43 protein-coding genes and 1 tRNA gene (1 of these 44 running past the window's edge) are annotated in these 57671 nt (G+C 52.9%); 37 read left to right on the forward strand and 7 right to left on the reverse strand.

Annotated elements, in window-relative coordinates; translation table 11 throughout:
- The first annotated feature begins 810 nt into the window (after positions 1-810).
- From HYD27_RS23680 to HYD27_RS23730, 11 genes are all read left to right on the forward strand, one after another.
- Positions 811-1689 carry an ABC transporter permease gene (locus HYD27_RS23680; RefSeq protein WP_228745284.1) on the forward strand — a complete coding sequence of 293 codons (879 nt, stop codon included), beginning with the start codon at positions 811-813 and terminating at the stop codon, positions 1687-1689.
- On the forward strand, positions 1683-2543 hold the full coding sequence (locus tag HYD27_RS23685) for a carbohydrate ABC transporter permease (RefSeq protein ID WP_309242120.1): 861 nt from the start codon (positions 1683-1685) through the stop codon (positions 2541-2543). Before HYD27_RS23680 ends, HYD27_RS23685 begins: the two co-directional genes overlap by 7 nt.
- Positions 2544-2623: 80 nt before the next feature.
- Positions 2624-4168 carry an extracellular solute-binding protein gene (locus HYD27_RS23690; RefSeq protein WP_219219227.1) on the forward strand — a complete coding sequence of 515 codons (1545 nt, stop codon included), beginning with the start codon at positions 2624-2626 and terminating at the stop codon, positions 4166-4168.
- Between the two features lie 80 nt (positions 4169-4248).
- Positions 4249-6003 (forward strand): sensor histidine kinase, encoded by a 1755-nt coding sequence (locus HYD27_RS23695; protein WP_219219228.1) that lies wholly within the window; start codon positions 4249-4251, stop codon positions 6001-6003.
- Complete coding sequence (locus HYD27_RS23700) at positions 5981-7528, forward strand: response regulator (RefSeq protein WP_219219229.1); 1548 nt, start codon at positions 5981-5983, stop codon at positions 7526-7528. The genes HYD27_RS23695 and HYD27_RS23700 overlap by 23 nt, the downstream gene beginning before the upstream one ends.
- Before the next feature lie 175 nt (positions 7529-7703).
- Positions 7704-9473, forward strand: a complete 1770-nt coding sequence (locus tag HYD27_RS23705) for a cache domain-containing sensor histidine kinase (RefSeq protein ID WP_219219230.1) — start codon at positions 7704-7706, stop codon at positions 9471-9473.
- The gene (locus HYD27_RS23710) at positions 9470-11104 is read left to right on the forward strand and encodes a response regulator (RefSeq protein WP_219219231.1); all 1635 of its coding nucleotides are present in this window, start codon (positions 9470-9472) and stop codon (positions 11102-11104) included. Before HYD27_RS23705 ends, HYD27_RS23710 begins: the two co-directional genes overlap by 4 nt.
- A 74-nt stretch (positions 11105-11178) precedes the next feature.
- Complete coding sequence (locus tag HYD27_RS23715) at positions 11179-12528, forward strand: ABC transporter substrate-binding protein (protein ID WP_219219232.1); 1350 nt, start codon at positions 11179-11181, stop codon at positions 12526-12528.
- Positions 12529-13774: 1246 nt separating this feature from the next.
- Positions 13775-14662 carry a carbohydrate ABC transporter permease gene (locus HYD27_RS23720; protein ID WP_219219234.1) on the forward strand — a complete coding sequence of 296 codons (888 nt, stop codon included), beginning with the start codon at positions 13775-13777 and terminating at the stop codon, positions 14660-14662.
- Between the two features lie 9 nt (positions 14663-14671).
- Complete coding sequence (locus tag HYD27_RS23725) at positions 14672-15520, forward strand: carbohydrate ABC transporter permease (protein WP_309242121.1); 849 nt, start codon at positions 14672-14674, stop codon at positions 15518-15520.
- Between the two features lie 33 nt (positions 15521-15553).
- Positions 15554-17869, forward strand: coding sequence for an FAD-dependent oxidoreductase (locus HYD27_RS23730; protein ID WP_219219236.1), 2316 nt, complete (start codon positions 15554-15556; stop codon positions 17867-17869).
- A gap of 205 nt (positions 17870-18074) precedes the next feature.
- Here the strand turns inward: HYD27_RS23730 and HYD27_RS23735 are convergent, their stop codons facing one another.
- From HYD27_RS23735 to HYD27_RS23745, 3 genes are all read right to left on the reverse strand, one after another.
- Entirely contained in the window at positions 18075-18485 is a 411-nt protein-coding gene (locus HYD27_RS23735) for a GNAT family N-acetyltransferase (protein WP_219219238.1), read from the reverse strand.
- Positions 18486-18556: 71 nt separating this feature from the next.
- Complete coding sequence (locus HYD27_RS23740; RefSeq protein WP_219219240.1) at positions 18557-18748, reverse strand: MBL fold metallo-hydrolase; 192 nt, start codon at positions 18746-18748, stop codon at positions 18557-18559.
- A 67-nt stretch (positions 18749-18815) separates the two neighbouring features.
- Positions 18816-19886 (reverse strand): LacI family DNA-binding transcriptional regulator, encoded by a 1071-nt coding sequence (locus HYD27_RS23745; protein ID WP_219219242.1) that lies wholly within the window; start codon positions 19884-19886, stop codon positions 18816-18818.
- A 282-nt stretch (positions 19887-20168) separates the two neighbouring features.
- Here HYD27_RS23745 and HYD27_RS23750 point away from each other — a divergent pair, with 282 nt between their 5' ends.
- The 13 genes from HYD27_RS23750 (at position 20169) to HYD27_RS23810 (ending at position 36756) form a co-directional block, all read left to right on the forward strand.
- Positions 20169-21632: an L-fucose/L-arabinose isomerase family protein gene (locus HYD27_RS23750; protein ID WP_219219244.1), complete on the forward strand. Its 1464-nt coding sequence runs from the start codon at positions 20169-20171 to the stop codon at positions 21630-21632.
- A 49-nt stretch (positions 21633-21681) separates the two neighbouring features.
- Positions 21682-22533 carry a transketolase gene (locus HYD27_RS23755; protein ID WP_219219247.1) on the forward strand — a complete coding sequence of 284 codons (852 nt, stop codon included), beginning with the start codon at positions 21682-21684 and terminating at the stop codon, positions 22531-22533.
- Positions 22530-23465 carry a transketolase family protein gene (locus HYD27_RS23760; RefSeq protein WP_219219249.1) on the forward strand — a complete coding sequence of 312 codons (936 nt, stop codon included), beginning with the start codon at positions 22530-22532 and terminating at the stop codon, positions 23463-23465. The genes HYD27_RS23755 and HYD27_RS23760 overlap by 4 nt, the downstream gene beginning before the upstream one ends.
- Before the next feature lie 12 nt (positions 23466-23477).
- Positions 23478-25013, forward strand: coding sequence for a glycerol kinase GlpK (glpK, locus tag HYD27_RS23765; RefSeq protein ID WP_219219250.1), 1536 nt, complete (start codon positions 23478-23480; stop codon positions 25011-25013).
- A gap of 102 nt (positions 25014-25115) precedes the next feature.
- Positions 25116-26597 carry a sugar ABC transporter ATP-binding protein gene (locus HYD27_RS23770; protein WP_219219253.1) on the forward strand — a complete coding sequence of 494 codons (1482 nt, stop codon included), beginning with the start codon at positions 25116-25118 and terminating at the stop codon, positions 26595-26597.
- 1 nt (position 26598) lies between these two features.
- A complete protein-coding gene (locus HYD27_RS23775; protein ID WP_219219255.1) occupies positions 26599-27573 on the forward strand; it encodes an ABC transporter permease subunit in 975 nt (324 codons plus the stop codon).
- A gap of 10 nt (positions 27574-27583) precedes the next feature.
- Positions 27584-28522: a ribose ABC transporter substrate-binding protein RbsB gene (gene rbsB, locus HYD27_RS23780; protein WP_219219256.1), complete on the forward strand. Its 939-nt coding sequence runs from the start codon at positions 27584-27586 to the stop codon at positions 28520-28522.
- 58 nt (positions 28523-28580) lie between these two features.
- Complete coding sequence (locus HYD27_RS23785; RefSeq protein WP_219219258.1) at positions 28581-30323, forward strand: DUF5605 domain-containing protein; 1743 nt, start codon at positions 28581-28583, stop codon at positions 30321-30323.
- Positions 30324-30483: 160 nt separating this feature from the next.
- Entirely contained in the window at positions 30484-32268 is a 1785-nt protein-coding gene (locus HYD27_RS23790; RefSeq protein ID WP_219219260.1) for a cache domain-containing sensor histidine kinase, read from the forward strand.
- Between the two features lie 8 nt (positions 32269-32276).
- On the forward strand, positions 32277-33470 hold the full coding sequence (locus HYD27_RS23795; RefSeq protein WP_219219262.1) for a response regulator: 1194 nt from the start codon (positions 32277-32279) through the stop codon (positions 33468-33470).
- Positions 33471-33565: 95 nt separating this feature from the next.
- A complete protein-coding gene (locus HYD27_RS23800; protein ID WP_228745280.1) occupies positions 33566-34945 on the forward strand; it encodes an ABC transporter substrate-binding protein in 1380 nt (459 codons plus the stop codon).
- Positions 34946-35022: 77 nt separating this feature from the next.
- The gene (locus HYD27_RS23805) at positions 35023-35898 is read left to right on the forward strand and encodes a carbohydrate ABC transporter permease (protein ID WP_219219263.1); all 876 of its coding nucleotides are present in this window, start codon (positions 35023-35025) and stop codon (positions 35896-35898) included.
- A 27-nt stretch (positions 35899-35925) separates the two neighbouring features.
- Positions 35926-36756, forward strand: coding sequence for a carbohydrate ABC transporter permease (locus tag HYD27_RS23810; protein WP_219219265.1), 831 nt, complete (start codon positions 35926-35928; stop codon positions 36754-36756).
- A gap of 89 nt (positions 36757-36845) precedes the next feature.
- Here the strand turns inward: HYD27_RS23810 and HYD27_RS23815 are convergent.
- Positions 36846-36919 (reverse strand) — tRNA-Pro (locus HYD27_RS23815).
- 497 nt (positions 36920-37416) lie between these two features.
- Between HYD27_RS23815 and alaS the strand changes: the two genes are divergently transcribed.
- The 10 genes from alaS to HYD27_RS23865 all read left to right on the forward strand — a co-directional run bounded on the left by alaS (position 37417) and on the right by HYD27_RS23865 (position 49288).
- Positions 37417-40050: an alanine--tRNA ligase gene (gene alaS, locus HYD27_RS23820; RefSeq protein ID WP_219219320.1), complete on the forward strand. Its 2634-nt coding sequence runs from the start codon at positions 37417-37419 to the stop codon at positions 40048-40050.
- Between the two features lie 365 nt (positions 40051-40415).
- A complete protein-coding gene (locus tag HYD27_RS23825; RefSeq protein ID WP_219219267.1) occupies positions 40416-40691 on the forward strand; it encodes an IreB family regulatory phosphoprotein in 276 nt (91 codons plus the stop codon).
- Positions 40691-41107: a Holliday junction resolvase RuvX gene (gene ruvX / locus HYD27_RS23830; RefSeq protein WP_219219322.1), complete on the forward strand. Its 417-nt coding sequence runs from the start codon at positions 40691-40693 to the stop codon at positions 41105-41107. Before HYD27_RS23825 ends, ruvX begins: the two co-directional genes overlap by 1 nt.
- A 13-nt stretch (positions 41108-41120) precedes the next feature.
- Complete coding sequence (locus tag HYD27_RS23835) at positions 41121-41429, forward strand: DUF1292 domain-containing protein (protein WP_219219269.1); 309 nt, start codon at positions 41121-41123, stop codon at positions 41427-41429.
- Entirely contained in the window at positions 41422-41730 is a 309-nt protein-coding gene (locus tag HYD27_RS23840; RefSeq protein ID WP_219219271.1) for a DUF1292 domain-containing protein, read from the forward strand. The genes HYD27_RS23835 and HYD27_RS23840 overlap by 8 nt, the downstream gene beginning before the upstream one ends.
- Before the next feature lie 165 nt (positions 41731-41895).
- On the forward strand, positions 41896-42945 hold the full coding sequence (mltG, locus tag HYD27_RS23845; RefSeq protein WP_220101742.1) for an endolytic transglycosylase MltG: 1050 nt from the start codon (positions 41896-41898) through the stop codon (positions 42943-42945).
- A gap of 54 nt (positions 42946-42999) precedes the next feature.
- Positions 43000-43932, forward strand: a complete 933-nt coding sequence (locus HYD27_RS23850) for a peptidase U32 family protein (RefSeq protein ID WP_219219273.1) — start codon at positions 43000-43002, stop codon at positions 43930-43932.
- 83 nt (positions 43933-44015) lie between these two features.
- Positions 44016-45347 (forward strand): peptidase U32 family protein, encoded by a 1332-nt coding sequence (locus tag HYD27_RS23855; RefSeq protein WP_219219275.1) that lies wholly within the window; start codon positions 44016-44018, stop codon positions 45345-45347.
- A gap of 202 nt (positions 45348-45549) precedes the next feature.
- Entirely contained in the window at positions 45550-47838 is a 2289-nt protein-coding gene (locus tag HYD27_RS23860) for a methyl-accepting chemotaxis protein (RefSeq protein ID WP_219219277.1), read from the forward strand.
- A 382-nt stretch (positions 47839-48220) separates the two neighbouring features.
- On the forward strand, positions 48221-49288 hold the full coding sequence (locus HYD27_RS23865; protein ID WP_219219279.1) for a substrate-binding domain-containing protein: 1068 nt from the start codon (positions 48221-48223) through the stop codon (positions 49286-49288).
- Positions 49289-49515: 227 nt separating this feature from the next.
- Here HYD27_RS23865 and HYD27_RS23870 read toward each other — a convergent pair whose 3' ends face one another.
- The 3 genes from HYD27_RS23870 to HYD27_RS23880 are packed head-to-tail and all read right to left on the reverse strand — an operon-like array spanning position 49516 to position 52894.
- A complete protein-coding gene (locus tag HYD27_RS23870) occupies positions 49516-50691 on the reverse strand; it encodes a glycoside hydrolase family 130 protein (RefSeq protein WP_219219280.1) in 1176 nt (391 codons plus the stop codon).
- Positions 50691-51920 (reverse strand): AGE family epimerase/isomerase, encoded by a 1230-nt coding sequence (locus HYD27_RS23875; RefSeq protein ID WP_219219283.1) that lies wholly within the window; start codon positions 51918-51920, stop codon positions 50691-50693. The genes HYD27_RS23870 and HYD27_RS23875 overlap by 1 nt, the downstream gene beginning before the upstream one ends.
- 17 nt (positions 51921-51937) lie before the next feature.
- The gene (locus HYD27_RS23880; RefSeq protein WP_219219285.1) at positions 51938-52894 is read right to left on the reverse strand and encodes a glycoside hydrolase family 113; all 957 of its coding nucleotides are present in this window, start codon (positions 52892-52894) and stop codon (positions 51938-51940) included.
- Between the two features lie 360 nt (positions 52895-53254).
- Between HYD27_RS23880 and HYD27_RS23885 the strand changes: the two genes are divergently transcribed.
- From HYD27_RS23885 to HYD27_RS23895, 3 genes are all read left to right on the forward strand, one after another.
- Positions 53255-53404 (forward strand): acetylxylan esterase, encoded by a 150-nt coding sequence (locus HYD27_RS23885; RefSeq protein ID WP_219219287.1) that lies wholly within the window; start codon positions 53255-53257, stop codon positions 53402-53404.
- Between the two features lie 71 nt (positions 53405-53475).
- Positions 53476-55542, forward strand: a complete 2067-nt coding sequence (locus tag HYD27_RS23890; protein ID WP_219219289.1) for a methyl-accepting chemotaxis protein — start codon at positions 53476-53478, stop codon at positions 55540-55542.
- 380 nt (positions 55543-55922) lie between these two features.
- A protein-coding gene (locus tag HYD27_RS23895; protein ID WP_228745281.1) for a peptidoglycan D,D-transpeptidase FtsI family protein crosses the window boundary here: on the forward strand, positions 55923-57671 show its 5' portion. The gene runs 51 nt beyond the window's last position; only the first 1749 of its 1800 coding nucleotides appear in the window; the start codon lies at positions 55923-55925; the stop codon falls past the right edge of the window.

The following is a 57671-nucleotide window of genomic DNA, read 5'->3' on the forward strand; positions in this document are numbered from 1 at the left end:
ACTGGATATGAAAGGAAATTTTCGCAGGGGGGATCCCCCCTGACCCTTGAAAACCATTCCTATCCATTGTCCCAATGGATATCCTACAACCTTTAAAGATAATTACACAAACTTCTTGACGCTACCTACTGGACCAGTCTTAGTGGGAAAAAGTACAACTAATACGGCTGAAATCAGCCGTATGGGGGAATGGGCCTCTATTAAGTGTACAAAATCCCACTAAAGCCCGTTCACGCCAGAATTTCAGCCCATTAGTGTTACTTTTTACACTTCGCATCCGTTCCCTATGTCAGGTTCTCCGGTTCAACTCCTATAGTTGTATAATTAAATATTCTGCAAATTCGCTCATGAAAACAGCACGCAATTTTAACCTGAATAATGAGGAGATAATCATCACACTCAAAAAGAAAGAGGACAGTGCACTCTTAGAGTACATCTTGTCCTCTTTTTGCATATGCAGTTAAGCCGGTACCCGTCCGCATGGCAGGCTAATGCATCACCTGACCTCCGGTTACATTGATAGCCTGGCCTGTCATATAAGATGCTTTATCGGAAGCATAGAATATAACCGCAGCAGATCTTCCCTTTATAGACTAACAACGCAACCATCTCAGGCAGGATAGTAATTTTGTTCTATCAATCCCTTAAATCCGTTCCTGGCAGCGCCGCGGTTCCCTTGATATTCTTATCTTGTAAACGATATCAATGCAAAGAGGTGAATTCCTTGTGGCGCATTTCCCGGCTCCCCTGAACCGTACCGCAACGCTGAAGAGCGCATACAGACATAATGTGTGGAAGCGCATATGGAGCATGCGTGTCCTGTATCTCATGCTGCTTCCCGGTGTGGCCTACTACATCATTTACAAGTATGTACCCATGTACGGAGTGCTGATTGCCTTCAAAGATTATGACATTTTGAGCGGAATTGTCCACAGCCCGTGGGCAGACCCTTGGTACAAGCATTTCCAATTCTTTTTCGAATCGCCTTATTTCAGCCAATTGCTCACGAACACATTCCTGATCAGTCTGTACAAAACAATCTGGGGAACGATTCCCGCCATCGGCGTGGCCCTTCTCATTCACGAAGGCCGCAGCCTCTGGCTGAACCGGATCGTACAAACGCTGAGCTATATGCCCCATTTTCTGTCCTATGTCATTATCTACGGCATTGCTATCGCCTTTCTGTCCGAAACCTCCGGACTCGTCAACCGCTGGGTGGTGGAAGCGGGCGGGAACGGCATTCCGTTTATGACCTCGACAGCTTATTTCCGCAGTGTGCTGGTGGGAACCGATGTCTGGAAGGATCTCGGCTGGGGGGCAATCATCTATCTGGCGGCCATGTCCAGCATTGATGCTACCTTATATGAAGCGGCCCGCATCGACGGCGCGGGAAGGCTGCGCCGGATCTGGCATGTGACGCTGCCCGGAATCCGCTCCGTGATCATCCTGCTGCTGGTGCTGAAGGTCGGCTCCGCACTGGATGCCGGCTTCGAGCAGATTTACATTATGTACAATATCCAGGTAATGCCGGTGGCGGATATCATTGATACCTGGGTGTTCCGGGTAGGCCTGGAGCAGCTGAATTTCAGCCTGGCGACAGCGGTCGGATTGTTCAAATCCTTCATTGGACTTGTACTTATATTCCTGTCCAATAAGCTGGCCCGGAGATGGGGGGGCAATCTGTGGTAAGCCGCGGAACCGAACGCTATTTCGATTATTTCATTAATATCCTGCTGGTATTGCTGGCCGTGATTTCCGTCTTTCCCTTGCTGTATGTGTTCGCCGTATCCATTACGCCATACAGCGAAGTGCTGCGCAACGGCGGCTTTGTGCTTATTCCCCGCCAAATTACCTTTGAGGCCTATAAGGCGCTGTTTGGAATGGATGCCATTCCCCGCGCCTTCCTCGTGACCAGCTTCGTTACGGTAATGAACACACTGATCAATCTGATCCTGACGGTGCTCATGGCCTACACCTTGAGCCGCAAGCATCTGGTCGGCCGCAGCTTCTTCATCTTCCTGATCGTGTTCACCATGATGTTCGGCGGCGGCTTGATTCCGACCTACCTGGTCGTAAAAGGAACCGGCCTGCTCAACACGGTTTGGGCGATGATTATTCCCGGGGCGATGTCTACCTGGAATGTGCTTGTGGTCAAAACGTTCTTCGAAAGCCTGCCCGAAGAACTGTTTGAATCGGGACGGATCGACGGTGCGGGCGAATTCACGGTGCTGCTGCGGCTGGCCCTGCCGCTCTCCGTCCCGGTGCTGATGACCATCGGCCTGTTCTGTGTCGTGGGCAGCTGGAATACCTTCTTCAGCGCCGTCTATTATATTACTGACCCCGACTTGAATCCGCTTCAGGTCCTCGTCCGCGGCTTGTTGTTATCCTCCGAGCAAATGGAATATAATGCGGACATTGTACTGCCGACAACGACCTTGCAGATGGCTTCGGTAGTGGCGGCCAGCTTGCCGGTTATCGTGGTCTATCCCTTCGTGCAGAAGCATCTGACCAAAGGCATGCTGATCGGCGCCGTGAAGGGTTAACGGATTGTTCCCGGTGCCGCTGAAGCCATCTGCGGCGCCGACTCAATACAATATTTGAAAGACGAAAGGGGAGCATCACCATGAAACAAAAGAAGCGCATTCCTGCTGTACTGGCCTGTGTATTGACAGCGGGCCTCCTGCTGGCCGCCTGCGGAGGAAGCCCGCAAGCAGATCCTTCCGCTTCGGGGGGACCAGGCTCATCAACAGACGCCCCGGCTGACGCCCAGGCGGAGAAGGTAACCATCGAGGTCATGCGGGTAGGCTGGAACACAACCACCCAGATGCCCAAAGCGGAAGACGATTTCGTAAAGAAGACGATGGATGAGAAACTCAATATAAATCTGAAAATGACGCTGACCTCTTCTGCGGATGAATTCATTCAGAAGCTGAATATCCGGGCGGCGGGCAGCGACCTGCCCGATGTTATTCTCTTCAATGGGCGTAATGAGTTCCAGGAATATGTCAAGAAGAACATTCTGCTTGATCTGGAGCCGTATAAAGAGAAATTGAAGCCCACTGCGGATGCCATCGGAGACAATGCTTACAGCCGGGTGGAGGTTAACGGCAAGCATTATGCCATATCGCTCAATCCGAACAACAACTGGAATTTATTCTGGCTGCGCAAGGATTGGCTGGATAAGCTGCAGCTGCCGGTTCCGGAGACCCTTGATGAGCTGTTTGAAGTTGCGAAAGCGTTTACCGACCAGGACCCGGACGGGAATAACAAGAAAGACACGTTCGGCATCACAGGCAGCCTCGGCACTCTGGTCCATCTGATCAACCTGCAGCATGGCGTTGCCGACGCGCTGTATATCAAGGACGGGAAGATGGTCAACGGCATGTTCGAGCCGGAGATGAAGGAGGCGCTGGCTTATACTCAGAAGGTTCTGAATTCCGGCGTGGTCGACCCGGAAATTGCCAGCAACAAGGGCGACAACGCCAAAGACAAAGCGTTCCAGGGCAAGGCCGGCATCATCATTTCCGACTGGACGCAGATCATGAAGGACAATGAAGTGGAGAAATGGAAAGGCGCCAATCCGGACGCGGAATTCCTGATGCTGAACAAGCTGCAGGGACCCAAAGCGAACACCCTTGCCGCCATGGATAAGTCCAGCGTCTCCGGCATCGTAGCCATTTCGCGCCAAGCCGCCCAAGACGAAACCAAGCTTAACCGCATTTTTGACCTTATCAATTACACGGCCTACGGTGAAGGCTCCGAGCTTGTGCAGTTTGGCCAGGAGGGTATCCATTTCACCAGAGAAAACGGCAAGACGGTAATTACGGACCGGTCGGCAGAGGCGGCATTCACCTGGGTCTACCAGCTGGCCGGCCGGCCGGAATCGGAATACCTGGGGACCAAATTTGCCAAACAGATTGACTATATTCAGGCGAGCGAACAGGTTGAAGTGCTGGATACCTATAACGGGTTTGTTGTCTTCCCGGAGAACTACAACGCAGCCGACGCCGACCGCTTCAAGAACGAGGAAATGCTCAAATTCCAATACGGTAAAAACAAGCTGGAGCAATACGACAGCTTCCTGGAGAAGCTGAACACGACCTTCAAGTACCAGATCTTCCAGGACAGCGCGATGAAGCAGCTGCAGGAGCTGGGTTATGCGAACTAAAACCGGATAATCTGAGGACGCCGGCAACTGTGATATACTGTTGCATGAATATACGGTAATGATGTCCGGGAGGGAACACGATGGCAGGCTGGAAACGCATATGGCCACAAAAGTTCAGAAACCGCTTGTTTGCCGCTGTTGTGATCTTCCTCCTGCTTCCCTTTTTCATGCTGCAAATCTATAATTACCGGATGATGGAACGGACCGTGTCCCGCGAGTTTCAGGAAAAGGCAATCGAGCAAATAAAAGTGGTTAACGCCGCCTTGAACAAGGAGATCAATAAAGCCTTCGTCTATTATGTGTATCTGGAGCGGGACCCCTATACCCGCTCCGTATTGCTCTATCCCGGACAAATAAATCCTGCAGAGAAAGCGGTATTCCTGCAAAGCACCGCCCGTCCGGCATCGCTTGAGCTGCCCGCCCAAATGACCGTCACCCTGGCTGACCGGTCCGGAACGCTGTACCGCACCGACGGGCTGGTGCAGACCGGGCAGCATTATGCCGATTTTGTCCGGGAGAGCGGGTTTGCCGGACTCGGCGCTGAGGGCGATTCCTTCCGCTGGGTGACCGGCAAGGATTTGTCCATGTATGCTGTATTGCTCGATAACCGGCAGCAGCCGTTCGGTTATCTGCGGATTAATTTTTATTACGACGGCTGGCTTGCCGAAGCTTCGCGGGATCTGCTGCTCCAGCAGCATTATGTATTGATGGACCGGGGAGGCCAATTGCTCAATTCCTCCGATTACTTCCGGGCGGTGGACCGCACGGCCATCCGGGAAATGATCCGCGTTCCGGTAGGGGAGGAACCCCTGCAGCGGGTTGATTATGAGAGCTCGTCGATTCTGACCATCAGCCCGCTCTACAATCTGGATTGGTATCTGGCCGCTTCCATGCCGCTGAATACGTATCTCGGGAATATGAAGGAACTGCGGGAGCAGAATTTAAATTTCTCTCTGATGCTGTCCGGCGGCTTCCTCCTGCTTACCTTCCTCATCGCCGGCGCCATGTCCCGGCCCATCGGGCTGCTCCGGCGCAAGATGGCGCAATCTGCACAGGGGGAACTGAGTACAAGGGTGGAAGAATCCTTTTTTCATGGAGAGATGAGGGATCTGGCCGCCACGTTCAATACGATGATGAAGGATATCGGCGGATTGCTGCAGAAGCTGAAGCAGGAGGAACGGCAGAAGGAAGCGCTGCATTATCAGATGCTGACCGCCCAGATGAATCCGCATTTCCTGCTGAACACGCTGAACACGATCAAATGGATTGCATATGAAAAGCAAGAGCATGATATCGCAGAAATTTCGATTTCTTTGGGCAAATTGCTGGAAACAAGCCTTTACTCCGATGTTGAGCTGATTCCCTTGCAGAATGAGCTGGATCTGCTGCAGGCGTATGTATATATCCAGAATATCCGCTATGAGGGCAAGGTAAGGGTCACTCTGGATGTGGAGGAAGGGCTGGCCTATGCCCTTGTTCCGAAGCTGGCGCTGCAGCCGCTGATGGAGAACGCCTTCAAACACGGTTTCTCCACGCTGCAGGAGGATGCCCGGGTCTCTGTCCGGGCAAGGAAAGAGGGCCGCACGCTGATTCTGGAGCTGGAGGACAACGGCGTCGGCCTCGCCCGCGCCGGGGAACAACCGGAGCTCCGCGCGCGCAAGGGCATCGGAATCGCCAACATCCGCCAGCGCCTGCAGCTGCTGTTCCGGGAAGATGCCAGTCTCGTTCTTCTGGAGGGGGAGCAGGGCACAATGGCGCGCATCACAATCCCGTTATTGATTGCAAATCCTTTCCAATCCGGAGGTGCAGAGCATGTGGAAAATTCTTCTGGTTGAAGACGAACCGTTCGTCCGGCACAAGCTGCTTAAACTGGTGGACTGGGAAGCTTACGGCTTCACTGTGGCAGGGGAGGCTTCCGACGGAGAGGAAGCTTTGGAGCTGATGCAGCGGCTAAGACCCGACCTTGTCATTGCGGATATTCTTATGCCCCGCATGGACGGTTTGGAATTGCTGCGGCAGACGCGCCGTGCCGGGCTGGACAGCCGGTTTGTCATGCTGACCTGCATGGGCGAGTTTGAATATGCCCGCAAAGCGCTGGAGCTGGGAGCCAGCGGGTACGTGCTCAAGCTGTCGCTGAGCATCCCGGAGCTGAGTGAGATGCTGCTTAAGATCGGCGAAGAATTGTCAGCCTCGCGCAGGCAGCGGCATGCGCTGCTGAGGCAGGAATTCGACCGCTATTATCCCCTCGTCTGGGAGGCGGTGAAGGCGGGGCAAGAGGCAGCGCCGCCTGCGCCTCCGGCATCCTACCGGCGGCTGCTCATGGTCTCCTGCATCGGGACCGGCCGGCCGCTGCTGGCAGCTGTCCTGGAGGCCTGCCCGCAAGACGCCTGGCCGGAGGAGGTGTGGACCGGTTCTTTTACGGCAGACGGCTGTACGACCTGCTTCTTCTGGTCCGACGGCAGCCTTAGGCCGCCCGGCAAGCTTGCAGCGGCTCTGCCCGTTCAGGCTGTGGCCTGCGGTCCGGTGCCGCCCGGTCTCATCCGTGCGGAGTGGAGCCGGCTCTACCGGCAGTTGAACGACTGCTGGTACGAAATCAAGGGCGGAGCTCCGGCAGACGGCAGCGGCGCAGAGCCTGCGCCTCCATCTTCCGCCGGGCCGGATGCGGCCGGAGAGCCGAAGCTTCCGCCTGTATGGGTCATGGAGAAGGAAATTGTCCTGGCCTTTGCCCAGCGGCGGAGCGCGGATATGCAGCAAACGGCCTGCGCGATGTGGGAAACGCTGCGCGCAGGCCGGACCCCCTTCTCCCTGGTGATTGAGAAGGCGGAACGCCTGATGCGGACCTTTGCCGAAATCGGCAACCAGCCTCCGTCCGGGCCTGCTCAGCGTTTGCGCGAAGCGGCCACCCACCGGGAGCTGCTGGCTTGTTTTTTGGCGGCGGCGGACGAAATGCAGATGCACATGGCCGCAGCGGAGGGGATAACAACCAACCATCCCGAAATCAACCGCGTGCTGGAATACATCCACAGCCGTTATGCCGAGAACATCACACTGCGGGCGGCCGCCCGTTATGTCGCAATGGAGGAGCATTATCTCAGCGGGCTTTTCCGCTTGAAGACAGGGGAAACGCTCATCAGTTACCTGCAGCATGTGCGCGTGAAGAAAGCCCGGCGCTTACTCCGCGAAACGGACTTAACCGTCAATGAAATCGGCCGCAGCGTCGGGTTTCCGAATGACAATTATTTTATTAAAACCTTCAAGAAATGGTCCGGACAAACCCCCGGGGCTTACCGCAGGGATGAAAGGGAAGCTGGAAACAGCGTCCCCTCCTTCAGGGAGTCAAGCGAAAATCCAAAGCGTTAGCGGAGGTCAGGCAATAGTGTAAATTGCAAAAGAATTCCCCTGTTTCTGAACAGTATATCCCGTTCAAGGCGGCGCATAATATTTGATATAATTAATCTGTTTAAGATCACGGAGGCCCGGGTCAAAAGGCCGCAGTATCAGGGAGGAAGCCATCATAACCGGAAGCTGGAAAGGTTTGCGCTCCATCCGCAGCAAGCTGATTGCTACGGTGCTGGCCGTCATTGCCGCGCCGACGCTGATCGTGCTGTACAACTACTTCCAAACGTCGGTCCGGCTGGTGGAGCAGGAAGTATATGCGGCCAATCAGAGCCTGATCGAGCAGGCGGCCATGACGATCAACGATAAAGCCAAACGGATGATTCAGGCCACGTATTTGCTGGAGGCGGATATGGCCCAATCGTTCGGCCCGTTCACCTTCAACTGGGATTACGGGAATGCGGAGGCGATGGGAGCGATTTTTCAAATTCAGAAAAGAATGGGGTACCTGAGGGATATCCTTTTGGATAACAGCGCGTTTATCGGGCTTGCCGATGCCGAAGGCAATGTCGTGACGACGCTGAATAATTTCAACCGCCAGGCAACCGGCGATATTCTCCGCGAGCCCTGGTTCAAGGCCGGCATCGGGCAAAAGGGTTATCCTTACTGGGAGCGGGCCTACCGGCTGCCCGTGAACCTGGGATATACGGAAAACGCGCCGGATAAGGAGTTTATGCTGCTGGCCAGGTCCTTCGCTTTTGAAACCTCCATCCGCAATGCGGGACTGGTGGTAGTTGGCATCCCTGTAAGCCAGTTTTACGGCATATCCTCTTCCCAGGGACTCCCCGATCATACGGAGCTGCTGGTTCTGGACCAGGACGGAGCGCTGTATGATATCTACGGCAAGCAACAGTATTCACTGATGCCGGAGCAGATGGAGGATATCCGGAACCGTCCGTCCGTGATGAAGAAGCTGCCGCTGGACAATGAGATCTACCTGATGAATGCGGCTTCTGTGCCGCAGGTGGGCATCTCCATTGTTTCACTGCAGCGGATGCGCGATTTCTCCGCCCAGCTGGATAACTCCCGGACGAAGTCCATTGCGCTGTTCCTGCTGTTCTTCGGCGTTGGCATCATCATCGTAATCTACATTCTGCTGCGTCTGACGAAGCCGCTCTATGCGCTGGTGCGGTCCATGAGCAGAGTCGGCAGCGGCAATTTCAGCACCAAGGTGGAAGTGCGCGGCAGGGATGAGGTGGCGCTGCTGGGCAGCCATTTTAATAAAATGGTGGCGCAGCTTGAAGAGCTGATCCATCATGTGGCAGAGGAGCAGCGGCATAAGGAGGAGGCCCATTTCCAGGCGCTCCAGGCACAGATTAATCCCCATTTTCTGTTCAATACGCTCAATTCCATCAAGCTGATGGCCATGCTCTCGGGTACGAACCGCAATGTCAGCGATATGATTACGGCTCTGGGCAAGCTGATGGAATTCTCCATGAAGCAGAATACGCTTTTTGTGACGCTGGGGCAGGAACTGGAATATCTGGAGCTGTATATGTCGCTGCAAAAAATCCGCTATCACGACGATATCACCATCTCCATTCAGGTCCCGGAGGCGCTGCTGGAATGCACGGTGCTGAAATTTACGCTCCAGCCGCTGGTCGAGAACAGCATTATCCACGGCTCGAAGCTGCCGCTGCATATCCGGATTGAAGCTGAACGGACGGACCAGTATATACTTATTCATATCAGGGATAACGGACAGGGCATCTCGCAGGAAACCATGCAGGCGATTTCGGAGCAACTGCTTCAGGATCATGTGAAGACGAGCGGAATCGGGCTGCTGAATGTGGACAGGAGAATCAAAATCCACTTCGGGCAGGAATGCGGCATTCTGCTGTCCCGGCCCGAAGAAGGCGGGCTTCAGGTGACGGTGCGGATTCCTTATCGGAAGGAGCTTGAAGGATGACAACACGCGTATTGATTGTGGATGATGAAATACTGGTGCGGGTGGCGCTCAAGACGCTGATTCCCTGGGAGGAGCACGGCTTTGAAATTATCGGCGAAGCCGCGAACGGTGTAGAGGCCCTGGAGCTGCTGAGCCGCGAAGCCTGCCATATCATTCTGTCCGATATCCGGATGCCGGAGATGAACGGTCTGGATTTCATGAACCATGTCCGGGTAAGATGGCCGGAGACGAAGTTTATCATTTTATCCAACCACAATGATTTCGAATATGTGCAGAAAGCGCTGCGGCTGGGGGCGGCGGACTACACGCTGAAGCTGGCCTACACGCCGGAAGAGCTGCTTGACAAATGCAAACGGCTGCAGCAGTCCTTGCGCAGTGAGCAGCAGGAGCGCTCGGAGAAGAATAAGCTGGATTACAAAATAAAATATCTGGAGCGTAAATCCACCGAGCTGACGCTGCTTGATTTGCTGGTGAAGCAAAGGTCCCGGCTGGAGGTGGACCATTTGCACAGAGACGGCATGCTTCCGCCGTTCGTGCTGGAAGGCTGCCGCGTCATTGTGGCCGCTGTAGACAATTACCAGCAGGTGCTGGAGGAGAACCGCTTCCAAAGCGAGCAACTGCTGATTTATACCGTCAGCAATATTTTTGCGGAACTGTTGAAGAAATATGAACAATGCCAACTGGTGGATATGCACAACCGCAAGCTGGTCATCCTGGCCGGCTCCTATTCGGAAGATATGCTGGATGAGCTTAAGGCTGCGGGCGGCACCTTTGCCAAGGTGAATGTAAGCTTCGGCGTGTCCAGGGACAGCTTCAGCGCCTATCAACTGAATGAAGGCTTCCGGCAGGCGGAGCAGGCGCTTTCCCGGCGGTTCTTTCATGAAGGCCGCCATATCTTGTACCCGCTGGAAGACGATGAGGTTCAGCCCAAAGTGAGCATTCTGCAGAGCGGGCATTGGAACGGACTGCTGGAAACGGCGGACAGGGATGTGATTCTGGAGGAATTGCGGCTCTGGATTGCCCTGCTGCAGGAGGAAGAAGGGATGGGAGCCGCCTGGGTCAGGGAGCAGTGGCTTCAATGGCTGCATCTGGTCTGCCTGCAGATGGGACAGCCCGACAATATTCTGTATGTCATGCCCGAGCATCAGGAAAGGTATCCCTTCGATGTGATTCGCAACGCGGAAACGCTCCGGGAAATCGGCGACTGGTTCTTCGGCTGGCTTCCTGCCGCCGTAGCCCTGATGGGGCAGAGCAGCCAGCCGGTATACCGTGATGAGGTGAAGGAGATTATCCGCATCATGGAGGAGGAGTATGCTTCTTCACTTAAGGTATCCGATTTGGCGAAAAGAGCGGGGTTTGCCGAGAATTACCTCAGTGTGATGTTTAAAAAGGAGACAGGCGTAAAAATTGTGGATTATCTGACGCAAATCCGCATGCAAAAGGCGAGGGAGCTGCTGCGCAATCCCACATACAAAATCTATGAAATCTCGGAAATGGTCGGCTACGCGGATTCCAATCATTTCAGTAAGTATTTTAAGAAAATAGAGGGATTATTTCCCCTTGAATACCGCAAAACTATGACCGGCAGAAAGCAGGGCAGCTTGGAAAATCCCTCTAAGACCAAAGAATAAGCCGTTCGTTATTCGCCGGCGCTTTGTTATAACTAAGTTGTGCTACCGTTCATACAACGAAAGGGGAAATCATAATGAAGCGTGGAGTGAATGTAAGACTGGCCTCCGTCCTGCTGGCGGGCATGCTGCTTGGCGGCTGCGGAGGCAATAACGGGAATTCGGCGGAGGAGGGCAATGCGCCGCAGAACGCAAATGCTTCCGGCAATTCGAAAACGGTTACACTCAAATGGTGGGGCGGTGTGCCCGAGGAGAATGGACCGAAGGCGGTGGTAGACCGCTGGAACGCGGAGAACTCTGATATTCAGGTTGAATATATCCGCTTCGTCAATGATGATCCGGGCAATGTGAAGCTGGAAACGGCGCTCCTGTCCAATACGGATGCTCCCGATTTGTTCGTGAACTATGCCGATGCCCATCTGGAGCGGCGCATCAAGGCCGGGATGGTCGAGCCGCTGGAGGACCTGATCGCCTCCAGCGGGTTCGATCTGGAGGGAATTATCGGCTCGGAGAACGTTACGAAGGTTGACGGCCGAATCTATAACCTTCCCGCCTCCAGGGATGTGAAGTTCGTCGCCTTCAACAAATCCTCTCTGGAGGCTATCGGAGAAAGTGTGCCGGAGCCGGGCTGGACCTGGGATGAATATGCGGTTCTGGCCGGCAAGCTGACCAAAGACGGGCAGTACGGAGCCTTCTTCAATCCCACCTGGGAGCCGATAGCGTTCGATGTGCTTAATGCTGCACAGCCCAGGGATGCTTATTTTGCCGCAGACGGCAGCTCCAACTTCGGCCATGAGGCATTCCGCAGGGGGCTTGAGCTGCAAAAGGAGCTGATCGACGGCAAGAATGTGATGCCTTATGCGGAAGGTGTGGCCAACAAGGCCCAGCCCCAGGATGAATTGCTGAACGGAAGAGCGGCTTCCACGTATACCTCGGCATATTTTGTCCGTTATATCAAGGATGACGCCGCCTATCCGAACCGCGATTACCAGATTGCCTTTGCGCCGATGCCGCAATGGACAGCCGGGGGCAACATCAACAATACCAAGCTGAACGACATGACCTCGATCAATGCCAAGAGTCCGAACAAGGAGGCCGCAATGAAGTTCCTGAGCTGGTTCCTCACGGAAGGCAATACGGAGATGCTGCCCGGCGGACGAATTCCTTCCAGCAAGAAAGCCGATGTCGAGCAGGTGGCGGAAGCGGTTATGGGCGACCAGGCTCAGTATTTCGACAAGGAATCATTCGTGAAGCTGCTGGATACGCAGTATACGAATGCGGAGATTACCCAAACGGCCGGCCTGACCGAAATGCGCAAAGCCTTCCTGGAAGAAGCCGAGAAATACTTCATGGACGCTCAGGATCTGGACACCACCGTGCAGGTGATTAAACAACGGGCCGACGAAGCGATAGCCGCAGCGAAATAGGCCTGTTGCACCGCAACTATTCAAATGCTGTTCATGGCCGTTCCCGGCATTTCGGGAGCGGCTTTTTGAAAAGATAAGAATTTATATGTTTCACGCTATAAATTAGCCTTATCTTTCCCGCTGAAACGGATACCGTCCTTATAAGGACGGCAAAGCCGTTTCTGCTTGAATAAGAATTTATCCTGAATTTCGAAAGTAAGTATCCACAAATCATCTAAAAAGCTCTACACCAAGGGATTTCTTGCTAAAAATAGCTTGCACCAAGTGGGTGAAGGCAAAAGAGGCTTTATCCCTTGTCCTATCTGGATTGGTTCAATTCACTTTAGGTATTCAGGTTAATGTATATGAATTGAACCGGCGAACCTGGAAAAGCTGAAGGAACGCAAGGAGATTCATAGGGAACGGAAGCGAAGTGTAAAAAGTAACACTAATGGGCTGGAATTCTGGCTTCAACGGGCTTTAGTGGGATTTTGTACACTTAATAGAGGCCTGCTACCCCCATACGGGGGATTTCAGCCGAATTAGTTGTACTTTTTCCCACTAGGGATGATCCGGAATCCGAATGCGGTGGATTAGTTATCCTTTTTACCACTAAAATGGCTGCCCTTTGGATGAATGGTTCAAGTTCATCTTAATGTAGGCGTATTCCTCTGCAAGGGGGAGAAATGGAACGATTAGGGAGCCTTTTTCCCGCTAACCCTTGCGAAAAAGCGGCTGGGGGAATATGAAGTGACCGTTTGCACTTGGCTTCCCGCCTGGCTTCAGCAGCCAGCCTTACACCTGAAATGCAAACAGCTGCGCTGCCCGGTCAGGGACGGCGAAGCCGTTTCCATTTAAATAAAAATTTATATGCCTTGCACACTAAATAATCCTTCTATTTCTCGCTGAATTGCGCGGCAGGAGTGCCTTTGATTTCGCCCGAAGCCGGCTGGACGAGAAAATCAGCGCGAAATGATTCTTTTCCTCCCCACTGAAATGGCAGCATCCTTATATAGGACGCCGATAGGCGTCTTACTTAAAAGATAAGAATTTATTATATGCTTCACGCTATAAATTAGCCTTATCTTTCTCGCTGAAACGGATACCGGCCTTATCAGGACGGCGAAGCCGTTTCCACTTGCCGGAGTGGGAGCAATGCCTGAACCGCCGCTTGAGCGGCTGAGAATATCACGGTATAAGCACAGTTTATGACATTCAGAGTGAAGCGCCCCGACTCTATAATACAGATATAAAAGGAGTTGAGTGTATGAGCGAAAAAAAGAGGGAGAATATTGCCGGTTATTTGTTTATTCTTCCCAACCTGCTGGGCTTTGCCGCCTTCATCCTCTTCCCTATGGTGTTCAGCTTCGTGCTTATTTTTACGGACTGGAATTACCTGAAAGGAATGAGCGGCTTCAGCTTTGCCGGCCTTGGCAACATCATTAAGCTTGGGGGAGATCCGGTAGTCTGGAGATCGCTGCTGCATAATGTGGTGTTCTCTCTGACGAGTGTGCCTCTTGCGCTGGTGATCGGCCTCGTGCTGGCCGTGATATTGAACAAATTCGTGTACCTGAAGACAGCGATCCGCACCATGATCTTTCTGCCGTATATGAGCAGCATTGTGGCGATTTCCGTGGTCTGGAGGGTATTGTACAACCCTTCCCAGGGACCGATCAACTCGGCGCTGAAGGCGCTTGGCGTGGAGAATCCCCCCGGCTGGCTCTCCAGCCCGGATTGGGCGCTGGCGGGGATTATCATCATGACCGTCTGGACGTACATCGGCTATGCGATGATTCTGTATATGGCCGGCATCCAGGGGATCTCGAAGGACTTGTACGAAGCGTCGGAAATCGACGGAGCCGGCGGGATGAAAAGCTTTCTGCACATCACCGTGCCGATGCTGAAGCCGACCACCTTCTTGACTGCGGTCACGCTGATTATCTCCTCTTTTCAGGTATTTGCCTCTGTGCAGGTGATGACAAACGGCGGACCGATGCGCTCATCCAGCGTTCTTGCGCTGTATATCTATGAACAGGCCTTCGAGCTGCGGAATATGAGCTACGGGGCAACGGTGTCCTGGCTGCTGTTCCTCTTTATTTTCATCGTGACTCTGGTGCAGTGGCGCTCGCAGAAAAAATGGCAGGACCAATTCTAGGGAGGAAGGGTGAAGCAATTGCACAAGCGCAGTACTTACACATTGGCCGTAAAATTACTGATAACAGCCGTATTCCTCCTGATCGGAATTCTGATGCTGCTGCCGTTTATCTGGATGCTCTCGGCATCCTTCAAGAATACCTCGGAGTTGTTCCGGTATCCGATTGAATGGATTCGGGCCAAGCCGAATACCGGAAATTATGAGAAGGTCTGGAGCAGCGCCGTTTCCTTCGGCGTGTATTACAAGAACTCGATCAAGATTACTTTTTTCCAGGTGCTGGGCTCGCTGATTACCAGCTCCATGGCCGGTTATGCCTTTGCGAAGCTGCGGTTCCGCGGCAAGGAGACGATCTTTCTCCTGTATTTGGCGACCATGATCATTCCCGCCCAGGTTTTCTTTGTGCCGCGGTTTATTTTGTTCGACAGCCTGGGCATGGTCAATACGCATCTGGCGATTATCCTGCCGGGAATGTTCACCGTGCTGGGCACCTTTATCATGCGGCAATTCTTCGGCACGCTGCCCGGTGAGCTGATGGAAGCGGCCAAGGTGGACGGTGTCGGCCACTGGAGAATGTTCTGGCAGATCTGTCTTCCGCTGACGAAGCCGGCGCTGGTCACCCTGCTGATTCTGACGTTCACCTGGCACTGGAATGAATATGAGAATCCGCTTATTCTGCTGCGGGACCGCGATTTGTTCACCATACCGCTCGGACTGACTACGTTTACGGATGAGAACGGTACGGATTATCCTTTGATTATGGCGGCTTCCGTGTCGGCGCTGGCGCCGCTTGTGCTCGTGGTTACCATTTTCCAGCGCTGGTTCGTCGAGGGCATTGCCAGCACGGGGCTAAAAGGTTGAGGCCTGTACTACAGAGAGGAGAGCGACAGGAAGATGATTAGGAAAACGGAACTGTATGAGTTTGCGGTTATCGGCGGAGGGATGGCCGGCTTCTGCGCAGCCATTGCGGCGGCCCGGCACGGGGCGCGCACCTGCCTGATCCAGGACAGACCGGTATTCGGGGGCAACAGCTCCTCGGAGATCCGGGTGACGCTGCACGGGGCGGCGGCCTTTCACACCTACGCCAAGGAAACAGGCATCATATCCGAGCTGTTTATCGAAGAGCGGGCGCGCAATCATGAAGAGATTACCGAGAATGGCTGGACGAACAGCGTCTGGGATATGACGATGTACGATATGGCCCAAAGCACCCCGAATTTGTCCTTTTATTTGAATACCTCCGTCTATGAGGTGGTAATGAAGGACGACACAACCATTCAAGCCCTTATGGCGCGCGTAGCGGGTGCGGAGACGGAAATAGAGATAACGGCCAAGCTGTTCATTGATTGCACCGGAGACGGCGTAATCGCCGATCTTGCCGGCTGTGAGTGGAGAATGGGCACTGAGGGCCGGGAAGAGTTCAACGAGCCTCATGCGCCCGAGCGGGCAAGCGGGGACACGATGGGCAACTCCATCCATTTCAAGGCCAAGGATATGGGGCGGCCGGTGCCCTTTGCGGCCCCGGATTGGGCGACCCGCTATGAGGATGCGGCTTATTTCTATGACCAGGGGCGCGCACCTTACGATATCCGCAGCGGATACTGGTGGATCGAGATAGGCGTACCCTGGCATACTATCGCGGATGCCGAGGACATCCGGCATGAGCTGACCAAGCATACGCTGGGCATCTGGGACTGGATCAAGAACCGTGATCCCAGGACGAAGGAGCTTGCGGCGAACTATGCGCTGGACTGGATCGGACAGGTGCCGGGCAAGCGGGAGAGCCGCCGCATTATGGGCGAATATTTCATGACCGAGCATGACCCGGTGAACCGCACGGTATTCGATGACGAGATTGCCTACGGCGGCTGGTTCCTTGACCTGCATACCCCGGGCGGGCTGCTGGCCGCAACCAGTGAGCATGCCAGCTCCGAAGGCTACAGCGAGACCACTGAATATGCGGTCAAAAGCTACTGCGGCCCTTACGGCATCCCCTTCCGCATCATGCTTGCCCGGGATGTGGATAATCTGATGATGGCGGGGCGCAATGTCAGCGTGACGCATGCCGCGCTGGGTACGGTACGGGTCATGGCTACCGGTGCGCTGATGGGCCAGGCGGCGGGGACGGCGGCGGCCATTGCCTTGAGGAAGGGCATCGGCATCAAGGAGGTTACCACTGGCGCCATGCAGGAACTGCAGCAGACGCTGCTGCGCGACGGCTGTTTCCTGCCGAATGCGGAGAACCGCGATGCGGATGATCTGGCCCGGCAGGCGGAGGTCTCTGTCAGCAGTGAAATATCGGTCTACGGCACAGGGCCGGAGAGCAGGGATTACCTGCCGAAGCTGAGGGAATGGAGTGAAAGCGGGGAGAGGAGTGAACAGGAGGATCTGCTGGTCAGAAGACGCGGCCAATGGATAGCCGTGTCATCCCCGCAGATCGACAGCCTTGCCGTCTGCCTGAGCAATATTACGGATCAGCCGCAGGAGGTGGAGGCGCTGCTGCTCCAGGCGGACCATATCTGGGACTACCGCTCGGAACCGGAGGGCGGGCGGCTGGATTCCTGTACGCTGGCGGTTCCCCCGGGAGGACGGCGATGGATCGAATGGATCCGCCCGGCCGGAGGCGGGAAGAGACTGAAGCCGGGCAGTTATGTCCGGCTGGACCTGGCGGCCAATCCCCATGTCATCTGGCATGCGGCAGGCACGATTATCCCCGGGCATATCAGCGCCTCCGAGATGGGAGGCGGTAAAATGCGGCGCTACGGGAAGGGGCTGACGATGAGCTACCGCATCGCTCCGCCGCAACAGGCGTTCGGCGGAGCGAATATTCTGAGCGGCGTCAACAGGCCTTACCGGTATACCAACCTCTGGCGATCCGATCCTGCGCAGCCCTTGCCGCAGTGGATTCAACTGTCCTGGGAAACGGAACAAAAGATAAGCACCGTGGAGATTACCTTTGCCGGACATTTGTTCCGTGAATACCATGCCTATGGTCCCTTCTACCGTGATCCGCAGTGCGTGAAGGATTACCGCATCCAGTCATGGACAGGCGGAGAATGGAGGGATGTCATTCATGCCGCAGATAATTACCAGCGGCATGTGCGCCATACTCTTCCAGGCCCGATCCGCACCGGGAAGCTGCGGATCATGATAGAAGCGACGAATGGCGACCCTTCCGCGGCCGTGTATGAAGTGCGCTGCTACGAATAGAAGGCAGCGGCAGAAATATAAGACCGCCCTGCCGCTGCGCGGCATCACGGAGGCATGAAATAACGAGCCGTTATTCCGGAGCGGAATTTGATACGCTTTGCCGCTAAAATTTACGGCGTAAGCCTTGCGGACCCTGTCCGCAAAGCTTACGCCGTTTAACTATATCTGCTGCATTCGGGCAGCGCGTGATATGGCAGAACATCCGCTATGCCAGTTTTTTCGTAAAGAGAATTTCAAGCGGCTGGACATCAAGGACTAAGCAGCCCGCATCTTTGTAACCCAGTCTTCTGTAGAAATGCTGGGCATCTTCGTCTGCCTGTGTTGAGGTCATTACCAGCTCGAAGCCCTGCTGCTTCATTTCCTGTTCCCAGTAATCGACGATTTCCTTACCCATCCCCTGCTTCCGGTACGGTTCATCAATCCAAAGCATATTCATAAAGGGAGTGTTGTCCCAAAAGTAACCGTAACGCAGCCAGCCGATGATTTCTTCGCTGCCGTTCCGGAGCAGATAGATTTCTTTTCCCTTAATCTTGGCGGAAATCAATTTTTGCCGGAGGTGAGGGTCCCTGTTTATGATCCAATTGAGGTCAGAGTCGGCTGCATGTGTAATTTTCACTGTAATTCAACCTTTCCCAATGAAATGCAGTTCAAAGCCATCCTATCTTACGCAAGCAATGCTGCCAGTGTTCATCTCCACTCAGCCATTGCATAACCAAAATTGCTGCTATTTCCTCCATGTGCTGTAAATACCGAATGTACATCTTTTAATTTTGCAAGTTTCCTGATGGATTCTTCTTGTTTCTCTGCATCCATGCAGTAAAGCGGGCTGTTAGGATATGCTTTGCCATCAATTAATTTAAAAGCGTCGCCGGCAAACAAAATGGCATCGTCAATCAGTTAAGACATTGAACCGGGAGTATGTCCGGGCGTTTCGATCGCTCTGACTCTAAGACAAGATCGATTCTTGCTGCTCTGTTTCTGCCTTCAGGAATGTAGAGGAGTTTCGTTCTACGAATCTTGTATCTACCATATATTTTGTCTTCGGATGTTCCCCGCCTTCGAGGGTTTCAGTTAGCAGATCAACGGCAAGCATAGCCATAGTTTCTTTCTCTACATGTACGGTAGTCAGCTCGGGGGTGACGATCATTGATTCACTGATATTATCGAACCCGATAATGGAGCAGTCCTGGGGTACGCGAATGCCGAGTTCTGCCATCGTCTTCATTGCGCTGATCGCGATATAATCACATTCGCAGAACCAGGCTGTCGGCAGCTGGCTGCCGCTCCCCAAATAGGCGTTCAGCTGATTTTTGAGCGGTTCCTGAGAGCCGAGTATGGTAGGAGCCACAGAGAGCCGGGAGGCTTCGGGTATATCAATTCCCCGTTCGTTCAGCGCCATAAGAAATCCCCGTTCACGTTCCTCAAAGTTATGAATCCGTACGGTGGAGGCGATATACCCGATCGATGTATGACCGTTATCGCATAGATAGGAACCTGCACGATAAGCCCCCAGTACGTTGTTAATCTGGATAAATTGAATCGGCAGTACTTCATAGCAGGTATCAAGCACCACCACATTCGGTAACTTAAGTCCAATCTCCGCAATTTGCTCCCGGTTCAGATTGGTTCCTAGCACAATAACACCGTCGCTGCGCTGATCGTCCACAAGCTCTTGTATGCCCTTCTCAAAATATTCCACATCTACAGTTGAAAAGATGAGCGTATAGCCCTTTTGGCGGCAGCGTTCACCGATGTAATGAATCAGCTCCTTGAAAAAGGGCTGCTGGTAATAATCCTCAAGAATAATCCCCGAGTTTGTAAAGGCAAGAAACAGCAAAGATTTGTCATTGCGGGCAGGTGCGGAGGAGGCTCTATTTTTAGGCTTATATCCCACTTCACGGGCGACCTCGAGAATACGTTCCCGCGTTTCGGACCCGATTCCCGGTTTGCCGCTGAAGGCTAGAGAGACAGCAGCTTTTGATACATTGGCCAATCTTGCGATATCTTCCATTTTCATTATTGTATTCTCCGATCCCATCAAATTAGGTTAACAGATAACTGAAGTTTATATCATGTTAATGCAATTCGCAAGAAGGCGAGAAATTTAGTTAAGTTAATTTAGGTTATTTATTTAGTTTATTTTAGTTAAATAAACTAAAAATATCGTTGACAACGCTTTATACAGGGTGATACTATGATGCTGAAGATAATAATCTGCTGGACAAATCAATAAAACCTTATATTAGTTTAGTCAATTTAATTTTTAGTTTATTGAATTTTTTTATGAGGAGCAATAATTATGAAAAAGCTGAAGCTGGGATATGCCCCAACACGCCGGTTTACGTTTAGTGCCGAGGATGCTTTTAAGTACAAGGTGGAGATTCGCAAGCAGATTGAGAGCTTTGGCATGGACATTGATATTGTGGATTTGGAAGGGCTGAATGAAGAGGGCCTGCTTTATGATGACCATATTAATGCGGATTTGATTGCCAAACGATTCAAAGAGGAGGAAGTTGATGCGGTTTTTTTCCCGCACTGCAATTTTGGCACAGAAGATACGGTAGCGCGGGTAGCCAAGCAACTCGGCAAGCCAACTCTGCTATGGGGGCCCCGTGACGAAGCGCCGTTGGCTGACGGGATGCGCCTGCGTGATACTCAATGCGGCATTTTTGCTACAGGGAAGGTTCTGCGCAGATTTAATGTGCCCTTCACTTATGTAACGAACAGCTGGGTGACGGACCCGGTGTTTGAACGGGGTTTCACTAACTTTGTTGCAGCGGCAAATGTAGTCCGTCAGTTCAAGAGCCTGCGCATTCTGCAAATTGGCCCGCGTCCCGCCTCGTTCTGGACGATGATGTGCAATGAAGGCGAGCTTCTGGAGCGGTTTGGGATTGAGATTCATCCGATCACTTTGGTCGATATCCAGCTCAGAACCAAGAAGATTGCCTCCAGCAGCAGCGCCGAGCTGTTGGACACGATCGATTACATTAAAGAGCGGCTGGATTACAGCGAAGTAACAGAAGACGATGTGAAGCGGATTGCGGCGCTGAAGGTTGCGATGAAGTCTTTTGCCCGTGAGACTGGCAGCAGTGCCATTGCCATTCAGTGCTGGTCTTCACTGCAGGATGCGTTGTCGATTATGCCTTGCCTGGCGAATGCCATCCTGACCGATGAGCAGATCCCGGTAACCTGTGAGACAGATATTCATGGTGCGATTACTTCCATTATGGTGCAGGCGGCGGCCATGAATGAGCATCCGACCTTCTTTGCGGACATTACGGTGCGGCATCCCGAGAATGACAACGGTGAGCTGCTGTTTCATTGCGGAAACTTCCCGGTGTCGCTCTCTGTGGAACAGAAGCCGAAGCTGCGCAAGCACTTTCTCTTCGATGATCACGCACCGGGAACCCATGAAGGGGAGATCAAGGGCGGCGGCATGACGATTGCCCGCTTTGACGGCGACCACGGCGAATATTCGATGTTTCTGGGGCGGGCGCGCGGCATCGAAGGACCATACTCCCGTGGCTCCTACGTATGGGTAGAAGTCAATGATTGGCCGCTTTGGGAAGAAAAGCTGGTTAAAGGCCCTTATGTCCACCACTCCGTAGGCATTCACGCGAATGTTATTCCGGCCATTTACGAGGCCTGCAATTATATTCCCGGTCTGGCTCCAGACCCGGTGGATCCGACCGAACAGGAGATTCAGCGCTGGCTGAGAGGCTCAGATCTTGTGCGGAAGCAGCCTTCGAATATTTTGGTATAGCGCAGTTTGGGCTGGAAAGATCTTATAACATCTATACAAGGAGGATATTATGGAAACCCGGCAATTGAAGATCAAGGCCGCACAAATCCGCATGGATTTGCTGAGCATTATTCATCGGGCCAAAACAGGTCACACAGGCGGCTCTCTGAGCAATACGGATATTCTCACCGCACTTTATTATGAGATTATGAATATTGATCCTGCCCGTCCGAAATGGGAGAACCGTGACCGCTTCATCGCAAGCAAAGGGCATTCGGTGGAATCGCTATGGTGCATTCTTGCGGACAAGGGCTTTTTCCCGAAAGAAGAACTGGAAACCTACAGCCAGTTTGGCACCAGACTGATCGGCCATCCCAATAATAAGGTGCCCGGCATTGAGATGAACACCGGAGCGCTGGGCCATGGTCTCCCGATCTCCGTGGGAATGGCACTGGCAGCCAAACGTGACGGACTTCCTTACAGAGTCTTCTGCCTAATGGGCGACGGCGAACAGGCGGAAGGCTCTAACTGGGAGGCCGCAATGGCCGGTGCGCACTACAAGCTGGATAATTTGATCGGCATCATTGACCGCAACCGGCTGCAGATCAGCGGATCAACGGAAGAAGTGATGGGACTTGAGCCGCTGGAAGACAAGTGGGCCTCATTCGGCTGGAATGTCGTTCCTGTTAACGGCAACAGCATGGAGGAACTGGTACAGGTATTCCATGCCGCACCCGGGGCTGCAGGCAAGCCAACTCTTGTGATGGCCAATACCATTAAAGGCAAAGGTGTTTCGTTTGCGGAAAATGTACCGGCCTGGCATCACCATGTACCAAGCGACGAGCAGCTTGCTGCTGCCCATGCCGAACTCAGATCCGTAATCGAAGAATTGCAGCAGGAAGGACAGGTGTCCCAGTCATGAACAAGATTCCGAACCGTCAGGTAATTTGCGACACACTTCTTGAGCAAGCCAAGGATGACCGGGATATTATGGTGCTGGCCAGTGACTCGCGCGGCTCTGCCGCAATGGCTCCCTTTGCGAACGCCTATCCGGACCAATTCGTTGAGGTGGGAATCGCCGAGCAGAACATCGTCGGCATGTCTGCCGGGCTTGCCCATAGCGGTAAGAAGCCGTTCGTCACTTCGCCAGCCTGCTTCCTCAGCATGCGCAGCATCGAACAAATCAAGGTCGACGTCGCTTATTCCAGAACGAATGTGAAGTTGATCGGCATCAGCGGCGGTGTCAGCTATGGTGCGCTTGGCATGTCACACCATTCGGTGCAGGATATCGCTGTAGCCCGTGCCATTCCCGGGCTGGCGGTTGTGCTGCCCGCCGATCGCCATGAAACGAAGAAAATGACGGAAGCACTGGTGAAGCATGAAGGCGGAGTATATGTGCGTATTGGCCGCAATGCGGTAGAGGATGTCTATGAATCCGCAGATTATGTGTTTGAAATCGGCAAAGCTGTGACGATGATCCCCGGAACGGATATAACCATTATCGCTGCGGGAGAAACCGTGCGGATCGCCATGGACGCGGCAGAGTTGCTGGCTGCAGAGGATGTGTCCTGCCGGGTGGTAAATATGCATACGATTAAACCGCTGGATGAAGAAGCGATTATTGCCGCCGCGAGAGAGACAGGAAGAATTATTACCGTCGAAGAGCACAGTATCTATGGCGGACTTGGAGCAGCAGTTGCAGAAGTGGTAGTGCAGAACCATCCGGTTCCGATGAAAGTGATCGGCATCCCCGATGAACCAGCGATTGCCGGCACAACCACACAGGTCTTCCGGCACTATGGTATAACAAGCGATAATCTCAAGCAGGTTGCGCTTGAAATGATCGAGAAGTAGAGGGCGGATGTGATGGAGCAGACGAAGAAATACATTCTGGTTATCGACCAGAGCACCTCTGGTACCAAGGCATTGCTTGTCGACCATGAGGGCGTTGTGATCTCGCGCGCCTCCAGGGAGCATAAGCAGTATTATCCGCAGCCCGGCTGGGTTGAACATGACCCGCTGGAGATCTACGAGAATGTGACGCTCACGGCACGGCTTGTGCTTAAACAGGCTGACATCACTTCGTCGGAGATTGCCGTGCTAACCCTGACGAACCAGCGGGAAACAGCGCTGGTCTGGGACCGGACCACCGGCTTGCCTCTATATGATGCTGTGGTCTGGCAGTGCCAGCGGACAGCGGAATCCTGTAAACGACTGAAGGCAGCCGGGTACGAGGGTATGGTCCGTGCCAAAACAGGCTTAATGATCGATCCCTATTTCTCGGCAGCGAAGTTCAGATGGATTCTGGATCATGCCGCTGGAGCAGATGAGCTGCTCACAGAAGGCAGGCTGCTGGCGGGAACCATCGACAGCTGGCTCATCTGGAAGCTGAGCGGCGGGTTAAACCATGTCACCGATTACAGCAACGCCAGCCGCACCTCTCTCTTTAACATCCGGTCGCTGGAATGGGATGAAGAGCTTAGCAGATTATTCGGAGTTCCGCTCTCACTGTTGCCAGAGGTTAAGGCCTCTGACGAGGTTTTCGGTTATACAGAGGCTGGCGGGCTGTTCAGCGAGAGTCTGCCGATCTCAGGCGTGATCGGTGATTCACAGGGCGCGCTCTACGGCCATCTATGCTTTGAGCCCGGCATGGCCAAAGCAACATACGGTACGGGCACTTCAGTGATGATGAATGTCGGGGAACATCCGGTTGATGGTGGCGATGGACTGGTCACCGCCATTGCCTGGGGCGCCGGAGGAACCGTGACCTATGCGCTTGAAGCAGTCATTCGTACCACAGGTGACAGTATTAAATGGGCTCGGGACAATCTGGGCCTGTTCTCTACTTTTGAGGAAATGCAGGAGCTGGTGGCGGATACTGAGAGCAATGAGGGAGTGTATCTGGTGCCTGCGTTTGTCGGATTAGGCGCACCATACTGGGACCCGTATGCTAGAGCTGCCATACTGGGTATGAACCGGGGTACCCGCAAAGGGCATGTGATCCGGGCTGCGCTGGAGAGCATCGCTTATCAGGTGCGCGATGCAGTGGAGTTTATGCAGCGACAGTCGGGAATTACACTGCGGGGCCTCCGCACCGACGGCGGCGGTTCCGCCAACGGCTGGCTGATGCATTTTCAGGCAGACATTCTCGGCAGTCCCGTTGTCCGCTCAACCTGTGCCGAGCTGTCGGCTATGGGCTCGGTCTATCTTGGAGGGCTCGGCACCGGCTTCTGGTCCGATCCTGCAGAACTCGCCGCCAAATTTAAGATGTACGAATCCTACGAGCCGCAAATGGATAACGATATCAGAGACCACAATTATACCGGCTGGCAGAGGGCGGTTCATTCCATCCTACAACCGGCTGATTCATCCCCAGCGTTAAATCCTCAGCTTACACCATGAGGCTTCATCCCATCATTTACCCGGCCGTGCCCGGGAGAAACTGGAGGCAGCGGAGTTACCGCTGCTCCTCCAGACATTCTGTACAATCAGAGGTGAATGTGATTGCAAATTGAGATGAAGAACATTCATAAGTCATTCGGCAGCAACCGGGTCTTGTCCGGAGTGAACTTCGAGCTTCGCGGAGGCGAGGTTCATGCGTTGATGGGCGAGAACGGCGCCGGTAAATCCACGCTGATGAACATTCTGACCGGTATACACAGTAAAGACGAAGGCAGCATTACGGTGGATGGACGGGAGGTACACTATGGAAGTCCTAAGGAAGCGGAGCGGGATGGCATCGCTTTTATCCATCAGGAGCTGAATGTCTGGCCGGAGATGACGGTGCTGGATAATTTGTTCATAGGCAGGGAGCATACCTCCAGATTCGGCCTGCTTCACGCTAAAAAAATGCGTGGGCTGGCAGAGGAACAGATGTCCCGGCTAGCATTCTCGATTCCTCTCGACCAGACGGTCGGAAGCTGTTCTGTCGGACAGCAGCAGATGATTGAAATCACTAAGGCAATGATGACACAGGCCAAGGTTATTATTATGGACGAACCGACAGCAGCGTTGACCGAACGGGAAATCCGCAATTTGTTCAGTTTGATAACTTCACTGAAGCAGCAGGGTGTCTCAATTGTGTATATTTCGCACCGGATGGAAGAAATATTTGAAATCTGCGACCGGATTACGATTATGCGGGACGGCAGCACTGTGGATACGAGGCTGATTCCGGAGACTCATTTTGATGAAGTTGTACGTAAGATGGTCGGACGTGAGTTGACGGACCGCTTCCCTCAGCGAAGCTCCAAATCGGGCGGTATAGCGTTCGAGGTTGTATGCGCTTCCAGAAAAGGGGTGTTCAAGGATGTCAGCTTCTCCGTACATTCGGGTGAAATCCTCGGCATCTCCGGACTAATGGGTTCAGGACGGACAGAAATGATGCGGAGTCTGTTTGGACTTGACCCTCTGGATTCCGGGGAGATACGCCTGGGCGGCAAGCGGGTAACGATCAGGAACCCTTTCGAGGCGGTAAAACTCGGCATAGGCTTTATTACGGAAGACCGCAAGGATGAAGGGCTTGTGCTCGATTTTTCCGTGAAGGACAATATGGTGCTGCCCAGCCTGTTCAGCTTCAGCAAGCGGGGGCTTATGGATGAAGCAAGCGAGCAATCTTTTGCCGGTCAACTGATCTCGCGCCTGTCGATCAAGACGGAATCTTCCGCTACTCCGGTGCGGAATTTGTCCGGAGGCAATCAGCAGAAGGTTGTAATCGCCAAGTGGATGGGCATCGGACCCAAATTGCTGATTCTGGATGAACCGACCCGCGGAGTCGACGTTGGCGCCAAACGGGAGATTTATCAATTGATGAATGAGCTGACGGATCGTGGAGTGGCGGTTATTATGGTATCCTCCGAGCTTCCCGAGGTTCTGGGAATGAGCGACCGGGTGGTAGTGGTCCACGAAGGGAGCATAGCCGGGGAGCTTAGCGCAGAGGAAGCAACTCAAGAAAAAATAATGACATTCGCTACAGGGGGGCTGTAAGATGCAAGTATCCACGGGTGAGGCCAGACCGCTGATCAGCCGGAAAAGCATAAATGCCATCGGTCAGAAGTTAGGGCCATTTCTAGGGCTGATTATCCTTATTGTAGTCGTATCCGTTTTGAATACGTCATTTTTGGAACCGCTTAACATTCTGAATCTGCTGCGTCAGGTCGCCATTAACGCCTTGATTGCCTTTGGCATGACCTTCGTCATCCTTACGGGCGGAATTGATTTGTCCGTAGGCTCGACACTTGCGCTGTCCAGTGCGATTCTTGGCAGTCTGCTGACATCTGGAGTAAATCCGCTGCTTGCCATCCTTTGCGGCTGTCTGCTTGGGGCGGTGCTTGGTGCAGTCAATGGACTGATGATTACTAGAGGCAAAATGGCTCCGTTTATTGCTACCTTGGCCACGATGACGGTATTCCGCGGTTTAACGATGGTCTTTACCGGTGGAAATCCGATCACCGGACTTGGCGACAGCAGGCTGTTCCAGCTGTTCGGCAGAGGATACTTACTCGGCATTCCCATTCCGGCTGTGACCATGGCTATTACGTTCGGCCTGTTGTGGGTCATTTTGCACAAAACCGCCTTTGGCCGTAAAACCTATGCCATCGGCGGAAATGAAAAGGCCTCGATTGTATCGGGGATCAAGGTAGACCGGATCAAAATCATGGTATACTCCCTGGCAGGCCTGCTGGCCGCACTATCCGGAGCCATACTGACATCCCGGCTTGATTCTGCCCAGCCGACCGCAGGAACCTCTTATGAGCTGGATGCGATTGCCGCAGTTGTGCTTGGAGGTACGAGTCTCTCCGGCGGGCGGGGGCGGATTATCGGCACCCTGATCGGCGCGCTGATTATCGGTACGTTGAATAACGGCCTCAATCTGCTCGGTGTATCTTCCTTCTACCAAATGGTTGTCAAAGGGATTGTCATTATCATTGCGGTGCTGATGGACCGTAAAAAAGTGGCTTAGGGGGTTAAGCATGAAACAATATACAAGAACAATCCGTCTGTTCCTGCTCGGACTTTCTCTCGTACTGCTGGCTGGCTGTTCGATGGACCCGCCGGCATGGGCCAAAGCGAACACCAGGCAGAATCTGCAGGATGTCAAACTCGGTCTGTCCATGTCCACGCTCAACAACCCTTTTTTTGTATATTTGAAGGATATGGTCGTGGAGGAAGCTGGGCGGCAAGGATTTGAAGTCATCGTGGTTGATGCCCAGAATGACTCGGCGAAGCAGAATAATGACGTGGAGGATCTGATGCAGAAGGGGGTAGATGCACTGCTGATTAATCCGGCGGATTCTTCGGCGATTTCTGCAGCTGTCCAGACTGCCAACTCTATCGGTATTCCCGTTATTACGATTGACCGTTCTGCAGACAAAGGAACGGCAGCTTCACTGATTGCCTCAGACAATGTGGCCGGCGGCGCAATGGCGGCGCAGTATATTGTGGACACTCTGGGTGAAGGTGCGGTGGTCGCCGAACTGGAGGGCATTCCCGGCACGTCCGCAGCGCGTGACCGCGGCGCCGGCTTTCACTCCATTGCCGATAATAAGCTGAAGGTGGCAGTTAAGCAGGCTGCAGATTTTGACCGCACCAAGGGGCTTAACGTAATGGAAAATGTGCTGCAGGGCAACCCGGATATTCAGGCCGTCTTCGCGCAGAATGACGAAATGGCGCTTGGCGCCATAGAAGCAGTGGCCAGCTCAGGCAAGGATATCTTAGTTATCGGCTTCGACGGAAGCGAGGATGCGTTCACAGCTATTAAGGCCGGTAAATTGTCGGCGACGATTGCCCAGCAGTTTGATCTGATTGGCCAGAAGGCGGTGCAGACGGCTGCTGAAGTGCTGCAAGGCAAAACAGTGGAAAGCTATATTCCTGTGGAAATCAAGCTTGTTACGAAGGACAATGCAGAGTAGAATTGCTCGATTTTTTGAACAGCGGCAAGAGAAATACAGACAATAGGAGGCAAAATTTATGGCTTTTAATGAGAACAGTAAAATTGGCGAGCTATGGGCTAATGCTGAGGCTCGAAGTATTTTACTGAAAAATATTCCAAGATTAGCAGAGGCTCCGCATCTTCTATTCTTATCGAAGCTGATGACACTGCCCGGTTATGTGTTGTTCAACCAGCGTTCACTTGCCTGGCCTGAGGGCAAGCTGCAGAGTATCTTGGCTGAGCTTTCAATGATTCCTCAACAAGAGGCAGCTCAGGCAGAGAAGGTTACACCCTTAAAGCCTGTAAGTGATTGTGTGGAGTATGGAAGTGTAGTTCTGACTGCGCCAGCGGTTGTTGAAAAGTGGGGCGTGTTTGAAATTGAACTGCAAACAATCAGCAGCGGAAATCCGTACGTAGATGTGGCATTAAGCGCCGAATTTGTACAGGGTGACCGCAGGATCACCCCTCTTGGTTTTTATGATGGAGATGGAGTATATCGTATTCGTTTCATGCCTCCTGAAGTTGGAATCTGGACATTTCAAACCCATAGCTCCAGCCATTCGCTGAACGGGATAGAAGGTCAAGTGGAATGTACACCCCCGCCCCCAAATAACCATGGTCCGGTGAGGGTAAAGAATACGTTTCATTTTGCATACGAGGATGGAACACCTTATATTCCTGTGGGAACGACAAGCTATGCCTGGATACATCAAGGGAACGAGCTTGAAGAGCAGACACTTCAATCATTATCAGCTTCTCCCTTCAATAAGCTTAGAATGTGTGTGTTCCCCAAGTCGTATCTGTACAACACCAATGAGCCTCCATATTATCCATTCGAAGGCTCGCTGGAGCAGGGCTGGGATTATGCACGATTTAATCCTGAGTTCTTTAGACATCTGGAACAGCGGATACTCGATCTCGGAGAACTGGGCATAGAAGTCGATCTGATTCTTTTTCACTCTTATGACAGATGGGGATTTGCGGAGATGAGCCAATCGGAAGATGATCGTTATTTACGGTACATCGTTGCGAGACTGGCAGCATATCGTCACGTATGGTGGTCGCTTGCCAATGAATATGATTTCATGTGGGCCAAAAATCCGGACGATTGGGAACGGTTTGCCGGAATTGTCACAGAGAATGATCCTTATCACCATTTAATTTCCATTCACAACGGCGTGTCTTTTTACGATTTCAACAAACCATGGATTACGCATTGCAGCATCCAACGGATAGATGTTTATAAGACATCGGAAGCAACCAATCAATGGCGGGAACAGTGGCAGAAACCGGTTGTTATTGATGAATGCGCTTACGAAGGCGACATCGATCAAGGGTGGGGCAATATTACCGGAGAAGAGATGGTTCGGCGGTTTTGGGAAGGCGCGATAAGGGGAGGTTACGTCGGCCATGGTGAGACTTACCTAAACCCGGAAGAGATTTTGTGGTGGGCCAAAGGAGGAAACCTGCACGGAAGCAGTCCGGCAAGAATTGCTTTTTTGCGCAGCATTATGGAAGCAGGACCTGCTGAGGGGCTTAATCCGCTCAATTCCGAGTGGGACCTTCCTTGTGCCGGAGTAGAAGAGGAATATTATTTATTTTATTTTGGATTCAACCAGCCGAAATTCCGCATCTTTAACTTGAAGCCGGGGATCTCCTACAAAGTCGAATTGCTCGATACGTGGAATATGACTATTCAAGAACTGGATGAAAGGTATGAAGGCAGCTTCAGGATTGATCTTCCTGCAAAACCATATATGGCGGTACGTATGACAAAATAGAAAATAAGATATTCTGCGGAACGTGACATAGGTTTAAAAAGGCGGCTGTCGTCAATTTAGGACAGCTGCCTTTTTACTATATCCAAGATTGATCAGTTCATGAAAGAAGCTGCCTGTGATAAGCTGAATTATCAATAAGCAGTCTGAAAGGAGCAATATCATGCGGCGGAGAAAAGTCACTTTTAATCAAAAGCTCTTTATAACCTTTCTGCTTATCAGCTGTCTGCCGGTGCAGCTGCTGGGAACCATTGCTTACAAAAAATCCGCTGACACTCTTAAATCTCAGACAGAACAGGATTTGCAAGTCATTGCCGGCCAATTAAACACTTCTATTGAGAAACAAATCAGCGATTTTGATCGTTTCAGCATCCTGCCATACTACATGCCTGAAGCCTTTAAAATTCTTAGCCAGCCCTATGTTCCCGAGGAACAGTGGAGTTCGGCCGAACTGAATGCACAGAAGCAGCTGATCCGCCTCATGAGTGCGTACCCCTCCATTAATACATCTATAAAGGGAATGGTTCTCTATGGGGAGAACGGAAGCATCAGCGGATACCGGACGGACGACTCTTCTTCCATTAACAGAGCTTACAATGCTTCCGGTGAAGCCTGGTACAAGGAAGCCCAATTAAGAAAGGGCGGTTTTGTCGTTTCTGGAGTGCATGAGATCAGACAGTTTGAAGGAGAGTCGTTTGCTGCCGTAACAGGTGCAAGAATGCTGCTTGATGATCGGATGCGGCCGATTGCAATCATTGCTTTGCATATTTCTCCCGATTTTATTGATGAAATTATCCGGTCTTCGCAGCTGGGAGATACTGTGGTCACCGTCATAGACAAGGATGGCCAACTGATATACACATCCAGTCAACAGGTTGCAGGCCAGTTGCTTAAGGAGAAATCAATGCATGAGCGGATGGGGATTTGGATAACCGGTGGTGAAGGTAAAGAGGGCAAGATTACCTATAGGGGTGTTGTTAAAGAAAGCAAATACCTCGGGTGGAGCATTTATTTGGGCAAAAATCAAAATGATCTTTTGCGCGATAGCTGGATGATCCGTCGATACACATTAATTATTGCCGTAACACTAATGGTTGCGGCAGCTGTTGTCTCCTGGCTGCTGGCCAGGAACCTGTCCCGCCCGATATTGCGGCTGATTCGCTCTATGAGGAATGTGGAGCAGGGGAAATTTGAGGTGCTGGAACTGACAGGCCGTCAAGATGAAATTGGACAGCTCCATCTAAGCTATTCAAGAATGGTTAAACGCCTCGAGCGCTTGGTTCAGTCCATTGCAGAGAAAGAACATCAGAAGCGCAAGGCAGAATTGTATGCGCTTCACTTAAGGATTCAGCCACATTTTCTCTACAATACTCTGAATTCTATCCGGATGATTGCGATTATGCAGCAATCTCAACAGATAGCAAAGCTGATTCATTCACTCAATCGTCTCCTGCAATCGTACCTGAAGCTGGATGATGATCCCATGCCCTTGTCTCAGGAAATTGCGCTGCTCAAGAATTACGGGCAGCTAATGGATCTTCGTTACACCAACACCTTTCTGATCGCATGGGATGTTCCGGAGGAACTCCTGCCTTCAGAAATCCCCCCTATGCTGCTGCAGCCGGTGCTGGAGAACGCTATCTTTCATGGCTCCAAAGGCTTGAGCCGCACGTTGAGGATTCAAGTTAAGGCCTGCCTGGTCAGAGAGAATTCGGACTTGCAAATTGAAGTTTGTGACGATGGAATTGGAATATCTGAAGATCAAATTTCGCGGTTGCTCGATGACCGGAGGCTTACGGGAACTTCCAGCATTGGACTCAACAACGTGAATGACAGAGTCCGTCTCCGTTTTGGAGAGGACTACGGCCTAACAGCTAAACGCCTGGAACAGGGGACGGCCATAACAATAACCTTACCTTATAAAGAGATGCATGATGAAAGGAGCTGAAAATAAGCATGTGGAATCTGCTGGTGGTGGAAGACGAATCCATTGTAAGAATGGGCCTGCGTTATATGGTGGATTGGGAGAACTGCGGAGTATGCTGGAAGGCTGAAGCGTCCAACGGAGAGGAAGCGCTGCAAATACTGGAGATGGAAGAAATTCATATCATCATGATCGACATTCGTATGCCCGGAATGGACGGACTTGAGTTGGTTCGGCACATTCGCAAGAGAGAATATCCGGATATACAAATTATTTTTTTAAGCAGCTATGACAATTTTCATTATGTAAAAGAAGCGATTCGTCTGGGGGTTGTTGATTATTTGCACAAGCCTACTATGGACGAAGAAGAGGTTTTGACTACATTGCGCAAGACGGTTGTACTTCTGGAGAAAAGTGCAGTCAAACCGAACATTCACTGGACCGAGAAAGAACGGAATGAATGGCTGGTCTCATTGCTTGATGTATACACATATCCATATGAGCGGATAGAGAAAGAATTGCTGAAGGATGATTTTGCCAAAGGATTATGGCTTTCCGCTTTTCGCATGCGCGATGATGCGGTCGACCAGATTTTGGACAACGGAGAGGCAGGACATATGAAATTCATATCTATCCGCTACTTAGTTGATGAGTATGTGGCCAAGGATTGGGGGGGAGTGGTGTTCCATCGCAACCATCGTGAGATTATTTGGTTAGCACCTGCCTCTTCCAAAGATAGAGAAGATGATGCGACTGACAGGGAACACTATTTGGATAGACTCCGCAACAAAATTTTTGAACTGCTTAATGTTTCACTGATTTTTTCCAGCAGTTCCGTTTACACAAAGCTACAGGATGTTCCTCAGGCTTATCTGGAGGCTGAGCTTAAATTCCCTGTTAATCAACAGAGCGACAGCTTGTACGTTCGGATGGCCAAAGAATTTGTGGACCAGCATCTGTTGGAGGAGGTCTCATTGCTTAAAGCAGCGGAGTCTATTCCGATCAGTTCTGGTTATCTGAGCCGGATTTTTCTTAAAGAAGTCGGCGAAAGCTTCAGTGATTACGTTATTCGCAACAAAATCAGTTACTCCCAGAAGCTGCTGCGGGAAACCAACAAAAAGGTGTATGAGATTTCAGAAATGCTCAGTTATACCAATCCGCATTATTTCGGCAAGCTTTTTAAGGAACGTGTGGGTATGACTCCGCTGGAATACCGCAACCGCTAGAGCATAAAAACATACGAAATAACGCTAAATAATATAGTCGTATGGATATCTGGAATTCGCCCTCTACAAAGCAGCATGATAGTGTAGGAAATATCATGACAGTCTCGTTTTCCCTAAAGCTGGAGCGCGGTAAACTTAACTCAAGCAAAACAAACAGCGATTATTGCTCAAAAATAAACAGGGGGAATGAACGTATGCGAAACAAACGTCTTACATTATTGCTAGCGGTTACAATGGTTCTGGTTTTTGTGCTATCCGCATGTGGCTCTGAAGAAGGCGACGGTAAGGCGGCATCAGCTGCGGACACCGGAGAAACCACCATCTCGCTCTGGATACTGAATGACCAAGCGGCATATCTGACACCGATTATCGAATCCTTTCAACAGGACAATCCGGCAATACATGTCGAGGCTACTTTTTATGGAACCGATCCTCTAAAAGAATCCCTTAAAGTGGCCGCTTCCTCCAAGACATTGCCAACGATGTGGTTTACCTGGGGGGGATCTCTGGGCTCCTTCTACCCTGAAAACGGATTGACCCTGGACCTGACAGCAACGGCAGCAAGTCACAATTGGGCAGATATTTATAATTCCGCTGCTCTGGATATGGTGAAATATGATGATAAAATCTCCGGTGTTCCGTTCCATGTGGCGTCGCTTGGTATTTTCTATCCCAAAGAGCTTTATGCAAAATTGAATTTGAACCCTCCGACTTCATTTGCCGAGTTCGAGCAACAGATGGAGAAGGTTAAGGAAAGTGGCATTACCCCGTTTGCAGTTGGCGGAAAAGGCGGCTGGGACGTTATGCGTTGGACTGAACAGCTAATAGAGCATTTCGCCGGCCCCGAGCTTCACGACAGGCTAAATGCGCTGGAAGCCTCTTGGGCAGATCCTGCCGTTGAGAAATCATTCGAGAAGCTGAAGGAATGGGCTGACAAGGACTATTTTGAAAAGGGATTTATTACACTTGATCCCCTGGAAGCAGTGACACCTTTATATCAGCAGGAGCGCGCTTATGCATTGACGGGTTCATGGATCGATTTGAATTTTTCCGCTGCGGGCAGTGCTCCCGAAACTTTTGGAGTCTTTAAATTCCCGAATGATCAGCCAAAAGTGCGGATGTCCAGCTTCACTGAAATGTTCCAAATTAACGGCAGTGCGGATGCGAAAGAACAGGAAGCAGCGGTGAAGCTCGGGGAATATATCACCAGTCCTGATATTGTCAACCAATACATTGACGAATATGGTTCCCCTGCCCTGAAAGAATTCACTTCCTCGAAACAGTCTCCACATACCTCTGAAATGGCCGAGATGCTCGGTGACGGCAGCTTTCTGATCTCGGATCAAGCGTTGCCGCAAGCTGTTGTGCAAAAGCTGTTTGAGGCTCAAGATGCTGTTGTTCTCGGGGAATGGACTCCTGCGCAGGCTGCACAGGAAATTCAGAAAGCGGTTGAAACCTACAAGAGCGGAAATTAAAACAAGAGCAATCCGGCTAGAGAAGAGCGGCCTTCATGGCCGCTCTTCTCTAGTTCGGATAGACAGGGGGGCTTTGTATGAAAATTAAATACTGGAAGCCGTGGACATTTGTGCTCCCGGCGCTGCTGGCTTACCTTATAGTCATAGTAGCACCATCTCTATATACACTGCGTCTCAGCTTTTACAGCTGGAATGGTATCGCTGCGGACAAGAAATTTGTTGGACTAAAAAATTACACCTATTTGCTGACAGAAGATGCGGTGTTTAGGGTAGCACTTCGAAACAATATTTTGTGGATGGCGGGTTCCTTAATTGTGATTATTGGCATCGGCCTAATGCTTGCTTTATTGCTTAACCGGAGGTTAAAAGGCAGATCGGTGTTTCGAAGTATCTTTTATTTCCCTTATGTCTTGTCGGGCATCATCGTGGCGTTGATGTGGACTTGGCTTTATCATCCGACCAAAGGATTTTTTAATGTTATTTTGGAGCAAATAGGTCTCAGTCAACTGGCGCATCCTTGGCTGGCAGACCCTAAAACAGCATTGGCTGCAGTTTTTGTAGCAGCCGTCTGGCAGGGTGTCGGGCTGCCCATGGTCTTATTTCTTGCCGGACTCCAAAGTATTCCGCGGGATTGTTACGAAGCGGCTATTATTGACGGCGCAAAGCCCCGCCAATCCTTTCGATATATCACCATACCGCTGCTCAGCGAAACCTTCGTGATCGTTTTTGCAACGACCTTGGTTAATGCCATGAAAGTGTATGACATTATTTACGGAATGACAGCAGGGGGGCCGGCGCAAAGCACACAAGTGTTGTCTTCGTGGATGTACTACCAAACCTTCAAATTCAATAATATCGGCGCCGGTTCGGCGATCTCCTGGGTGCTTGTTTTGATAACCATGATCATTATTATCCCATACGTTTACTATACGAATAAAAAATCTCATCTCTAATTTTCTGGAAAGAAGGTGCGTGTAACAATGGAAGAAACACAATATTCCACTTTTTCTAAAGCTGCAAACTATATCCTGCTCATTGTTCTGGCAATCATTTTTCTGATTCCCATTCTATTCATCATATTGACTGCCCTTAAATCAAACGCAGATTTAGTGAAGAATCCGGTGTACGCTTTTCCGGAAATCGTGAAATGGAGCAACTTTTCTGCAGCCTGGGACAAAATGAGCCTATACATCCGCAACAGCATGTTTATTTCTGTGGTAAAAGTACCTATTGGTATCTTGATTGAGGCACTCGCTGCCTATGCGTTAACTCGAATGAACTTTAAATGGGCAAATGCGCTGTTCGTTTTTTTTCTGATCGGGATGATGGTTCCTTTTCAGGCTACTTTGGTGCCGCTGAATATGATGTTAAATCACTTTAAGCTGGCAAACACGTACCCCGGTATTTTTATAGTGTACATTGGCTTTGGAGTCCCGTTTGGAATTATGGTGCTGCGCGGCTTTCTGCGTTCCATCCCTAAAGAGTTGGACGAATCGGCATTTATCGATGGCTGCGGCGAGCTGGGGAAGTTTTTTCGCATCATATTGCCCATTGCCATGCCCGCCATTGCTACTCTGATCATCTTGGACTTTCTATCAACATGGAACGAGTTTCTGCTCGCGCAAATCTTTATTACTAAGAATTCCATGCTGCCGGTAACAGCTGGCCTGCTCACCTTCCAAGGCCAGCATTCGAATGATTATACGCTTTTGAGTGCGGGCGTACTTATATCCATTGTTCCGATACTTGTAGTCTATTTATTTTTCCAGAGATATTTCGTAGCAGGAATGGCGGGGGCAGTCAAAGGTTGAAGAGTATTAAGCAACCCTTCGATTCAGTCATGAGAGAATATTGCTGAAAGAAATATGTTCATCCGGGTCGGCCCTAGGCTTTTTTACTATCGAGACGACAGGATTTGAACCTGCGGCCTCTTGCTCCCGAAGCAAGCGCTCTACCAAGCTGAGCTACGTCTCGTAAATACGGGTTCACCTCGTGTTAACCGCAGAACCGCTGTAAACAATCCACATTATACGCCTGTAAATAAACGCTGTAAATAAGCTTTTTGCGCCTGGCTTCAGCCCGTTTCCCGGCCCGAGATTGACAGATACAGGGGCGCTGGCTATACTTGAAATGTTAAAATGCAAATCGGACAAAATGTTGATGAAATGAAGTACGCCGGAGAATGGCTTGATCAGAGAAGAGGTTCCTTTGCGATAGTCTTCGCAATTGGCTGTGAGGACCTTGAAGACAGGCCGGCGGAAAGCTGATTTCGGAGTGCGGGGACAATCCCGCCGGGGGGGCGCCCGTTAACAGCCGCGACAAGGCGATCGTCTGCACTTATTCCTTAAGGCTGGGATATGGCGATAACCAGGGTGGTACCGCGATAATCATCGTCCCTGAATTTATTCAGGGGCGTATTTTTGTTTTCCGGCAAAAGTGCCGCATTAATTATGAGACAGGGGCTGTACATGATGAAGGCAAGTGAAATCCGTTCCAAATGGCTGCAGTTTTTTGAGAGCAAGGGCCACCGAATCGAGCCAAGCGCATCGCTTGTGCCGCATAATGATCCTTCGCTGCTGTGGATCAATGCCGGGATGGCGCCGCTGAAGGCGTATTTTGACGGCCGGGAGATTCCCGAGAATCCCCGCCTGACCAATTCGCAGAAATGCATCCGCACCAACGATATCGAAAATGTGGGCAAGACGCGCCGCCACCATACTTTTTTTGAGATGCTGGGCAACTTCTCCATCGGGGACTACTTCAAGGAAGAAGCGATTACGTGGGCCTGGGAGTTCCTGACAGGCAAGGAATGGATCGGCTTCGAGCCGGACCGCATTTCCGTAACCGTGTACGCCGAGGATGAAGAGGCCTTCAAGCTCTGGAATGAAAAAGTCGGACTGCCGGCAGAGCGCATCATCAAGCTGGGCGACGACAATTTCTGGGATATCGGCGAAGGCCCTTGCGGCCCTTGCTCGGAGATTTTCTATGACCGCGGCGAAGCCTACGGCAGCGACCTGTCCGATCCGGAAATGTATCCGGGCGGGGAGAATGAGCGCTGGCTCGAAGTGTGGAACCTCGTGTTCTCGCAGTTCAACCACAACAAGGACGGCAGCTATACTCCGCTTCCGAACAAGAACATAGATACCGGTGCAGGCCTGGAGCGGTTCGCTTCCATTCTGCAGGATGCGGATTCCAACTTCGACACCGATCTGTTCCAGCCGATCATCCAGAAGACCGCGAAGCTTGCGGGTGTGACCTACAAGGATAACCTGGAGCAGGATATTGCGCTGAAGGTGATCGCCGACCACATCCGCACCGTTACGTTTGCCGTAGGCGATGGCGTGCTTCCTTCTAATGAAGGGCGCGGCTATATTATCCGCCGTCTGCTCCGCCGCGCTGTGCGCTACGGCAAGACGCTGGGCCTGGACCGTCCCTTCCTGTTCGGCCTCACGGAGACGGTGGGCGAGATCATGGGCGTGTACTACCCGTCCGTTGTGGAGAACCGCGAATATATCGCCAAAATCATCCGCACGGAAGAGGAGCGTTTCCACGAGACGCTGTCCGACGGTCTGGCCATCCTGGGCGAGATCAGCGCCAAAGCCAAGGCCGGCGGCCTCAGCGCCATTGCCGGAGCTGACGCCTTCAAGCTGTATGACACTTACGGCTTCCCGTTTGATCTGACCGAGGATTTCGCCTCGGAGCAAGGCCTCACGGTGGACCGCGCGGGCTTCGATGCCGCCATGCAGGAACAGCGCGACCGCGCCAGAGCGGCCCGCCAGGACAGCGCCAGCATGAAGGTCCAGGGCGGCGCTCTTGCCGAGCTGACGGTTAAAAGTGAATTTGTTGGATATAATGACTCCGTAACGGAATCCAAAATACTTGCAATTGTGGTTGACGGCGCGCTGGCAGATGCCGTCAGCGAAGGCGCTGAATGTCAGGTCTTGCTCGAAGCGACTCCCTTCTACGCCGAAAGCGGCGGCCAGGTCAGCGACACCGGCCTTCTGACCGGCGGCTCGGCCACAGCCAAGGTAACCGGACTTTTCAAGGCTCCGCACGGCCAGCATGTACATCTGGTTACAGTCGAAGCCGGAGAGCTGAGAGTGGGCGGCACCGTCCGCGCCGAGGTGAACCGCGGGCAGCGCGAAGACATTGTGAAGAACCACACGGCAACCCACCTGCTGCACAAAGCGCTCAAGGAAGTGCTGGGCGGCCATGTGAATCAAGCCGGCTCTTTAGTAGAAGGCGCACGCCTGCGTTTTGACTTCTCGCACTTTGGCGCAATTACGCCGGAAGAGCTGAGCGACATTGAACACCGGGTGAATGCGCAAATCTGGCGCGGCCTGGATGTAGTGATTGAGAACAAGCCGATTGATGAAGCCAAGGCCATGGGAGCCATGGCGCTCTTCGGCGAAAAATACGGCAACATCGTCCGCGTGGTTCAGGTCGGCGATTACAGCCTTGAGCTCTGCGGCGGCATTCATGTCGCCAACACCTCGCAGATCGGAGTGTTCAAGCTGGTCAGCGAGAGCGGCATCGGCTCCGGGGTTCGCCGGATCGAGGCGGTAACCGGACGTTATGCCTACCAGTTCACCGAGAGCCAGCTGGATCTCCTGAAGCAATCGGCAGGGTTGCTGAAATCCTCTCTGAATGATGTGCCTAAGCGGATCGAGGCGCTGCATGCCCAGGTGCGTGAGCTGTCCCGCGAGAATGAGTCGCTGCAGGCCAGGCTGAGCGCTACCTTTGCCGCTGAACTGACCGGCAGCGCCAAAACCGTAGGCGGCTCCATCCAGCTGCTGGCTGCCCGGGTTCAGGCCGGCAGCATGGACGCGCTGCGCTCCACTGCCGATGAATTGAAGGCCAAGCTGCCGGATGCTGTGCTCGTGCTCGGTGCTGCCATGGACGACAAAGTGAATTTTGTTGTTTCAGTACCGCAGGAGCTGGTCAAAAAAGGCTTCCATGCCGGCAAGCTGGTGAAGGAAATCGCAGCGGTATGCGGCGGCGGCGGCGGCGGACGTCCGGATATGGCGCAAGCCGGAGGCAAGGACGCTTCCAGGCTGGGCGAAGCGCTTGTGAAGGCCGAGGAACTTGTAGCCGCTTTGGCCTAAGGCACTGGCTAACACCGGGAATCGCCGGGTTCCGCAGCTGCTGCCAGCCGGAGAACGAAACGGAATTGCAGGGCTGCCGCAGCGGTACCGGGAGTGAATTCTCGGTACCGCTGTTTATTCACTGGCGGCTGGAAAATGTATAATTTTTGCCAATATTCACTTATCGCGTCTGCCTGCAATAGCTTAAAAGCCAAAAAAACCTCTATTTTTGTAGATAAAATTCCAAAAAAAGCGTTATCAATGTGGCAGGATTTCCTCGTTGGGGCATGAATATGTTATGATGAGGGCAGCAAGTGAGCTGTACAGCAGCAACTTTGCGAAGCCGCCCGAGAAGCGGGTGATTTTGCAGAAGGAAGGTGTCACAAATGGACTCCATGGACAAAACGGTCAAATTCAATGTGAAGGGCGATGAGAAGGAAGCTTCTTCCCAGGAGATACTGCTGGCAGTATACGATGCGCTGGTGGAGAAGGAGTACCATCCCATCAACCAGATCGTAGGGTATCTGATTTCTGGAGATCCGGCTTACATTCCGCGCCACAACAATGCGAGAAGTTTGGTCCGGAGAAAAGAACGTGATGAGCTGATTGAGGAGCTGGTCCGGTTCTACCTAGACAATCACCGGGTGGATCATCCGAAATGATGAAGAAGCTGGGTCTGGACTACGGCGACCGCAGAATAGGAGTCGCCACAAGCGATATTTTTGGATGGACGGCACAAGCTCTGGAGACGATTGAGCGGCGCGGAAACGGGAATGAGTTCGAGCGTATCCGCGAACTGGTCAAGGAACATGAAATTGGAGAGATTGTTGTCGGTCTTCCGAAGAATATGAACGGTTCAGTAGGACCCCGTGGTGAGATTTGTATCGAATTTGCCGATCAGCTTCGGGAGCAACTTGAATTGCCCGTACACCTTTGGGATGAGCGTCTGACGACGGTATCCGCTGAGCGGATGCTGATTGAAGGGGACGTCAGCCGGAAGAAACGCAAAGGGATTGTGGACAAAATGGCCGCAGCCCTGATTTTGCAAAATTTTTTGGATGCTAACAGTAAAAGGTGAGGGGTGCGCGGATATGACAAATGAGCAGATTGGCCAAGAAGAAGAACCGGAAATTATCTATATTCCCGACGAGGAAGGTAATGAAGAGGAATTTGAGGTCATCATGAAGTTTGAAGTCGACGGTTCGGATGCCAAGTATATGATGGTGGTTCCACTCGATTCGGATGATGAAGAGAGCGATGAGGTGTATGCGTTCCGTTATGAAGAAGACGGCGATGATCTTCAGCTCTTTATGATCGAGAATGACGAGGAATGGGCCATTGTTGAAGAAACCTTTAATACTTTGGTAGACGAGCTGGACGGAGGAGCGGGGAATGACTGATTTTTCCGCCGGTCAAGCGGTTTGGACTTCAAAGCTCAAAGAAGTATTCGGAGAAACAGTAGAACTGGAAGACGGGCAGGGCAAATCTTCCGTTTACGATATTATTGCCGAGTTTGAAGTCGGTGACCGCGCATATGCGGTGCTGGCCGGTTCCGGGAAAGGCGCCGGACAGGAGATTCTGCGGATCACAGTTTCTCCCGACGGGCTTCCGGAACTGGAGAGCATTGAGGATGACGAGGAATGGGAAGATGTCTCCGAGCTGTATGACGAGCTGACTTTTCCCGCCGACGAGAGCGAATAAGCTTCAGTTAGGTACTTATATCAGGGTTTGGCACGGAAGAGGGCGGAATTTTTCCGCGCTCTTTTTGCTTGGAATAGAACAAATTTACCCTGGGTCCGCAAAATATATATTGAATTAAAGACAATACAATTTTATACTTTATATTCGGAAAGTGAGGAGTGACATTTGAAAGCCGCAATCCGCACTGTGCTTATTATCCTCCTGTTGCTGGCAGCAGCAGGAGGGGGAGGAGCCTGGTACATCTGGAATGGCATGCAGCCGGTAGAGCCGGCAGGCCCGCCGGTGACCTTTACCATAGAGAAGGGCATGGGCAGCGCAGAAATTGCCGACCTGCTCGAAGAGAACGGCATTATACGCAAGGGGTTATTTTTTAAGGGTTATTTGAAATGGGTCCGGGAAGGGTCCAGCTTCAAGGCCGGCACTTATACCGCCAGCCCGGGCGATACCTATGATTCGTTGATAGCCCGCCTGAATGAGGGCGATGTGGTGAAGAAGGAGACTGTTGTCTTCACTATTCCCGAGGGGTACACGGCCAAGCAGGTTGCCGACAAACTGGCCGCTGCCTGGAATCGGCAGGCCGAGGTTTTCCTGGGGATTATTGACTCGGGGGAAGGGCTTGAAGCGGCGGACAGGCTGGGCATTCCCGAGGACAGCAAGCTGCGGCACCGCCTGGAGGGCTATTTGTTCCCGGAGACGTATGAGCTGGTGAAGGAGAGTACGCCGGAGCAGGTGGTTGAAGCGATGGTGGAGCAGCTTGAGAGGAAGCTGGACAGCATCCCGGATTGGCAGGCCAAGCTGAAGGAACGCGGGCTGTCCCTGCATGAGCTGCTGACCGTCGCTTCACTTGTGGAGCGCGAGGTGGTGGTGGACAGTGAACGTCCGGTTGTGGCCGGAGTCATCTATAACAGGCTGAATAAGGGCCAGAAGCTGGAAATTGATGCGACAGTGCAGTATTTGCTCGATAAACAGAAGGAACGTCTGTATGAAAAGGATCTGAAAGTGGACAGTCCTTATAATACCTATAAAAACGAAGGTCTCCCGCCCGGACCGATCAGCAGTCCCGGACTTGCGTCGATCCAGGCCGCGCTTACGCCGGAAGCTTCGGATTATTACTTCTACGTGACCAAGAAAGACGGCTCGCAGGGCCATTTGTTCGGCAAAACCTACAAGGAACATTTAGCCAATATCAAAAAAAGTGAACAAAATTCGCAGTAACCTATTAAAATAGAGTGTGATGCGGTTTAGAACCGCTAAGTAGGAGGGGGCAACATGAATAACAAACCGGAGCTGCTGGCGACAGCCGCCTCCCTGGATGAAGCGGCTGTGCTGCTGGAGGCCGGGGCAGATGCGCTGCTGATTGGGGATGACCGCTTTGGCATGCGTCTGGCGGGTCACTTCTCGCTGGAGGATACAGCGGAAGCCGTCAAGCTGGCTCACGATAAGGGCTGCAAAGTCTATGCGGGCCTCGGCGGCCTGATGTCGAACCGCCTGCTGGACGGGCTGCCCGCATATATAAAAGCCATTGGCGGACTGGGCGTGGACGGGATCGAATTCGGCGATCCGGCCGTGCTGGCGGCAGCGAAAACCGAAGCGCCGGGGCTGAGGCTGCACTGGAATGCGGAGATGACCTCGACCAACTATGCCACCGCCAATTACTGGGGGCGCAAGGGCGCTTCGCGGGTGGTGCTGGCCCGCGAGCTGAACATGGATGAAATGACCGGAATGGTGCCGCTGCTGGAGATTGAAGCCCAGGTGCAGGTGCATGGCATGACCAATATTTATCACTCCAAGCGCAGGCTGGTAGCAAGCTACATGTCCCACCAGGGCCGCCCAAGCGATGGCGCAACCTTAGGCAAGGAGCGCGGCCTGTTTCTGATCGAAGCCGAGCGCCCCAATGAGAAGTTTCCGATTTACGAGGACGTGAACGGCACGCATATTATGAGCTCCGATGATATTTGCATTTTGGAGGATCTGCATTTTCTGCTGAAGGCCGGTGTGCACAGCCTGAAAATCGAAGGGCTGCTGAAGCCGGCAGCCTACAACACCGCCGTTGTGAAGGCTTACCGCCATGCGATCGACCTCTACGCCGCTGATCCGGAGGGCTACGCCTTCCGGGAGGATTGGATGGATGGCATCCGCGCGCTGCAGGACCCTGAACGCGAGCTGTCCTTCGGCTTCTTCTATAAGGAACAGGTATATTAAAATATAATAAATAATGCTTTGCTGATTTTTAAAACGGGCTTAAAGTCTAACCTAAAGATAAAGTAACGGAGGGGAGTACAACAATGGGAACCATGACCAAGCCGCAATATAAGGGCAAGCGTTACCGTCTGGACAAACCGGAGCTCCTTGCTCCGGCAGGCAATCTGGAGAAATTGAAATTCGCCGTGCACTATGGCGCAGATGCGGTATATATCGGAGGACAGAAATACGGCCTGCGCTCGGGAGCGGATAATTTCAGCTTCGAGGAGATGCGCGAGGGCGTGGAATTTGCCAAAAGATATGGCGCAAAGGTATTTGTCGCCACGAACATTTATGCCCACAATGAAGATATCGCCGGGATTGAAGAATACCTGCGCAGCCTATATGAAGCAGGCATCGCGGCTATTATTGTGGCCGACCCTGCCATTGTCGATACCGCGCGCCGGCTGGTGCCGGGACTTGAGGTGCATCTGAGCACACAGCAGTCCACACTCAACTGGCAGGCTGTAGCCTTCTGGAAGGAAGAAGGACTGCCGCGTGTCGTGCTGGGCCGTGAGACGAGCCTGGAGGAAGTCGCCGAGATTAAGCAGCATGTCGATATTGAGATCGAGAGCTTCATCCACGGAGCCATGTGCTCCTCTTACTCCGGCCGCTGTGTGCTGTCCAACCATTTTACGGACCGCGACTCCAACCGCGGCGGCTGCTGCCAGTCCTGCCGCTGGAAATACGACCTGTTCGAGGATGCCCGGCCTGAAGGCGCCTGGGTATCCGAGGAAGATCAGGCCCAGGCGCAGCTGTCTCCGCTGCCTTTGCAGCCGGGGCTTACCCAGCTTCCGCTGCATGAGCCGCAGGACAACCCTTTTTCCATGGGCTCCAAGGATTTGTGCATGCTGGAGAGCATTCCCGAGCTGATTGAAGCCGGAATTGACAGCTTCAAGATCGAAGGGCGGATGAAGTCAATCCACTACGTGGCGACGGTCGTCAACGCTTACCGCAAAGCCATCGATGCGTATATGGCGGACCCGGAAGGGTATGAGCTGAAGCCGGAATGGCTGGAGGAGCTGCAGAAGGCGGCGAACCGTCCGCTGAATACAGGCTTTTTCTATGACACGCCGGATCACGAGGATCATATTTATGAGCCGGAGGAAAAAGCGGCGCCTTATGATTTTGCCGGACTGGTGCTGGAGTATGATGCCGTCAGCGGAACCGCATTGATTCAGCAGCGCAATAACTTCAAGCCGGGGCAGGAAGTTGAGTTTTTTGGACCGGACAACACCCTTTTCAAGCAGACGGTAGGCGAGCTGTGGGATGAAGAGGGCCGGCCGCTTGAGGTTGCCCGGCATCCGCTGCAGCGAGTGCGCATGAAGGTAGAGCATCCTGTTGCTTATTTCGACATGATGCGGAAGAAAAAATAATGTTTTTCTAGTACTTTGCAGGAATGCACTCCGAGAGGGGGCATTCCTTTTTATATTATTACATAAAATGGAAAACGACTAAAATATATAAAGAATCTTATGTAATTTCTAAAGAAAACTAAGTAAAAATACCCAGTCTGCCGATATAAAGATCAGCGAACGCTTACATACGTCTACAAATCTAACTGGCAGGTGATTATCAATGGGTGCTCCTAAACAGGAGAGCAATGAGGAAGAGCAGAAAGAGAGAAGGATGAAATTGACCAAGAAAAACAAGACCGGCAAGAAGCCGCCGTCGAACGTCCAGAATTCTGAGGCTGGCCAAGGAGATGCAGTACAGACAACAGGCAAGGAAGCCGCTCCGACGAAACGTATAGGCTCAGGCATTTCTTTTAAGGGAATGCTGAATGGTTCGGTACGCCAGGCCAAGAGAGTCAACCCGATACGCTCGGTGGGTGTCAAGCTGTTCTTGATTTTTTTATCGTCAATTGTGATAGTTGTGCTGGCTCTGGGTCTGTTGTCCTATAACAAGGCCAAGAACACCATTAAGGACAATGTGTCGGAAGCCAACCGCCAGACGATTATCCAGACTTCGGAGAAGCTTGATATTACGTTGAAACAATATGAGAATCTGGCAATGCAGCTCTTTTTTGATACGCAAACACAGTCCAGCCTGACAGAGCTGGTATCTGCACAGTCAAGCTATGATAAGTTCGTGGCTACTGATGCGCTCAGCAAGAAGCTTTCCAGCCAGACGACCACAGACTCTAATATTGTCAGCATTACACTGATTCCGTCTTCCACGGAGTATGAGCTTATTACAAGCGGGAGCTCCGGACTGAAGCTGGACAGCGTCAGAGATCAGGAATGGTACAAGACGGCTGTTGCAAATGCCGAAAATTACCAGGGCTATTATTCCGAGGAAGCGAAATCGGCACAGAATTACTGGTTCCCGACATCCGTATCAGGGAATAACGGCAAGAATATCGCGATGGTCAGATCGCTTAAGAACCTGGGCGCCAATTCGGGATATGTGGTTCTGCTTGAACTGAAGAACACGCTGCTGGAAGAAGCCTTCGAGAGTGTTACGCTTGGAGAAGGCTCGCGGATTCAGCTCGTTGCACCGGACGGGACGGTAGTCGCCTCCTCCGCGCCTGAAGAGGACGGCAAGGTGTCCGAGCTAACATTTATTAAAGACAGCAAGACCAGCAATGCGAGCGAGGAGGCCAAGGATTCGAACGGCAAGAGTGTGCTGGCCGTCTATAATCCAATGGCCAAGGCGGACTGGAAGCTGGCAGGCGTCGTTCCTACCGGTGAACTGGTGAAGGCCGCTACTCCAATCCTGTTCACAACCTTTATGGCCGCTGCGGCGGCAGCTGTACTGGCTGTCCTGGTCGGCTTCCTGATGGTGCGGATGATTGCACGGCCGCTGGCCCGTCTGAAGGATCTCATGGTTGAAGGAGCAAAAGGCAACCTGAGCGTACGTACGGAGTATGTGTCCAAGGATGAGATCGGTGAATTATCTGCGTCCTTTAATTTGATGATGGAAAAGATCACCGATCTCGTTGCCCAGACAACGGATACCGCACGTGAAGTGCTGGAGACGGCAGGCGAGCTGGGCGATGCTTCCCGCAAGACGGCAATATCCGCCAAGGAAATTGCTGCGGCTACCGAAGAGATAGCCGGCGGTGCAGGAAGTCTGGCTCAGGAGGCCGAACGCGGCAATGGGCTGACAGACCTGATCGGCACGCAAATGCAAAGCGTGATCGCCGCAAATGCCGAGATGGACGAAGCAGCCCGCGGAGTGGGTGAAGCCAGCGGCCAAGGTGCGAAGCAACTTGAAGAGCTGCTGACGCAGACCGGACGTACCGGAGAGATGACCTCTGCGCTGGTAGACCGGGTCAACAATCTGAAAGAGACGGTATCCTCGGTTATCAAGGTGCTGGATGTGATGAAGAACATCACGCAGCAGACGAACATCCTGTCGCTCAACGCCACAATAGAGGCGGCAAGAGCGGGCGAAGCCGGGCGCGGATTTATGGTTGTTGCCGGTGAAGTCCGGCAGCTGGCTGACCAATCCAAGGAGTCCATTGCCGTGGTAGCCGGAATCACCGATAAGATTATTACGGAAATGAACGAGACCGTAGCGGTATTGTCCGAGGTTGCGCCGCTCTTCAAGCAGCAGATGAGCTCGGTCAAGAGCACCAGCGATATCTTTGTTTCGGTACAGGGACAAATGGAGGATTTCATTACCAGCCTGGAGTCGGTTACCGGGGCGATTGACAGCCTGAACCAGTCCCAGGGCATCCTGTCGGATGCCATGAGCAATGTAAGCGCGGTGGCGCAGCAGTCCTCGGCCACTTCCGAAGAAGTAGCCTCCCTGAGCAATGAGCAGCAGAATGTCAGCGATCAGCTCGTGGCGCTGTCAGGCAAGCTGGAAGGTGCTTCAACCCAGCTGAAAGACAAGCTTTCGCTGTTTACGATTAAATAGAGCAGCAACAGCTTGGATGGTTTTTCAAAGGCGTCCCGCAAGCCGGCAATTGGCAGCGGGGCGCCTTTTTCCTTGCCGAACCGTCAGATGGGGTGAAGCAATTGCCTTGTACATCAGTGAACCAACACGTATAATAATTTTGTTAGGTAATTGTTATGATATGCAAGAAAGTTAGTTAGTAGGCCTAAACCAGGGGGCAGGGCTGATGATCAGAGGGCGGATTCCGAAGATATGAAACGGATGTCTTGTATGCCGGATTATGTAAACGATATCAAACAGAATCTGATCCGTGGGAAGTGGAAGGAGGCGGGCGCAGGCCGGCAGGTTTCTGCGGAGCACAGGCGTCTGCCATGCAATCAAGATAAATGATGGAGGTATTCCTATGGCCAAAAAAGTGACGATGCAAAAAATCGCCGACCATCTTGGCGTTTCCAAGTTTGTCGTCTCCAAATCGCTCTCCGGCAAAGGCGGCGTCAACGAAACCACCCGGGAGCGGGTGATCCAGGCCGCGTCGCAGCTGGGGTATTTTACACAGAAAAATGCGTATCTGCATAATGTTAAACATCCCTCCCCGGCTGCGGGCAGCGACCGCAATAAACAATCGGTGCTGGTTCTGATGCCAAATATCCGCTCGCAGACCCAGGATTCCCTGTATTGGGGAAAAATCGTCGATGGCATCGCACTCGCTCTCGATCAGGAGGGACTGGGCATGGTCATTGTCTCGGAGCACCGTGCCGACAATTTCGTTAACATTCTCAATCCCGGCGGCCTGCTCGGTCTGGTGGGGGTGGGGCAGATCTCCACTTCACTCCTGCTGGAGGTGCGCCGCATCGGCCTGCCGATGGTGCTGATTGACCATGAGGATGCGCTGATTCCCAGCGATACCGTATTCGCCAACAACCTTGATTCCATGTCCCGGCTCAGCAATCATCTGCTTGGCATTGGGCATACGCTGCTTCATTTTATCGGCAATATCCGCTACTCCCGCAGCTTCCGTGACCGCTGGATCGGCTTCCGCAGCGCACTGGAGGAGAACCATCTGAAGACTCCTGCCGGCGATGACGAGATGCTGCTGCTGAAGGGCATGGATGACGGCACGTTCCGCGATGCGTTCAAGCTCTGGATGACCAGGCATAAAAAAGCCAAGACGCTGCCGACCGCACTCGTCTGTGCGAACGATTTCACGGCGCTCGCGGTTTGTGAGGTGCTGAGGGAAGAAGGGCTGGCCATTCCGTCCGACATTTCGGTAACGGGCTTTGACAATATCGAAGATGCCCTGCGGGGAGTCCCGCCGCTCACAACGGTGCATGTGCCCAAGGAAGCCATGGGCCGGGCCGCCGTCGAGAAGCTGCTGGGCCGCATCCGCAATCCGTCTGCTCCCCTGGAGAAGATCCTCATCTCCGCCGATATTGTCCACCGGGATTCGGTGGCGGGGCCGCAATCTATATAGTGTGCCAGGCAAAAAATAAGGATACAGGGCAGTTGTCAGCCAATCTGCTGCACAAATTGCAGTAGATCAGGCCGGTTTTGCTGCTAAAAGCGGAGCACAATTGTCCTGATGTCAGCTCATAAAAAGCCTCCTCCAGCTGTATGAAATACAGCTAGCGCTTCGGCAGGCGGCCCCCGGGGAACATCCACGAGGGCCGGTCTTTCAATTCTGCCTGCTCTCTGCCTTAACTACTTCACCTGCAGGTTCCGGTCAATCAAGGCAATCCGCTGCTGCACGCATGCATAGGAGCGAAGCGGGTCTTCAGGTGTGTTCAGCACATAATCCAGCATCCGGTCTACCGTCGTGGTGGCTACATGGATGCGGGTGTCGGAGGAGGCGTAATAAATGTAGATGTCTCCGTTGTCACGTGCAATCACACCGTTGCAGAATACAACGTTGGATACATCGCCGACACGCTCTTCGCCATCCGGAGCAATGAAGTGTCCGCCGGGTGCATGCGTTACACGGCTAGGCTCTTCCAGATCGGACAGGAAGGCATACAGCACATAGCGCAGTCCTGCAGCTGTGTTGCGGACGCCGTGGGCAATGTGCAGCCAGCCGCGCGCGGTTTTGACGGGAGCCGGGCCTTGGCCGTTCTTCACTTCTTTGATGGTGTGGTAGTAGCGCTGGTCCATGATGGATTCGCTGGTGATTACAGCATTTTCGATCGTATCAGACAGTCCCCAGCCAATGCCTCCGCCGGAGCCGGCGTCGATGAAGCCATCCTGCGGCCGGGTGTAGAAGGCATACTTGCCGTCTACAAACTCGGGATGCAGCACAACATTGCGCTGCTGGGCGGAGCCGGTCTTCAGGTCAGCAAGACGTTCCCAGGTCTTAAGATCCCTGGTGCGGGTAATGCCGCACTGGGCAACCGCGCTGGACAGATCGCCATGGGCGGCGTCCGGGTCTTTGCGTTCGGTGCAGAACAGGCCGTAGATCCAGCCATCCGCATGCTTCACGAGGCGCATGTCATAGACGTTGATGTCCGGGTCCCCGGTTTCAGGAAGCACCACAGGGTGATCCCAAAAGCGGAAACCGTCCACACCGCTGCTGCTCTCGGCAACCGCGAAGAAGGATTTGCGGTCATTGCCTTCTACGCGGGCAACAATATAGAATTTGCCGTCCAGCTCGATTGCACCGGGGTTAAAGATGCCGTTAACCCCGATCCTTTCCGCGAAGTAAGGATTGGTCTCAGGATTGAAATCGTAACGCCAGATCAGCGGTGCGTGCCCGGCGGTGAGCAGCGGATACAGGTAACGGTCATAGATTCCGTTGCCGTAAGGCATCTTCTCATTTTTGCGGCCAATCAGAGCTTCATAGCGTTCAGTCAGCTGCTGCTTGCGTTCTTGAAATAATGCAGTCATTATTTGCTCTCCTTTATTGGGGAAGTAGCGGCAAGCCGCCCGATCATTTCAAAACAGGCTCTGCTGTTGTGATAAGGGCATTTCCATGCGCTGACCTTCGGTGCGCGGGCCAGCGGCTGCAGGGCTTCATCAACACCCCAATACCATTCGCCCAGCTTATGGTCAATAATATATTTGTCTGTAAATGTCCAAGAGTTCTCAGCAGCTTGCAGGAAGCGCGGATCACCGGTCAGCTGATACGCATTGTAGAAGCCGACCATGGCTTCAGCCTGCGGCCACCAGTCTCTGGACTCATGGGACTTGTCGATGAAACCGCTAAGGTCCGCTTCGTTCCAGATTCCGCCGTCCTCATCCATGCCCTCAGCCAGTACGGCTTCGGCCATGGACAGGGCTACCTTGCGTACGCGCTGAAGCAGCGCTTCGTCTCCAAGCACCTCTGCGGCTTCAACCAGCAGCCAGCTGCCTTCGATGTCATGTCCAAACGAGATGCTCTCCGATTTCACATGCCACTCGTCGTCCAGGAACAGGTGGAAATGCCTGCCGTCCGCATCCACGATATGTTCCAGCATCGTTTCAATCAGCTCGGCCAGACTGGCTCCCAGCTCATCCGACTTCCATACCCGGTACAGGCCGGTGTAGCCTTCCAGCACATGCAAATGAGTGTTCATGGACTTCTTCTCATTCATATCCTTGGAGCTGAGGCTTAAGTTATCCGTCATCTGCCATTCACGCGACAAGGCTTCGATGTAGCCCTTATTCAAGGGATCATATCCGTATTTCTCTACGGCACGGAACAGATCAATGGCTTGCCGGAGGGCATCGCTGCGCCCGGTAGCATGATGGAATTCAGCCAGCGCATAGATGGCAAAAGCCAGGCCGTAGATTTGTTTTTTGGGCTGTGAAGGAACCCCGTGCTCATCCACCATCCAGAAGAAGCCCCCGTATTCTTCATCGGTAAAATACCGGGTCAGGTAGTCGTAGGCCCGTTCAGCCATAGCTAAATATTCTGCGGTTCCATAGATCCGGTAAGCGCTCGCAAATGTCCAGAGAATCCGCGCATTCAGGACGAGGCTTTTCTCCGCGCCTGCTACAACATTCATCCGGTTATCGATCTCGCCGACAAAGCCGCCATTCGCCTTATCCAGTGTGTGTTCCATCCAAAAGCCCAGAATGTTGTCCTTCAGCTCATCCTCAATACGTGTAAGCCATCCTTCAGTTGAAATGCCCATTTTGTTCTGTCCACTCCTTAATAAGGTTTATTGGTCCTGGAGCTGTAGTACTCGTGAATGACGCCTGCGGCTGATTTGCCGTACATGCAGTAGTCGTCATTCTCTGCCGCTGTTTCCAGCGGGTAGAGCTGTGCCGGCCAATCCCAGAGCATGAAGCCCCGGACCCATTCCCGGCCTTCGCAGCTGGTGAACATCGCCTCGTAAAAGCGCTTTTGCTCCTCCTCGCTCGGCTCGCCCTTCAGGGACCAGTCGTTCGGGATGGCTGCGCTGCCGGTGCGGCTCGGACAGCCTGCTTCCATGAAGAAGAAGGGCTTGCCGGAGCGCTTCACCACGGCTTCGATCCGGTCAAGCTGGGCTTCCCAGTCCTGCTCAGGGTAATAGCCGCTGGAGGAAATAACATCAAGGGCATCCCACCAGGTCACATTGTCCTCTTGATACTTGTCGCAATTATAGGTAAGGATTCCGCTGTACACCTTGCGGACTTCTGCAATCAATGCCCGCCACTCCGCTGCGCGTCTGTCCGCCATGACCAGCTCGCAGCCGATGCAGAACATTTCGCAGCCGCTTTCTTCGGCAATCGCGGCATAATGCAGAATAAAGGCAGTGTAGGAGCGGAACCAATCCGACCATTTGGGCTCGCATGGGACATCCTTGTCGAAGAAGTTAATATGCGCCCGCCAGGTGCCGTCTGCACAATTCACAATCGGCTTCAGGCATACCTTGAGTCCGAGGGACTTTGCGGTGCGGATTGCCCATAGAACCTCGCCGTCGGTAACCGTTGGCTTCTCCCGGTAAGGAATTTCCGTAGATTGCGGAGCGGCCTGAACCGCACTGAATGCAATCGCTGTCCAGTTTGCCCCGGTGACCGTTTTCATCAGCTCCATTGAAGCGTGAGCATGTTCATTTGCCCAGGTTCCGCGTCTGCCCATGAATCCCCAGGTAACGCCTCCGACATATTCATTCTGCAGTGACATCTCAACAACCTCGCTTTGTCAAAATAGTAGAATAAGGGATCGGAAATATTTTGTTATTTAGTTATATTGTTATTGTTATTTTGTTATTAAATAATAACAATATACAGTTAAGTTATAACCCTTTTTGGAGATGATTTCAAGCGGAAAATGGGCACGGCCATCGGAGACTCTAAATAGACCGGCAGTAAATGACAATCCCTTCTAATGGCACAGTGACAACCAGAAAAATCAAACGCAATCCGGCGAAAGATGGGGCGCGCATTTTTTAGAAAAGAATTTATATGTTTTGGGGTCCCCGCAAAGTACCTGAGTCATCATCGAAGCCAAGGCCCCGCTTTGTGAGGTTATTTCAAGGCCACAGTGCTGCCGGTGACCGGACTGGCAGATACGACGGGTCCGCCTTCGACACCATTCGCTGTATACAACAAAATCACAGCGACAAAAGAACTAATGGTATATCATGGATATGGTGATGAGTGTCTTCCATATCTTTTCGGTTATATGAGATAGGATGCTACAGATGTTCATGACCTTGCAACGGGAAGCCGTTCAAGAATATTGTAGATCCGGCGGTGATTTTTTTGAGCAGACCAGCAGCAGGCAAGAGAACGTTTCTTACCCGGCTGTACCCCTCCAAGTCGCTCGGGGTACGGCTCTTTCTTGTGTTTTTTATCGCGACGATGGGGATTGTACTGTCCCTTGGGTATACCTCGTACTCCGTCGCCAGGCAAACCATTGAGAACAACGCTTTGTCATCCAATCAGCAGACGGTCGAACAAACCGCAGAGAAGCTGGACGTTATTCTGCTGAGTTTTGAAGACAGCCTGGGTCAGCTGTTTTACAACAGGGATATTCAGGCAGCAGTCAGTCAGGGAAGCATTCCCGCAGCCAGCAGCGCTGAGCGTCAGACGCAGACGGAAGTGATCAACAGTGAATTGGACCGGTGGCTCGCCTCCGTCAAGGGAGTGCAGGGCGTATATCTGGTCCCGCTGAATGAAGAACTCCCTGTCTCTGCTACGGGAACAAAAGATAGCGTTTTTATGGAAGGGATCAGGGAGTCTTCGTGGTTCAAGCAGCTGGAGGAGAAGCCGCAGAGCTTGTGGATTACGCAAGGCTTGAAGGAGGGGGATACTTCAGGCGTGTTCCGTTTAGCCAAATCCATGACGGATGATTCCGGGGGGACAGGCTATATCGCTGTCTGCGATATCGGCACGGAAGAACTGGAGAGCCACCTGGGCCAGGTCAGCCTCGGGATGGATTCCTACGTTGAGCTTCTGACGGGCAGAGACGAGCTGATTGCCTCCTCCCGGCTGCAGGCGGATTCATATCTGCGCTTGGGCGGAACTCTGTTCAACGGGTTGACCGAGGCCTCGGGTTCTTTGCCAACCAAAGATGAGAAAGGCAAATCCATTCTCGCGGTATACGGCACCTTGCAGAGCTCAGGCTGGAGAGTGCTGGGGGTTGTGCCTTCGGAGAATCTGGTAAAGGATGCACACCGCATTCTAAGCACGACTTACATAGCTGTCGCTGCCGCTGCCGTCCTTGCGGTTCTGATCGGATTGTGGATGGTACGAATGGTATCCCGTCCGCTGTCCAAGCTCAAAGACCTGATGTTCAAGGGAGCGGAAGGCGATCTGCGGGTGCGGACGAAGGTGGCATCAAGCGATGAAATCGGCCAGCTGTCCGCCTCCTTCAACCTGATGATGGAGCGGATCACGGAGCTGGTGGTTCATACCAATGAGACGGCGCGGGAAGTATTGGAAACAGCGGATGCACTCGGCAGCGCTTCACGCAAAACGGCTGCTTCGGCGAAGGATATTGCTGCCGCAACCGAGGAGATTGCCGGAGGTGCGGGAAGTCTTGCGCTGGAGGCGGATCGCGGCAGCGAGATGACCGCGCAGATTTCCGAGCGGATGGACATGGTGATCTCCGCTGCCCATGAGATGGAGCGCACGGCGCATGGTGTGGGACAATCCAGCCGGGAAGGCGTCGTGAAGCTGCAGGAGCTGCTGGACAGAACGCATAAGACAGGCGGTATGACCGATAACCTCGTGATGAAGGTCAACGAACTGAAAGATACGGCTTCTTCGGTAATCAAAGTACTGGAGGTTATGCAGAGCATTACGCAGCAGACCAATATCCTGTCGCTGAACGCCTCGATTGAAGCGGCGCGCGCAGGTGAAGCGGGCAGAGGCTTCACGGTTGTGGCCGGTGAAATCCGCCAGCTGTCCGAGCAGTCCAAACGCTCGATTGCCATGGTGGCGGAAATTACCGGCCGGATTATGACGGATATGCATGAGACTGTTGCTGCATTGTCTGAGGTGGCGCCGCTGTTCGGCGAGCAGATCGCTTCAGTGCAGAATACGAGCGATATCTTTGTAACCGTTCAGGGCCAGATGAACCACTTCATTACCCGCCTGGATTCCGTGGGAGCCTCAATTGACGGGCTGAGCCAATCCCAGCATGTGCTGGCGGATGCGATAAACAACGTCAGCTCCTTTGCCGAGCAATCCTCGGCAGCTTCACAGGAAGTGGCCTCCCTCAGCGGAGAGCAGCAAAATGTCAGCGAATATCTCGTGGACCTCTCCGGCAAGCTGGAGCATGCATCCGTCATGCTGAAGGAAAGACTCTCGAAGTTCAGCGTATAATTCCATCCAAAAAACATAATCCAGCCGTTTCTTTCCTTAGGAAGGAGCGGCTGGTTTGCTTTTGAAAGATAAGGAATATATTGTTTCACATCACAAATCATCCTTATATTTCTCGCTGTAACGCATACCTGAAAGCGTTACATAGTATCGATGCTTCCTTTAAGGACGGCGTAGCCGCTTCTGCTTGAAAGATAAGAATTTATATGTATTGGGGTCCCCGCAAAGTACCTGAGTCATCATCGAAGCCAAGCCCCGCTTTGTGGGGTTATTTTGCATGGCGGGCTATGCGGGATAGCTTGAACTGTCCGGCTGGACGGAGGTAATAAATCCGCAAGCTGGGCATAATAAATCCATGATCCCAAACTTCAGGAGGAATGGCTTTGCACAAGCTTAACCATAGACGTATATTTCGGGGCTCGCTTATCCTGTGCGTGCTGGTGGCGCTGCTGGTTGTCAGGCTGGCATGGGTGCAGCTGGTGCTGAAGGACCGCAAGGTGCCGGGAGCGGAATATTCGATGGCCCAGATGGCTGCGGTCCAGAGCGAGCGGGAGATGGTGCTGGACAGCGGGCGGGGCCGCCTGTACGACCGCAGCGGCCGGCCTCTTGCCGGCGAAACGGTATGGACGGCGGCGTTGTTTCCGCAGGAGGAGGCGGCGGAAGCGGAGGAGGGAAGCGCAGCGGGCAAGGCGCAGCTGCAGCGTCTTGCCACTGTGCTGGGCGTGACCTACGAGCAGCTTCAGGCAAGGCGCAGCGGGCTGAAGGAGCCGCTGCTCTGGCCTTCCGGCAGCGGCAGGAATCCGCTGGAGCTGACGCCGGGACAGGCAGAGGAGGTGGAAGCGCTTGCCATCGACGGTGTGCGGGCGCTGCCTTTTGCCCGCCGTTATGAAGGGGAGGCGACCGGCCGCCAGTGGCTCGGATACCTGTCGGAGGCCTCGGCGGCGGAGACGAAGAAATCGCCGACCGGCCTGCGGATTCCCCTGACGGGAACCGACGGGCTGGAGAAGACGCTGGAGCCGCTGCTGCAGGGTGTGGGGCATACTGAAGTGTTCGCCCAGGTGGATGCGCGCGGCAAACGTCTTCCGGACAGCGGAATTCAGGTCCGGGCGCCGCGGAATCCGTATTATCCGCTGTCATTGTATACAACCATTGACAAGGAGCTTCAGGAAGGCATTGAGAAGCTGGCTGTCAAGGCCGGAGTCAAGGAGGGGGCGGTTGTTGTTCTGGACACCCAAAGCGGGGATATTGAAGCAATGGTGTCCTTGCCGTTCTATAATCCCGGGCAGATTTCGCCTGAGGGAGGGGAGTGGAACAACCGGGCGCTCCAGGCGGCGGTTCCGGGTTCAATCTTCAAGCTGGTGACCGCCGCTGCGGCGTTGGAGGCCGGTGTAACCTCGCCGGAGGAGAAGTTCCACTGCTCCGGCCATTACGGCAAATACGGCCTGTCCTGCCTGAAAGGCGCTGGACACGGCTCCCTTACGATGGCGCAAGGGTTCGCCGTGTCCTGCAATACGGTATTTGCCACTCTGGCCGAACGGCTGAGCGGCGCGCAGCTGCAGTCCGCAGCGCTGGCGCTTGGGCTGGGCAGGGGCATCAGCTGGCAAGCGGAGAACACGCTTGGCCTGCCGCTGCTGCGGCCGCTGTCCGGGGAGCAGCCGGGAACGATCTTCAGCACTCTGCTTCCGGATGACGGCGGAGCCAGGGTGCAGACGGCGATCGGCCAGCGGGATGTCAGGGTCACGCCGCTGCAGGCGGCGAACCTGCTGGTCACGCTGCTGCATGGCGGCGAGGTCCGGGCGCCGCGTATTCTGCAGCGGGTCGCTTTTGCCAACGGACAGACGCTGAAGGAGCTGCCGGGGCATCTGGCCCCGGCTCCGCAGGGCAGAATCTCACCGGCGACAGCCCGGGTGCTGCTGCCGCTGCTGCGCAAGGTTGTGACGGAGGGAACCGGCAAAAGCCTGCTTGGCGCGAAGTGGCCCGTGGCAGGCAAGTCGGGTACCGCCCAGACGCTGGTGAAGGGCGTGCCCCGGAATAACCAATGGTTCATCGGCTATGGACCGGTTGACCATCCCCGATATGCGGTATCTGTTGCAGTGGAGAATGTGGCTCCGGGGAGCAAGCATACCGCGACC

It is taken from the genome of Paenibacillus sp. S150 (assembly GCF_019352175.1).
Classification (GTDB): Bacteria; Bacillota; Bacilli; order Paenibacillales; family Paenibacillaceae; genus Paenibacillus_AQ.

What these genes read in the sequence shown, in the direction of transcription:
- HYD27_RS23835 (WP_219219269.1), top strand. Translation starts at nt 41,121, where the DNA reads ATGACAAATGAGCAGATTGGCCAAGAAGAAGAACCGGAAATTATCTAT.
- HYD27_RS23750 (WP_219219244.1), top strand. Translation starts at nt 20,169, where the DNA reads ATGAAAAAGCTGAAGCTGGGATATGCCCCAACACGCCGGTTTACGTTT.
- alaS (WP_219219320.1), top strand. Translation starts at nt 37,417, where the DNA reads ATGAAGGCAAGTGAAATCCGTTCCAAATGGCTGCAGTTTTTTGAGAGC.
- HYD27_RS23760 (WP_219219249.1), top strand. Translation starts at nt 22,530, where the DNA reads ATGAACAAGATTCCGAACCGTCAGGTAATTTGCGACACACTTCTTGAG.
- HYD27_RS23730 (WP_219219236.1), top strand. Translation starts at nt 15,554, where the DNA reads ATGATTAGGAAAACGGAACTGTATGAGTTTGCGGTTATCGGCGGAGGG.
- HYD27_RS23680 (WP_228745284.1), top strand. Translation starts at nt 811, where the DNA reads ATGCGTGTCCTGTATCTCATGCTGCTTCCCGGTGTGGCCTACTACATC.
- HYD27_RS23800 (WP_228745280.1), top strand. Translation starts at nt 33,566, where the DNA reads ATGACAGTCTCGTTTTCCCTAAAGCTGGAGCGCGGTAAACTTAACTCA.
- rbsB (WP_219219256.1), top strand. Translation starts at nt 27,584, where the DNA reads ATGAAACAATATACAAGAACAATCCGTCTGTTCCTGCTCGGACTTTCT.
- HYD27_RS23860 (WP_219219277.1), top strand. Translation starts at nt 45,550, where the DNA reads ATGGGTGCTCCTAAACAGGAGAGCAATGAGGAAGAGCAGAAAGAGAGA.
- HYD27_RS23785 (WP_219219258.1), top strand. Translation starts at nt 28,581, where the DNA reads ATGGCTTTTAATGAGAACAGTAAAATTGGCGAGCTATGGGCTAATGCT.
- HYD27_RS23840 (WP_219219271.1), top strand. Translation starts at nt 41,422, where the DNA reads ATGACTGATTTTTCCGCCGGTCAAGCGGTTTGGACTTCAAAGCTCAAA.
- ruvX (WP_219219322.1), top strand. Translation starts at nt 40,691, where the DNA reads ATGAAGAAGCTGGGTCTGGACTACGGCGACCGCAGAATAGGAGTCGCC.
- HYD27_RS23850 (WP_219219273.1), top strand. Translation starts at nt 43,000, where the DNA reads ATGAATAACAAACCGGAGCTGCTGGCGACAGCCGCCTCCCTGGATGAA.
- HYD27_RS23775 (WP_219219255.1), top strand. Translation starts at nt 26,599, where the DNA reads ATGCAAGTATCCACGGGTGAGGCCAGACCGCTGATCAGCCGGAAAAGC.
- HYD27_RS23825 (WP_219219267.1), top strand. Translation starts at nt 40,416, where the DNA reads ATGGACTCCATGGACAAAACGGTCAAATTCAATGTGAAGGGCGATGAG.
- HYD27_RS23720 (WP_219219234.1), top strand. Translation starts at nt 13,775, where the DNA reads ATGAGCGAAAAAAAGAGGGAGAATATTGCCGGTTATTTGTTTATTCTT.
- HYD27_RS23790 (WP_219219260.1), top strand. Translation starts at nt 30,484, where the DNA reads ATGCGGCGGAGAAAAGTCACTTTTAATCAAAAGCTCTTTATAACCTTT.
- HYD27_RS23690 (WP_219219227.1), top strand. Translation starts at nt 2,624, where the DNA reads ATGAAACAAAAGAAGCGCATTCCTGCTGTACTGGCCTGTGTATTGACA.
- HYD27_RS23700 (WP_219219229.1), top strand. Translation starts at nt 5,981, where the DNA reads ATGTGGAAAATTCTTCTGGTTGAAGACGAACCGTTCGTCCGGCACAAG.
- HYD27_RS23710 (WP_219219231.1), top strand. Translation starts at nt 9,470, where the DNA reads ATGACAACACGCGTATTGATTGTGGATGATGAAATACTGGTGCGGGTG.
- HYD27_RS23755 (WP_219219247.1), top strand. Translation starts at nt 21,682, where the DNA reads ATGGAAACCCGGCAATTGAAGATCAAGGCCGCACAAATCCGCATGGAT.
- HYD27_RS23810 (WP_219219265.1), top strand. Translation starts at nt 35,926, where the DNA reads ATGGAAGAAACACAATATTCCACTTTTTCTAAAGCTGCAAACTATATC.
- HYD27_RS23855 (WP_219219275.1), top strand. Translation starts at nt 44,016, where the DNA reads ATGGGAACCATGACCAAGCCGCAATATAAGGGCAAGCGTTACCGTCTG.
- HYD27_RS23865 (WP_219219279.1), top strand. Translation starts at nt 48,221, where the DNA reads ATGGCCAAAAAAGTGACGATGCAAAAAATCGCCGACCATCTTGGCGTT.
- glpK (WP_219219250.1), top strand. Translation starts at nt 23,478, where the DNA reads ATGGAGCAGACGAAGAAATACATTCTGGTTATCGACCAGAGCACCTCT.
- HYD27_RS23880 (WP_219219285.1), bottom strand. Translation starts at nt 52,894, where the DNA reads ATGTCACTGCAGAATGAATATGTCGGAGGCGTTACCTGGGGATTCATG.
- HYD27_RS23870 (WP_219219280.1), bottom strand. Translation starts at nt 50,691, where the DNA reads ATGACTGCATTATTTCAAGAACGCAAGCAGCAGCTGACTGAACGCTAT.
- HYD27_RS23745 (WP_219219242.1), bottom strand. Translation starts at nt 19,886, where the DNA reads ATGAAAATGGAAGATATCGCAAGATTGGCCAATGTATCAAAAGCTGCT.
- HYD27_RS23695 (WP_219219228.1), top strand. Translation starts at nt 4,249, where the DNA reads ATGGCAGGCTGGAAACGCATATGGCCACAAAAGTTCAGAAACCGCTTG.
- HYD27_RS23805 (WP_219219263.1), top strand. Translation starts at nt 35,023, where the DNA reads ATGAAAATTAAATACTGGAAGCCGTGGACATTTGTGCTCCCGGCGCTG.
- HYD27_RS23715 (WP_219219232.1), top strand. Translation starts at nt 11,179, where the DNA reads ATGAAGCGTGGAGTGAATGTAAGACTGGCCTCCGTCCTGCTGGCGGGC.
- HYD27_RS23795 (WP_219219262.1), top strand. Translation starts at nt 32,277, where the DNA reads ATGTGGAATCTGCTGGTGGTGGAAGACGAATCCATTGTAAGAATGGGC.
- HYD27_RS23875 (WP_219219283.1), bottom strand. Translation starts at nt 51,920, where the DNA reads ATGGGCATTTCAACTGAAGGATGGCTTACACGTATTGAGGATGAGCTG.